Genomic DNA, 44,963 nt, shown 5'->3' on the forward strand with positions numbered 1-44,963 from the left:
CCACCCAAGCTCCACGCGGCCCCGCCATGTGGAGCACCTACCCATGCCCAGATCCGCTAGACCCTCCAGGCCTGCTCCCAGCCGCCCCCGATCCGATCCAGATCGGGCACAGGCAAGCGACCGCAAGCCACACCATCGTGAGCAGAAACCCCGACACCAGGCCAGCTGCACAACACGCATCGGCAGTACCCCACCCGAACCCGCCGACCTCCGCGTCGGCACCGACGACGCGGTCGTCCTGGACGCCTGGACGCCTGGACCGCCGGTGACGACGCCGCGATCCCGGACCTCGCCGCCCCCGGACCACTCACCGTGCCGAACGCCCAGAACGCCCAGAACGCCCAGAATGCCGTACGGCAAGGGAAACTGCTGGCAAAGAACCTCGTAGCCAGCCTCCGCGGCCGGGAACCCAAGCAGTACCTCCACCACAGCCTCGGCGCGGTAGCCACCCTCGGCCTGGGAACCGGCGGCTTCCAATTCCGCCGGATAGTTGTCATGGCCCCCTGGCCTGGGTCCAGCACCCAAGCGCCGCCTTCACCACCGAAGCCGACCGACCGCGAATTGTTGAGATCTGATACCCAGTTCATTATAAATTCTGTCAACCGATCGGCATCGTCGTCCGTCTAGAGGGAGACCGACTGAACGAACAACGAGATCGAACGGACGTGGATCATTTGAGACAGATCAGTCGCCGGACCTTCCTTGCCGGGGCGGGGGCGGTCGGTGCTGTCGCTGTTACGGGGACCGTGGCAGCGACCTGGGGCAGCCAGCCGGCGGCCGCGGCCGCGGAGGTGTTTGACGAGATCTACAAGGGCCGGCGGATTCAGGGGTCGGTGGCGTACGACCAGGCCGTAGGGCATCTGCCGATGTCGGCGGTCCAGATCGACGGGCGCCCCTTGCATGTCATGCGGCGCCCGGACAGGTGCTATGTCAGTGCGGTCGTCCACTATCAACGAGCGACCTCCCTTCGCGAGGTTGCGTGTCTGGCGGTCGATCACCTTCAGGGAGCCCAGCTCGCGGTCGCCCACCACAACCACCACGGCGGGTGATGGACATGCCGACGTACGTCCGCAAGGACCATCGCAACTGCACCCCCGCCGAGCGGGACCGCTTTCTCGATGCCGTTCTGGAGCTCAAGAAGACACCGTCCGCGAAGCCACATCCGGCCAACAGTCACGGCACCGTCCACGGCGATTTCGTCGCGACACACTACGACGCGTTCTTCAGCGGGATCGCGCATGCTTCGCCGAATTTTCTCCCGTGGCACCGTCAGTTCCTGATCGAGTTCGAGATCGCGCTCAACCGGACGGCCGTTGCTCGCGGCAAGCCGTACATCTCGGTGCCCTACTGGAACTGGATCGTCGACCGGGACGCTACGGCCAGTCCCTGGGTTCCTGAATGGCTCGGCGGCAACGGCACGGGTCTGCTCGGGCAGGTCCAGACTGGAAGATTCGGTGTGCCCGACTCCCGTCTTCCGGAACTGTTGTCCGAGGCATCGATGACCAAGCTGCGCGCTGCCGGGAAGATCAGAGACCTTCCTGCTGAAGAAAGCGGTGCCATTTGGGCGGAGCTCAACAACAAGCTCCGCGATCTGCCGGCGGCACTTAAGGAGATCTGGCTCGTCCATCAAGTGGTTGACGAGGAGCCGTTCCTGATCCGCGACTTCGACCGGCCGCTCGGTTCAGCCTTGCCGTTCCATCATCGCGAGACCAAGGCCGAGATGGAGGCCCGGCGCGCACAGGAGGGGGAATGGTTCCGCGATCGCGGTCTCGGCTTGCTCGACGTCATGGACACCGCCACGTACGACGTCTTCGCGGCGCGCTTCGAGTCGGACCAGCACGGCATGCCCCACATGGCGCTCGCCGGCCACATGGGTAGCGCGGGCTCACCGAATGACCCGGCTTTCTGGTTTCACCACAGCTTCGTGGACAAGATCTGGTGCGACTGGCAGGCCAAACAGCGCCGCGAGAACCCGGCCGAAGCCCCCTACCTTCCCTTGATCGGTGGGAACGGCATCCTCGGCTACGCCGATACCTTCGGGCCCTGGTCCACGCATTCAGCCAAAACCCTCATCGACACCACCAGAATCCGTCACCCCCAAGCCGGACGGATCAGCTACACCTACCGGTAAGCGACCGGCCGGCGTGGGTGGCCACCGCCCTATACTTGGGTTGATGTGTCAACTCATGCCGGGAGGTCCTTGGCCAAGTCGGCGACTGGGCTGATGCTTACCGCAGCTAAGACCCCGGTACGGCGAGAAGGTCGGCCAGGACCGTATCGAGCGCCATCCGCGCCGCGCCCAGCGCTACTGAGTCGGCGCCCATGCTGGAGCTCAAGACCTCGATCGGGACCAGCATCAGCTTGGCAAGCTCGCGGCGGAACGGCTCGGCGATGATCGCGCCACCGCGGGACATACCGCCGCCGAGGACGACCACCTCAGGGTCGACAGCCAACGCCAGTACGGCGGCGCCGCGGGCAAGGACTTTGGCGAACTCCAGAAGGACGTGCAGGCTCGACGGGTCCTGCAAGGCGGCCGAGGCGATGACGAGCTCGCCCTCGCGCCCAGCGGGGAGCCCAGCGGCGGCCGCGAGCTCGGCGCCGCGGGCGTGCAGTGCGTCGACCGCGACCTCCCAGCCCAGGGCGGGCCACGTGCCGATCTCGCCAGCGGCGCCGTGGTGGCCCTGGTGGACCTGGCCGTTGATCAGCACACCGGCACCGGCGCGGTGGCCGGCGAACATGTAGACCATGTCGCGGTGGCCCTGCGCCACGCCCTTCCAGTGCTCGGCGAGAGCGGCGAGCTTCACGTCATTCCCCACGGCCACCGGTACGCCGAGACCAGCAGACAACTCTGCCACCACGTCGACCTCAGTGAAGCCGGGGAGCGAGTAGACCGCCAGCTCCGACCCGATCGGGCCGCGACGGACGTCCTGGACGCCGCCACCCGCGCGCAGCGCGCCGGTCACCCCACACGCCGCACCGGTGATGTCTTCCGGCCCGAGTCCGGCTTCCTGCCAGCTCGCCCGGGTGATGTCGATAGCGGCCTGCACTCGGGGGAGCGCCTCAAGTGAGGGGTCCAACTCGACGCGCTGGGTCGCAAGGGTGTTGCCGCGCAGATCGGTGACGACGGCCAGGGCCTTGTGAGCGCCGATGTCGATCCCGCTGACATAGCCGGACTCGGCCCGGAAGCGGAAGTGCCGCGCAGGGCGGCCAGCACCCCGAACGGCGGCGGCCGGCTGCCGCGGGGGAGTGGTCTCCTCGACTCGCCCCTCCGCGATCAGACCGGCCAGCAGCTCTTCGGCAGTGGGCCGAGACACGCCAACGACAGCGCGCAGCTCGCGCGGCGTCAGTGACTCCGCTTCCAGGAACGCTCCTAGTGCCGCGGAGGCATTGAGCTTCCGCAGCAGCGAGGAGTCACCTGATCGTCCGTCCTGAGGCACCCACTGAGACTATTCGATCGATTGACTTAGCCGACCGACGGGCCGAGTCCCAGCGATTGCGGCGTGCTGGAGTCGGGCGACGGCTGATGCAGACCCTCGTCCAATGGGCCGAACTCGGTCATCAGCGCCGCGCTACCGCCCCACGGCGTCTGCTCCTCGGCGATCAAGGTGTTGGTGGTGAGCAGCAGCCCAGCCACCGAAGCACCGTTCTGCAGCGCCGACCGGGCAACACGGAGTGGGTCCACGATTCCCATCTGCAGCATGTTGCCGTAGCGACCATCGAGCGCGTCGAAACCGTCGTCCACCCCCATGGCCGACGTACGCTCCAGGACCTCGGCGCCGTTGTAGCCGGCGTTGGTTGCAATCAGGTACGCCGGTTCGCTCAGCGCACGCCGTACGATCGCGACTCCCATGGCGTAGTCGTCCTTCACATCCAGACCGTCGAGCGCCGAAGCCGCGTGCAGCAACGCCATCCCGCCACCCGCAACGATCCCCTCGGCCATCGCGGCGCGAGTCGCCGAGAGTGCGTCCTCGACCCGGTGCTGCAGTTCCTTGAGCTCAGCCGGTGTCGGCGCCCCAACCCGGATCACCGCAACCCGCCCCGACAGCGCACCGATCCGCTCGGTCAGCACATCCTCGTCAACCCCGTACGCCGCTCGCTCCAGCTCGGCGCGCAGTTGCGTCAGCCGGAACTCGACCGCCTTCTCGTGCCCGCCTTCCGCGACAATCGCCGTCCGATCCGCGTTCACCCGGATTTGGTCCGCACGGCCCAGCTGATCCAGCGTCATCGTCTCCAGGGTGAACCCGGAGTGCCGACTGAAGACCGCGCCGCCCGTGATCGCCGCGATGTCCTCCAGCTTGTGCAGCCGCCGGTCGCCGAAGCCGGGCGCTCGAATGCCGACACACTTGAAGAGCCCGTTCACATGGTTGTGCACGAGCATCGAGAGAGCGGTTCCCTCCAGGCTCTCCGCGATGATCACCAGCGGCCGCGGCGCGCGCATGATCTTGTCCAGCAGCGGCATGATCTCCTGGATCTTGGTGATCTTCTCGCTGCACAACAGGATGTACGGATCGTCGAGCACCGCCTGCATGCTGCCCGGATCGGTCACCATGTACGGCGACAGATACCCGTTCTCGAACTCGAACCCCTCGACGAAGTCCACCTGCATCCCGTACGTCGATGATTCCTCGACCGTGACGATTCCGCCGTCCCCGATCGTGTAGAGCGCTTTCGCGATCACTGAGCCGACCAGGTCGTCGTCGTTGGCCGAGATCGCAGCCACCCGGGCCAGGTCCAGCTCGGTCTGCACCGGATGCGCTACCTCGCGCAGCCGCTCGACAAGCTTGCCCACGGCAAGGTCAATCCCGCGTTTCACCAGAACCGGGTTGCCGCCCGCTGCAATCGCCGTCATGCCCTCGTGCACGATCGCCTGCGCGATCACGGTCGCCGTCGTGGTGCCGTCACCGACGATGTCGTTGGTCTTGATCGCGGCTTCCTTGACCAGTTGCGCGCCCATGTTCTCGAACTGGTCCTTGAGGAAGATCTCCCGGGCGATCGTCACCCCGTCGTTGGTGATCACGGGTGACCCGGTGATCTTCTCCAGGATGACGTTGCGCCCCTTCGGGCCGAGTGTCGTCTTCACCGCATCCGCCAGCTGATCCACTCCCGCCAGCAGCAGCGCGCGGGCCTCCGTGCCGAACCGCAGTTCCTTGGCCATCAAAACCTCCAGAAATGAGCGCTGAATTTTCAGGGGACGAGAATGGCCCGGCCACGAACCCGGCCGGCGTCGAGATCGGCGATCGCCTCAGCGGCCGCGTCGAGGGGATAGGCCCGGGTGTGCAGGGTGACCTTGCCGGCCTGCGCCAGGGCCATCAGTTCGGCGAGCTCGTTGAAGGTGCCGACGATGTTCCCGATGATGTTGCGTTCGGTGGAGATGATGTCCAAGGTCGGGATCTGCACCTGGCCGCCGTACCCGATCACGAAGTACGAACCGCCCGGCGCAGTCATCGCGAAGCCGTCCTGCTCCGCACCTTGCTCAGCCACAAAATCCAGTACGACGTGCGCCCCGGCCCCGTCGGTCAGCTCCTGCACCTTGGCCACCTGATTGCCGTCAGCAACAACTGTCTGATCGGCACCGAGCTGTTCGGCCAGTTTCAGCGCCTCGGGATTGCGATCCACCACAATGATCCGGGTCGCGGTCAGCGCGGCCAGGCACTGGATACCGATATGCCCGAGACCACCCGCGCCGATCACGACGGCCGTCGTACCGGGCCAGAGCAGCGGGATCGCCTTACGAACAGCGTGGTACGCCGTGATACCGGCATCGGCCAACGCCGCAACGTCTTGTGGTCGCGTGCTCGGGTCGAGTTTGACGCACGCGCGCGCGGAGGTGAGCAGGTACTCCGCCATCCCGCCATCGCTGTCGAGGCCTGGGAAGGTGCTTGCCACACAGTGCATGTCGTCGCCGGCCCGGCAGGCGCGGCACAGTCCGCAGGTCGGCGTCGGGTGCAGGATGACGGTGTCGCCGACGGCGACGTTGGTCACCGCGGACCCGATCTCCGCGACCCAGCCGGCGTTCTCGTGGCCGATCGTGTACGGCAGCGGCGGGTGCATCGCCGCGTCCCACTGACCCTCGATAATGTGCAGATCGGTCCGGCACACCCCAGCGCCACCGATCTTGACGACCACGTCCAGCGGTCCCTTGACGGACGGTTCCGGTACGTCCTCGACGACCGGCTGCTGGTGGTATCCGTGCAGTCGAACGGCCTTCATCCCTGCTCCTCCTCCGGGTACCGGTGCGCGAGCATTCCCCTGCAGATCCCGGTGTTGGCCTCGATCCCCGTCCGGGTGAGGCGAGCGAAACCCAAGTACTTCGGTGCCCCAGCGGCCGCGACCGGTCCGCCCGTCGCCGGGTCGATGAGCAACGGCGCTGCAGCGTCAACAGGCAGCCCGAGCTCCGAGCGCCGACGAAGCAACCGGTCCAGCTCAGGAGACTCCGGTACGTCGCCCAGCGTCAGCCCGGCAAGCGATGCCGGATCGGTGCCGGAGGCAAGTAATGGCCGGCACACCTGGTCGGTGCCGGCCAGCATCGCTTTGGTGACGAAGACGCGCCGCAACTCGTCGAGCTCAGCCGCCGCCTCACCGTCGAAGCTCGCGACGAACCCGGCCCGCGCGGCGACCCCGGCGTTGATCTGCGCGGCCGCGAAATGGTCCTCCAGGACCACGTCGACCGAGCGGATCTCCGGGAGCGCGGCCAGGACGTCGTACGCGTCGGCGACCATCAGGAAGGCGAAGTTGGCGGCACAGAAGTACGTCGGGAGCCGGAGCCGGACGGCGACGTCGCCGGCGGCCGACACATGGCAGGACGCAACGAACCCGAGCGTGGTGATCGGCTCATCCAGCTCGGGATCCCGGACGCGGTCCAGGGCAAGCAGCACCCTGGACCGCTCGACGAGTGTCGTCATTACTGGGTGACCAGCTTCGCGTCGTCCTGCGCCGCCGGTGTTGCCGACGGCAACTGCAGCTCGTCGGGAACCTTGATGTCGTAGAGACGCGCCGCGTTCAGCCCGAGGATCTTCTTCTTGCCCTCGACCCCGAGCCGCGGATAGTCCGCGAACTCCGGCGCGTCCGGGAACTCCCAGTCGACGAAACCCTCGATCTGCCACTTCGGCTCCCAGATGCCGTAGTCGCTGCCGAAGGTCATCTTGTCCTCGCCGACCCAGAACAGCAGCTCACCCATCACCTTGGCGAAGAAGTGCGGCCGGGCGTGCATCAGACCACCGATGACGACGGACAGACCGGCGTACACGTTGGGTTCCTGGGTCGCCATGAAGCAGAAGTCCTCGATCCGCGGCAGCCCGACGTGCTCGACGATGAAGTTGAGCTCCGGGAAGTCGGTCGCCGCGTGGTCGATGTCGGAGACGTCGAAGGCGTCCTTGTCGAGCGGCCAGATCGTGGGGCCCTTGTGTACATGGACGTTCTTGATGCCCCACTCCTGTGCCTTCTCCAGGAACTTGTACGCCGCTGGGTCGGACAGCTTGTAGCCGCGCGAACCGTTGTTCCATTCGGCCGTGTACAGCTTGACGCCGATCGAGCCGTACCGGTCGATGTTCGCCTTCAGTTCGGCCAGCCCGTTGTCACCGTCGCGCGGGTCGAACCGGGTGTTGTGGACGAACTTGCCAGGGTGCTTCTCACCGAGGCCGGCGTTCTTCTCGGTAGTGTTGAAACCGTCGGCGTACCACTCCTTCAGGTAGGTCGGCTGGAAGACCGCGACGTCCACATAGCCGTCCTCGAAGACGTCCTTCATCAGGTCGTCTTCGGTGTAGCTCATGAACTTCTCGATCGTCCAGTGCGTCTCCTGCGGGCCGAGGCTCTGGTAGGCGTGGAAGCACTCGATCCAGCCCTTGGCGTACTGTTCGGCGCCCGGCACCCAGTTGTCCGGTCCGGCGTTCCAGAAGTGCATGTGGCTGTCGACCACGAAGTACTTCGCACCGTTCTTCTCGTACACGGGCGATCTCCCCCTTACTCAGTCGCAGAGAGGTCGAAGCCGATGTACTCGGCTGCGTCCTCGGGATTGGCGAACATGATGGTCCGGTCGTCGAGGTGCACCATCCGCCCGTAGTGGGTGGACATGTTCTCCTCGAACTCGGCCGCGTCGTAGTAGCCCGGCTCCTGGCCGAGCGCCTCGGAGATGTCGTCGTAGACGAAGTCCATCCGGCCGGTCGCGTCGACCCGGATCATCGACGGCAGCGGCGTCACGGTGACGTTGTCCAGACTGCTCATCACCTCGGCCACGACCGCGCCGACCTGGTTGTTCATCAGGGTCACACCACACTTGTTCGATGCGGTGTTGTCGGACTTGAACGGGCTCTCGCTCGTCGTCTTGAGGCTTGTCACTGGGCCAACTCCTTCGGTGCCTCGAGGCCTAGCGAGGTGACGATCCCGCTGAACCTGCTCTTGACCCGGTCGAGGCCGTCCTCGAACCGCGGCGGTTTCGCGTCCGGCTGCGACCACAGCGGCTGCAGCGTGCGGGCCGCGGACAGGGCGAGCGCGGTCCAGGTGGACAGCCAGTCCTGCAGCAGGGCCTTGTTGTGGTCCGCGAACTCACGATCGTTGGTGAGCAGCTCGAACATCGCCGTGGTGTAGCGCAGGTCGCGCTCGGCGAAGTCGTGCTCACCCGCGCCGATCACCGTCGGAGTGACGAAGTCACCGTTACGCGGCGCTGCCTGCTGGACCAGCTGGCTGCGGAACAGCTCACCGACGAGCGGCTCGAAGACGATGTTCGCGGCGAAGATGGCCTCGCACCAGTCGTCGATGCCGGTCAGTCGCTCGGCGACGTCGCGGACACCCTGCCAGGCCGGATCGGACTTCCAGGTCTCCAGGTGCGCCGTACCGTCGAAGCCTTCGATCTCCTCCGACAGCGTGAGGTTGTAGAGCGCGAGGTCCTGGGCGGCACGGATCCGGTGCATGCTGTTCACCGAGATCGCGTTGTTGTGCATGTTGGTGGGTGCGCGCCGGTTGGCGTTCGCGAACAGGTACAGGCCGAGGCCGTGGTCGACGTGCATCCAGGCACCGACGTGCTGCTCGACGAAGCGGACCCAGTTCGGGTTCCACTGCTCGAACGCCTTGGACAGCTTGGCCGACTCGACGTTCTGGTTGACCTGGCGGACCACGTTCGAGTTGTTCCGGTAGAAGGTGAGCTCCCACTCCTCGTTCGGGTCGCGGAACTCGTGCCAGCCGGTGGCCGGCCACTCCTTCGGGAACATCCCGCCACTGCCGATGCCGCGCTGCGGGGCCTCCTTGTCCTGGCCCCACGCCTTGAGCGCGGTCCAGTCCAGCGGGTAGCCGCCACGGCCATCGGCGAAGCCGTACAACCAGCCCTGGCTGAGGTAGTGCCGCGGGTCCGGCTGGACGTCGACGGTCACGTCCTCGTAGACGCTCTGCTTGCGCTTCTGCGGCTTGTAGTAGTTGTACTGCCGCGACGACGAGTCCGGGAAGACCCGTGCGCCTGCCTCCGCATCGGTGAAGACCGGCTTCGGCACGCTCCGTTCGGGAGCGGGATTCTGTGCGGTGGTCATCGGCTTTCTGCCTCCAGCACCTTCGGGTCACCGGCGTCGCCGGTCGTGGTGAACTTGTCGTAGTAGATGTGCTTCGGTACGACGCCCAGTCCCTCGAGCAACGGGATCGCGGCCTCGACCATCGGGGGCGGGCCGCACACGTAGGCGTCCGCGCCCTTCAGCTCCGGTTCGTGTTTGCGGACCACATCGGTGATCAGCCCGCACTCGCCGTCCCACTCCTCCTCGGACAGCGCCGGCACATACCGGAAGCCCGGCAGGGACTGTTCAAGCGCTTGCAGTTCCTCGTGGAAACACAGGTCCTGCTGTTTGCGGGCGCCGTAGTAGTAGGTGGCCTGCCGTTCGATACCGCGTTCCGACATGGTTCGCAGCAGCGACAGGATCGGCGCCATCCCTGCCCCGCCGCCGACGAACACGATCCGCGAGCCCGGGTTGTCCCGCAGGGTGAAGACTCCGAACGGGCCGGTCAGCTCCAGTTGGTCCCCAACCCTCAGCTGCTGGTCGAGGAACTCGGAGAACTTGCCACCTGGGTAGATGCGGATCACGAATTCCAGCTGACCGCTCTCCCGGCTGGACGTGTTCGCCATAGAGAACGAGCGGCTGGCATCCGTCCCCGGCACCGTGATGTCGACGTACTGGCCGGGGAAGAACTTCAGCTCGCCGGCGTCTCCGGTCAGCTGCAGCACCAGGTGCCGCAGATCGTGGGTGACCGGGGTGATCGCGACCACCTCGGCGATCCGCTCCTGGATCGGCAGCCCGGAGCGGATCATCTCCTCGTCGTAGTTGAGGAGCTCGATCGTCAGGTCCTCATAGGCGTGCGCCCGGCACAGCAGCGTGTAGCCCTCGTCCAGCTCGTAGTCCGGCAGCGCGAAGGTCGAGTACCGATCGTGCTCGATGTCGTCCCCGTCGAGAACGAAGGACTTGCACGCCGCGCACTGCCCTTCCTTGCAGCCGTGCATGAGCATCACGCCCTGCTCGGCCGCGGCGCGGAGGATCGTCTGATCCTCCGCCACCTCGATCTCGATGCCGACGGGTTCGAACCGTACGACGTGCTTGTCGGCCATCTGTCAGTCTTTGCCGGGACGTCCGCCGGGACCGCCCTTGACGTAGCGGGTGGCGAAAGCGGTGCGCTCGGCGTCGCTCATCTCGTTCAGCAGCACGTTCGGGCTCGCCAGCGGCGGGCACTTGCGCAGGTCGTCGAGCGTCCACATCTCCTTCGGGTTCAGGTCCAGATGCGGCTGCGCGACCATCGTCTTGCCGTCGTCGCGGACGAAGCCCATGTCGGAGACCACATCGGCCCAGTTCCAGCCGTGGTAGAGCGTCTCCCACTCGCGGTGGCCGATCAGCTTGCCCATGTTCGGGGTGTTCCGGCCCTGGTAAGTCGGCCGGAACGCGGTCGCGTCGGTCCACTTGCACATCTCGTGGCAGTACGTGCGCCACTGGCCGTCGACCTTCTCCATCACCATGTCCTCGCGGACCAGGCACGGCACCATGCAGGTCCAGCAGCGGTGCGGGTACTCGTAGTCGACCTCCTCGAACACGATCGGCTTGTTGCCGTGCGGCTTCGAGAGCCGGTTGTAGTTCTCCCACCAGGCGCCGTACTTGTCGTACCAGCCCGGGTACTTGTACTCGAACCACTCGAAGTCCTTGTCGTCCATCGGGTCGATCCGCCAGTAGTTGGCCAGCCACCCGGTGGCGAAGAACTGCGCGACCTCGTGCACGTAGCCCTTGTTCCAGATCTGGTTCCAGGACTCCTCGATCAGGTCGTGCGGGATCTCCAGGCCGTACTTCTCCAGCGGCACCAGGTAGCTGCGGTAGTAGTCGTCGTAGATCCAGCGCCGCCACATCTCGGCGTACGATTCGCGATCCTTGCGGCGGTCCTTGGTGCCGTACTCGATGAAGGTGCCGATCGCGGCGTCGACGACGCGGTGGTTGTTCCACCAGGCGTAGCGCAGGTCCCGCGCGAGCAGCTGGTGGTTGCCCTCGTCGGCCAGCGCCATCAGCAGCGTCGCGTAGCCGTTGCTGATGTGCCGCGACTCGTCGGACTGCACCGAGTGGAACACCGTCGGCAGCAGGTAGTCGCCGTTCGCGGCGGCCTCGGCCGGCCTCGCGACGAACAGGGTGTTGGTGAACGCCGTCTCGGCCACGATCGTGAGGTAGATACTGGCCGCGGTGATCGCGTCCCCGGTGATGAACCCCTCGGCGAACTGCCGGCCGATGGTGCCGCAGTAGTCGCTCTGGAAGTTGCGCAGGCTGGAGTTGAAGCCGGCCGGGTCGATGTAGTTGTTCATGTACAGGCGCTTGAGGTTCTGCTGGATCGTTGAGTGCCTGACCTCGTCGATCATCTGGATGGCCTGCCCGTTGTGCAGCTCCGGGTTCGGCACGGTCCGGAACAGCAGCGGCATCGCCCGCGCGGCAGAGATCTCCGGCAGCGGGATGATGCTCAGGAACAGCTTCTGCCATTCCAGCCAGCGCTCCTGCACCTGCCGGAACATGTTGCCGCGGATGGCACCGTCGGACGCGCCGTAGACGCGGTGGTCCTTCTCCTCCTGCATCGGGAAGTACGACCGCAGCACCTGCTTCAGCGGGTCCTTCTTCTGCGCCTTCTGGAACGTGTAGTCGGTCCCGTACTGGGAGACCGGCTCGTGGTAGGCAGGCTCCCAGGACAACTCCTGGATCTTCTGGTGGGCCTTGGCCACACTCTGGCGACTCATGGCACTCCTTACGTCGGCTGGGCTTGCTCGAAGTACATCGCCGCGGCGTTCCCGGCGAGGTCTCAAATTGAGATGCGGCTCAGGGCTCGCCGAACATGGCCTGTCTTAGCTCGGCCAGGCGTTCTTGTTTGGCAACGGCGATCCGCTCGTCGCCTTGGATGTCGGGGTCGATTCCGAGAGCGCGCAGCAGTTCGGCCGCGGGCTCGCTGGGATTGCCGGTGCTGCCGAGAACCGGATGCAGGCCGGCGGCGGCCAGATGCTCGAAGACCGCGTGGACGATGGTCCAGGGGTTGTAGGTCTCGCTCATGCTTCACATCGGAAGGCCGTCCCGGCACAACGGATGTCTCAATCTGAGACTGCCGATGTGGCGGATTGCACTAGTCTCGAACCAGTGGGGAGGCCCTATGGATGTCGCGAAGGCCAGGCTCAATTTCCTGACGCTCGAACCCGTCGGTTCCTCCGACGTGCGTCCGTCCATCCTGGCGTCCTGGGTCCGCTCCCAGCATTTCAAGCTGCCGCCTGACCGGATCGCGCTGCCGTACATCTCCGATCCCGACCTCGAGCTGCCGCTGAGTCGCAGCGCGCGCCCGGTTCTCCAGCAGCTGCACGAGAATCTCGATGGGCAAGCGATCTCCATCATCCTGACCGACCGCAGTGGACTGGTCCTGCAACGGCTGACGGCCGACGCCGGCCTCGGCCGCTACCTCGACAAGGTCCACCTCGCGCCAGGCTTCAGCTATGCCGAGGAGTTCGCGGGGACGAACGGCATCGGTACGGCGCTCGAGGGCGGCGGGCCGATGCATGTGTTCGGCCACGAGCACTACGCGGAAGACCTTGAGGAGCTCGCCTGTGCCGGCGTACCGATCAAACACCCGATTACCGGCAAGACCGTTGGTGCGATCGATCTGACGTGTTGGCGCAAGGATGCGGGGTCGTTGCTGATCGCGCTGGCCAAGACGACCGCCGACAACATCCGGGCGGCGATGCTGGCCGACAGCTCCACGCGCGAGCTCGCTCTCCTGCAGGCCTACCGCAACAGCAGCCGTCGGCTCGGCGACATGGTGATGGTGGTCGACGACGACCTGCTGATGATGAACGCCCAGGCGCGCCAGTTCCTCGACGCTGCGGACCAGCGCGCCGTACTGGGCTATGCAGGCGAAAGCCTCGCTAGAGGTACGGCGGACTCCGTCGCCGCCGAGTTGCCGTCTGGGACCTGGGTCCGGATCAGCTGTCGTCCGGTCGAGGGCGGTGCGCACGGCACTGCTGGACTGATCCAGGTGACGGTGCTGGGCACCGACGGGGATCAGACGCCTGCGATGGTGAGCCACCGACCGCCGTCGCGGCCGCTGCTGCCCGGACTGGTCGGCCGGAGCGCGGCGTGGCTCGGCAGCAGCCGTGAGGCCGACAACGCATGCCGGGCTCGGCAGTGGGTTGTGCTGACCGGTGAGCGTGGTGTCGGCAAGGTAGCCCTGGCTCGCGCGGCGCATCAGCAGAATGACGCCGGTGGACCGCTCCGCGTGGTCGATGCTGCGGCAGCGGGGTTCGCACTGGAGCTCGAGGCCGAGCTGGCCGATGACACCTTGCATACGCTCGTGATCAGGCATGCGGAGCGACTGGACGCTCGGATGGTCGACTTCACGGTAGACACCCTGTACGGCGTACTGGAGCGGCGACCGTCCAGCCTGCCGTGGGTCGTGCTGACGCTGACTCCGGACGACGGCGAGGCGCCCGACCTGGGCGATCTGCTCACGCTGTTCCCACTGACGGTCGATGTGCCGCCACTGCGGCACCACATTGAGGATGTGCGGGAGCTGGTGCCGTACTTCCTCGATCGGTTGAGCCATGGCGAGCTGAGCTGCGGACCGGACACCATGCGACAGCTGATGCGGTCGCCGTGGCCGGGGAATACGGCGGAGCTGTGTCACGTACTGCAGCAGGTCGTCGCTCGGCGTCGGCGCGCTGGAGTGATCGCGCCAGGCGACCTGCCGGCGCGGGTGCAGGCGATCAGCCGGCGCAGTCTGAGCCAGCTGGAGGCGCTGGAGCGGGACGCGATCATCCGGAGCCTGCTGGCGAACGACGGGCACAAGGGTCGCGCGGCCAAATCACTCGGGATGTCGCGCGCAACCATCTACCGGAAGATCCACGATTACGGCATCCAGTAGTTTGGCGGGTGTGGAGGACCAGGCGAGTTGGCGGGAGCGGCGTCGAGAGGCGTCGATCGAGCAGGCGGCGGCGCTCGAGCGGCGGAAAGCTGCCGAGTCGGCCGAGGCACAGGTGCTGCTGACCAACTTTGTGCGGGAGCTGACGGAGCGAGGCGTCGAGCCGGAGGCTTTGCGCGCTCCGGTCGTCGGTTCCGGCACGAGCTATCGCACGACCATCCGCGGGTGGTATCTGCGGAAGAACCGGTCGGTGGGCGTGGATACCGAGGCCAACTTCTACATTCTTGGGACGACCGCGAGCCTGGCCGCGCGACTGACCGGCGTACAGGTGCTTGCCTCCGATCCGCCGCTTGTCGTTGGGCAAGGTGGGCGTGATGGGGAGTCGATCAAGCTCGTCGATTTGCTCGATATGCGCCGGGCCGAGATATTGCAGTGACCCCTCCAAATTAGATGCAGTTGTCGGCTAGACCGGTTACGGTCTGTCGGGTGTTGACTCTGCTGGGATACGGAATGCGCGTGGCGCCGGGAAGTACGGCGTTGACCGTCGGGCTGACCGTGCTCGGCTCGGTGCTGGGGATGGCGGTCACGCTGCTCACCGGCCAGGTTGTCGGGGCGGTCCCGGGCGTGGTCGAGGGGTCGGCCGGGGCGATGTCGCTGTGGGCGTTCGGGTGGCTGCTCGCAGCGTTGCTGTTCGTGTTTGTGATCGAGAGCCTGACGCCGGCGCTGCACCGGGTCACCTCGACGATCCTTGAGGCCGCGGTCACGCGCGAGATCGGGATCGGGATCACCGCGCCGCTGCTGAAGCCGCAGCGGATCGAGCACCTTGAGGACCGAGAGGTGCTCGACGTCCAGGAGCGCGCGAAGGGCAAGGGCGACTTTCACCTCTCCCAGGGCATGTCGCAGCTCCCGTGGTTGCTCGCCGCGCGGATCACGATGATCGGGTCTGCGGTGATCGTCGGGCTGATGTTCTCCTGGCTGGTCGCTGCGCTGCTGGTCGGCGTGACCTTGCTGCTGGAGTGGCATCAAGGCCGGCTGATCGAGGGCGAGATCGACATGTGGTGGGGCAACACCGAGGAGCAGCGGCGCGCCAACTACGTGTTCGACCTCGGGATGAAGGATGCCCCGAAGGAGCTGCGGGTATTCGGCCTGCACCAGTGGGTGGTGCAGCGCTACGTCCACGAGTGGACGGCCGGATTTCGCGCGGTCTGGGCGAAGCGGGGCAAGAACGTCTGGTGGTCGATCGCGATGGGTCTGGTGCGGCTTGCCGCGGACGGATTCGCGATCCTGCTGGTCGGCCGGGCCGCGGTGGCCGGCGACTTACCGCTGACCCAGGTCGCGACCGCCGTACCGGCCATCCTCGCGATCGGCGTCAGCGGCAGCGGGTACGGCGTAGTGCAGTTGCGGCGCGGATTGTCGGCGTACCGGGCGATGGTGGCACTACCGGAGACGATCGCCGAGCGGCATCCGGAGCCGGCGGTGGCGGGGGAGCACCAGGTGGAGTTGATGCCGGTGCGGGAGATCCGGTTCGAGAAGGTGAGCTTTCACTATCCGGGGTCGGACAACTTTGTGCTCCGCGATCTTGATCTGACGATCCATGCGCGGGAGGCGCTGGCGTTGGTGGGGATCAACGGCGCAGGCAAGTCGACGCTGGTGAAGCTGCTCGGGGGTGCGTACCGGCCGACGAGTGGGCGAATCCTGGTGGACGGGGTGGATCTCGCGGAGCTTGAGCTGGGGGAGTGGCAGCGGCGGATCGCGGCGATCGTGCAGGACTTCCTGCGCTTCCCGCTGTCGGTGACGGACAACGTCGAGTTCGGTGCGATCGAGCGGGCCGGTGATCAGGCCGCGCTCGCCCAGGCGGCGCGCGAGGCCGGGATCGAGGATCTCGTCAGCGGACTGCCGAAGGGCTGGGACACCGTGCTGGACAAGGCTTTTGAGGGTGGTGTGGATCTGTCCGGTGGGGAGTGGCAGCGCGTTGCGCTGGCGCGGGCATTGTTCGCCGTCCATGCGGGTGCTGGCGTGCTGGTGCTGGACGAACCGGCCGCTGCGCTGGATGTACGGGCCGAGATCGAGCTGGTCGAGCGGTATCTCGAGCTGACGTCGGGAGTGGCGTCGCTGATCATCTCGCACCGGTTCTCGGTGGTGCGGAACGCGGACCGGATCTGTGTGCTCGACGACGGGCACATCATCGAGGACGGAACGCATGAGGAGCTGCTGGCAGCAGCGGGGACCTACGCGAAGATGTTCCGGCTCCAGGCTGAGAGGTACGTGACCGATGCGTAGTCTGCGGATCGGCCGGCTGTGGCTGGTCACCTCGTTCCGGGCCGCGCCGGTCCTGATGGCGATCTCGACCGTGCTGGTCGCGAGCCGGGCGGTGACGGCTCCAGCTCAGACGTACGGCATCAGCCTGTTGGTCGATGGCTTGAGCGGCAACCGGTCGAACACGATCACGGTCGGCATCGCGATCATCCTCGGCGGGCTGGCGGTCTCGTTCCTGGCCGACGTAGTGGGCTGGCCGGTGCAGCAGACGGCCCAGGAGCGGATGGCGGGCAAGGTGCACGCCGATCTGCTCGACGTGACGACGAGAATCCCGGGGCTGACGCACCACGAGCGGCCCGATGTTGCCGACAAGCTGGAGCTGGTTCGGGAGCGGGCCTGGCGGATGGGCGTTGGCTCCGAAATCCTGCTGTGGGTGTTCGGGACGATCACCAACACCGCTACCGTGCTCACGTTGCTGGGCTCGGTGCATCCGGTGCTGTTGCTGCTTCCGTTGCTGGGGACGGCCCGGATCTGGTCGGCGTACAAGGGGAGTATGCGGGAGGAGCAGGCCTATGAGGACTCACTGCCGCACGAGCGGCTGGCCGATCGGCTGATCGAGGTCGCGAAGGATCCGCGGACCGCGCTGGAGCTCCGGGTCTTCGGACTGGGCCGGGTGCTGATCGAGCGGATCACGGGGCTGCAGGCCGAGCGGTTCAAGTTCATGGTCGATGCGGCGAAATGGAGCGGGAAGATCGACGGCGCGGTGCGCCTGCTGTTCGCGGTGGCCTATGCCGTGGCGATCGTCTGGGTGATCGGCAGGGCCCGCAACGGCCAGGCCTCGGCCGGTGATGTCGTGCTCGTGCTGCTGCTGGCGCCGCAGATCGATCAGATGACCGGCGGTATCGCTCAGAACATCTACTGGGTGGGCGAAGTGGCCCGGAGCTTCGTGCGCTACGACTGGCTCCGCCAGTACGCCAAGAACAATTCGTGGCAGGAGAGCACGACACCCGCGCCGGCCAAGCTGACGTCGGGGATCGAGCTGCAGGACGTGGGGTTCGCTTATCCCGGGAGTCAGTCGCCGGTGCTGAGTGGGGTGACACTGAAGATCCCGGCCGGGTCTGCGGTGGCGTTGGTGGGGGAGAACGGCGCCGGAAAGACGACGCTGGTGAAGCTGTTGGCGCGGATGTACGACCCGACGACCGGGCAGATCGTGATCGACGGCAAGCCGCTGACCTCGATCGACCCGGAGCTGTGGCGGGGCCGGATGTCGGCCGGGTTCCAGGACTTCGTGAAGTTCGAATTCCTGGCGCGCGAGGTGGTGGGGATCGGCGACCTGAGCCGATTGGACGACGAGGACGCGATCCGGGCGGCCGTCGTACGGGGTGATGCGGAGTCGGTGATCGCCGGGCTGCCGAAGGGGCTGGACAACCAGCTCGGAAAGAAGTTCGAGGGCGGGGCCGAGTTGTCGGGCGGGCAGTGGCAGCGGCTTGCGCTGGCGCGCGCCTTCATGCGGGAGAAACCGCTGCTGTTGCTGCTCGACGAACCGACCGCGGCGCTGGACCCGGAGGCCGAGCATCGGCTGTTCGAGCAGTACGCCGAGGCGGCGCGGATCGCGGGGACCGAGACCGGCGGGATCACGGTGCTGGTGTCGCACCGGTTCTCGACGGTCCGGATGGCCGATCTGATCGTGGTCCTGCACGAGGGCCGGATCGAAGAGATCGGGACCCACGAGGAGCTGGCCGCCGCGGGTGGCCGCTATGCGGAGCTGTTCGAGCTGCAGGCCCGCGCCTACCGCTGAAGCTGTCCACTTTGTGGGACGTGGTCACGGAACGGCGCGGAAAAGCTACTGTTCGAGTCAACTTACTCTAGTTACCTTGGAGGGTACCGATGAGTGTGACCGACGAGCTCCTGGCCAATGCCGAGCGCTACGCCGAGAGCTTCGACAAGGGCGACTTGCCGCTGCCGCCGGCCAAGCAGGTAGCGGTCGTCGCCTGCATGGACGCCCGCCTGAACCCGTACGGCGTTCTTGGCCTGTCCGAGGGCGACGCGCACGTGATTCGCAACGCCGGTGGCGTGATCACCGCCGACGAGCGCCGCAGCCTGGCGATCAGCCAGCGCCTGCTCGGCACCCAGGAGATTATCCTGATCCACCACACCGACTGCGGCATGCTGACCTTCACCGACGACGAGTTCAAGGCCGGAATCCAGGCCGAGACCGGCCAGAAGCCGGACTGGTCCGCCGAGGCGTTCTCCGACCTGGATGCCGACGTCCGGCAGTCGATCGCCCGGATCCAGGCCGACCCGTTCATCCCCAACAAGACCTCGGTCCGCGGTTTCGTCTACGACGTCACCAAGGGCTCGCTGCGCGAGATCACCGACTGACGTCCGCGGCAAGCGCGCCTGCGGTGAGCGTCAGGCGCGCTTGCGGTCGAGGGCTCCTGAATTAATTGAGTGGTGGGCTCTCACCGGGCCTGGTAGCGTCCCCCGTCTGTTTCGGGTGGCTTGAATGCCTGTGTGAAGGATCGAATCGAACCGGACAACTCCGGGGCGGGACCCTTGGTGGTCGCCCGTAGATCTGTCCGTTCTCCTTCACAACTGTGTCATTCACGAGATGAGGCACCGTTCGATGCCAGAGCTCGATTCCGAGCGTGCAGTTCTCACCGAAGCCAAGTCCGCACTCGCGCGGATGCACTCCGAGGTGCTGGTCCGCGACGTCCCTGTCATCGGGGGCGAGGACAACGACGAGCGGTTCACGAACGAAGCCAACCAGCGCGCCCACGAGCAGCGGACCCTCGCGCTGGTCGACCTGCCTGACGTCCCGCTCTTCTTCGGCCGGCTCGACTACGAGCACGGGGCGATCGACGGGATCGACCGGATCTATATCGGCCGCCGGCACGTGCACGACGGCAGCGGTGAGCCGATGGTCATCGACTGGCGCGCGCGGGTCTCGGTGCCGTTCTACCGGGCGACGCACTCCGACCGGCAGCGGGTGCTGCTGCGGCGCCGGTACGGGTTCTCCGACAGCGCGGAGCTGACCGGCTTCGAGGACGAGTCGATGATGGGGCCGGAGGCCCACGACCAGGGTGATGCGTTCCTGCGGGCCGAGATCGAGCGGCCCCGTACCGGTCCGATGCGTGACATCGTCGCGACGATCCAGCCGGAGCAGGACGACCTGGTCCGGGCGCCGCTGCATCCGTCGATCTGTGTCCAGGGCGCGCCCGGCACCGGGAAGACCGCGGTCGGCCTGCACCGCGTCGCCTACCTGCTCTACACCGAGCGCGAGCGGCTGCGGCGCGGCGGTGTCGTGATCGTCGGGCCGAACCGCTCGTTCCTGGCCTACATCCGCAAGGTCCTCCCGGCGCTGGGTGAGGTCGACGTACGTCAGATCACGATCGAAGAGCTGATCACGCACCCGACGTCGATGATCGACAGCTCGGAGACTGCCCGGGTGAAGGGCGACGGGCGGATGTCCGCCGTACTGGTGCGGGCACTGTGGTCTTTCATCGGTACGCCGACCGAGGGCGTGCTGTACAGCAAGGGCGCGCAGCGGTTCCGGGTGCACGACTACCAGGCGCAGGAGATTGTCGCGGCGCTGCGCGGATCGACCGGGTACGCGGCTGGTCGCAACGCGCTCGCGCAGCGGCTTGCGCACGCCGTACTGGTGTTGATGGAGCAGCGTGGGGACTCGCCGGATGATCGGGTGCAGAACGCGGTGGCGCGGTCGAAGCCGGTGAAGACGCTGGTGGATTCGGTGTGGCCGAAGCTGGTGCCTGAGCAGGTCCTGCACCGGATGTTGTCGGACGCTGAGTTCCTGGCTGAGGTGGCTGGGGACGACCTCACAGCGGAGGAGCAGAGTGCGCTGCTGTGGGAGAAGCCAGCGCGTGGCTGGAAGACTGCCAAGTGGTCGCAAGCCGATGCGGTGTTGCTGGACGAGCTCGACGATCTGATCGAGCGGAAGGCCGGCTCGCTCGGTCACCTGGTGCTGGACGAGGCGCAGGACCTGTCGGCGATGCAGCTGCGGGCGTTGGGTCGGCGCTGCCGGACGGGGTCGGCGACTGTGCTGGGCGACCTCGCGCAGGCGACCGCGCCGTGGGCCGCCGGGCCTTGGGATCGGGTACTCAGCTACCTGGACAAGTCGGACGGTCAGGTGATCGAGCTAGACCGCGGGTTCCGGGTGCCGGAGCAGATCATCAAGTTCGCGGCTCGGCTGTTGCCCGAGATCGCTCCGACGCTGGGAGTTCCGTCGGGGGTGCGGACGGTCGCGGACTCGCTGGCCGTCGTACGGACTGGTGAGGACGAGCTGGCGGCCGCGGTGGTGGAGTCGTGCCGGACTGCGCTGACCGGTGAGGGATCGGTTGCGTTGATCGCGGCTGACGATCAGATCGGTGCGCTGCAGGCCGAGTTGGTGGGCGCGGGCCTGGAGGCCGGGTTGCTGGGGGACTCGGAGGATTCGATGGAGGCCACCCGGCTGGTCTGCGTTCCGGCGTCGCTGGCGAAGGGCCTCGAGTTCGACACGGTAGTGGTGGCTGAGCCGGCACGCATTGTGGCTGCGGAGACCCGTGGGCTGCAGCGCCTGTACGTCGTACTGACTCGTGCGGTGAGTCGGCTGCACCTCGTGCACTCGGCGCCGCTGCCGGAGGCGCTAGAACAAGGCGTCCTGCGGTAGCACAGGGGCCGCGATCGGCTCGGTCCTTGCGGTGAAGGCGCTGCTTGCATCGAGCTGAGTGAGCGGCCAGCCGGACAGGAGCTGAGTGTCGGCGATGACCAGACCTTGTGGGGTCTCGAGGTAGAGATCGCGGGCGATGTGGCAGGCGAGGCGGCCCGACACCACGTCGTACGGCGCTAGTGCAGTCAGTGCGTGAGCGGGCTGGATGCCGTCGGCGGGAAGCCCGTACGTCGGGCTGTGGTCGATGACGTCGAGCGTGCGAAGGGTCTGACCATCGGGCCAGTCGATGGCGCTGACGTTGTCGGCGAGAGCCTGCAGGTCTGTCACGCGCTCGGCCGCTGTCGGCGGACTCAGACGGGCGGTGCGCTTTGTGGGCGACATGACGCGGTCGGTGACGCCGAAGGCGGAGGTGAAGAGCTTCTCCACCCGGCGTGCCGCGGCGAGTGTGCCGCTGGAGAGGAAGGCGGAGCTGAGCGCGCCCTGCTCGAGGAGGCGGGCGATGCCGCGGTCAGCGGCGGTGATGCCGATCTTGACGCGGCTGCCGTGATGGGCGAGGTAGACAGCGAACTCGCGCGGGTCGTCGAGGCGGGTGTCGGCGGCGATCGAGTTCGACCGATCCATCGTCTGGCACTCGGGGCAGAGCGGACCGTGCGCCTTGGCGGCGAGCGGCGTACGGGTGGGGCAGCCCAGGCGCTTGCTGTTGCGCCAGATGCCGAGGCATTGGCGGTCGGCGCCGATACCGAACGTGACGTGGTCGCCCAGGTGCAGCGGCGTGCGCGGAGTCGTAGCGGACCACTCCAGCTGGGGGTGGCCGTCGTTCCAGACCAGGCCGGCCACGCGGGAAGGTTCGCTCATGGGCGCTGACTCTAGACGGCGCCTCGGACAGTTAGTGAGCCTCACCCGACCCAGCGTGCTGTTCGAGTCCGCAGTACACGCATTTGTGCGGTAAAGCATGACCGTCTCCCTGGCGGCAGACATGTGCCTGCCCGCCCACGGCCCACCCGAATCGGCAGATGTCACTCACCTGCTCCACCGATCCACCACCGTCGTGGCTCATCTGTAACACCTCATCCGCTTCCTCGGCCTTCCGTGCTGGTGAGACGCACCCTGCGCGACTTCATGACGCGACAGTGGCCGAGGAAGTTGACGGTCCCCGAGAGTTTTACCGAAATCAGTTCATTCGGGTCAGGCGGCCGTCCGGGTCGACCTTGACGGTGATCTTCTGGGTGCCGACGGTGAGGTCGACGAAGAAGTTCGTCCCGGCGGATCGGGTGGTGTACGAAACCTCTTCGCCGGTTTTCGCCGGGGCGACGACGGACAGGATGCGCGCGTTCTGGCCGGTCTGGGTGAACTTGACGACCGGTGCGGGCGTCTTGGCGAAGATGTCCGGGAGGTACCAGCCCTGCGCCGGGTTCGACTTTCCCTGGTCGACCGTCGTGGTCCCGTTCATCTGCCCGAACGGAATCTGGAACAGATGCGTCCGTACGCCGCCACCGGTCGCGACCGCGGTCGTCGGCGACTGCACGGTGACCGTCTGCCCCGGGGCCAGGTGCCACAGCGTTTCGTAGCGTTGCTCGCTGCCCGACTCGCCACGGTCCAGCGCGACGACGACATCCGGATCCTTCAGCACCAGCACGTCCCGGGTGCGCTTGACGCCCTCGGCCGGTTCGTCGGCGAGCTTGTAGTAGTCCGAGTTCGAGGTACTGGCCGAGCCCACCAGCCGGGTCTTCACGAGCTTGCCGGTAGCGGTCGGGATCGTCATCACGTTGTGCGCGGCCTGGCTCGGCGCCCAGTCCTGCAGGTCGCCCTTCTTGTACCCGTAGTACCCGGGGTCGATCAGGACGTCGTGCCCGTGCCAGTTGTAGTTGATCGAGGTGTGGTCGTCATGCCCGTGGTACTTCTTCTCCTGCCCGAACCGGATGCTGTACGCCGACTCCTCGCCGAACGCCTGCGTCTCGCCCCAGCCGGTGTGCCCGAAGATGTAGCCACCCTTGAAGATCCCCGTACGGCGCTCCGGCCGCGGACCCGACTTACCCTTCGACCAGACGAACTCCCACGGCGTACCAGGGTAGTTGTCCGCCTTCTTCTGGGTGGTGTTGCCGATCTGGAACAGTTCGCCGTTCGGCTTGGTGGCGAGCGCCATCCATTCGGCCAGCAGTTTGCGCCGGGCATCGATCGCCGGTCCCGGGTCGATCCCGCACGCCCGGACGAACCTGGCCGCCCGGCCCCACAGTTCGTAGTTGAAGCCGGCATAGCCGACGGACTGCTCGTTCGTCGTACCCTCGGCGTCGATGGACTGGACGACCGCGGAGTTCAGCCGGCCGACGGCCTTCCGCATCAGGTCCTCGCGGTTGAAGGTACAGCCGACGCCGAACAGCGCGATGCTCTCGTCGGTGCCGTGGTTCCGGTTACCGCTCCAGTGATCGATCATGTACTGCGCGTGCGTGAGCAGCGCGTCATCGAGCCACTTGTACTCCGCGGGCAAGGTCTTTGTGTTCAGGGTCTTTGTGTGAAGGCCCGTCAGCACGGCCTGCCGGGCGCAGATCAGCACGTTCGTCCGATGCATCGTGGACTCTGCCGCGCTGGGATTCGCCTTCCAAGGGAAGGGGTTGTCGCGCACCCAGTCCTGGATGATCGCGAGCGTGTGCTTCATCGCCGTGGCGTTCCCGGCCCGGGCGGCGTCGATCCCGTTGCCCAGCCAGCGCAGCGAATGCACCCACAGATGCCAGCTGGGATCGTTGTAGGGGTTCGACCCCCAGGTGATATCCCCGGCTCCGTTACCCACCTTGTACGGCGGGTTCTTGCCCCAGGCGAACGTGTCGTTGAGCACCATCGACAGCGGAATGTCCTTCTGCAGACCGCTGTAGCCCGGGCACGCATAGCCAACGGGAACGGGCTTCACTCCCGGAGCCGGCGACAATGGTGTCGACAGCCGCGTGAGCGGCGGCGGCACGGGTTCCGCCGTTCTCGCCTTACCAGGCAAGAGAAGAAAGATCGCGCCCGCGAAGGCGATTCCGCAGACCAGGACACACACCGTCACCAAAGCGATGGTGTTACCCAGTTTGCGTTGCAGTGCCTTGTGTCCAGCCACCCCAGCCTCCTCCGGAACCGCGCATGCCGAATAGAGGTCTAGACCGGTATGGGCACAGAGGTATCCGAGGGAAGGTCACCGCATGGTGGTGTCTCCGCCCCCGGCCCCGGCTTCGGTGTTTCCGGTCAGGACCCTATATAGGCAGTAACGCCTGAGCTGGGCCGAACCGTTGCATGAAGCACCGAAGCGGAGCCGTGATTGCCACTAGTGGCAACTCTGTTGCTGCTAAGGGAGTCAGAGCTCCGGGTACAGCGGAAATTTCGTGGTCAGCAGGCCGACGCGCTCACGCAGACCGTCGAGCACCGACTCGTCGGCCGGGTGAACGAGTACGGTCGCGATGATGTCGGCGACCTCCGCGAACTCGGCCGGACCGAATCCACGCGCTGCCAGGGCCGGCGTACCGATGCGGAGTCCGGAGGACACCATCGGCGGCCGCGGGTCGAACGGCACCGCGTTGCGGTTCACGGTCAGACCGACCGAATGCAGCCGGTCCTCGGCCTGCTGTCCGTCGAGCTTGGAGTTCCGCAGATCGACGAGCACGAGGTGCACCTTCGTCCCGCCGGTCAGCACCGAGATGCCCGCCTCGCGGACGTCGTCGGCGAGCAGCCGGGTGGCGATCGCCTGGGCGCCGTCGAGCGTACGGCGCTGCCGGTCGCGGAACTCGTCCGAGGCCGCCAGCTTGAACCCGACTGCCTTGGCCGCGATCACGTGCTCCAGCGGACCGCCCTGCTGGCCCGGGAACACCGCCGAGTTGAACTTCTTCGCCAAGTCAGCGCGATTGGTGAGGATGACGCCGCCGCGCGGACCGCCGAGGGTCTTGTGCGTCGTCGTGGTGACGACATCGGCGTGCGGGACCGGGCTCGGGTGCAGCCCGGCCGCGACCAGGCCGGCGAAGTGCGCCATGTCGACCATCAGGTACGCGTCGACCAGATCCGCGATCCGCCGGAACTCGGCGAAGTCCAAGTGCAGCGGGTACGCCGACCAGCCCGCGACGATGAGTTTCGGGCGGTGCTCGAGGGCCAGCCGCTCGACCTCGGCCATGTCGACCACGAAGTCGGTGTCGCGGACGTGATAGGCGACGACGTCGTACAGCTTGCCGCTGAAGTTGAGCCGCATGCCGTGGGTGAGGTGACCGCCGTGCGCGAGGTCGAGGCCGAGGATCGTGTCGCCCGGGTTGAGCAGTGCGGACATGGTGGCGGCGTTCGCCTGCGCGCCCGAATGCGGCTGCACGTTCGCGAAGTCGGCGCCGAAGAGCGCCTTGACCCGGTCGATCGCCAACTGCTCGACGACATCGACATGCTCGCAACCGCCGTAGTACCGGCGGCCGGGGTAACCCTCGGCGTACTTGTTGGTGAGGACCGAGCCCTGTGCTTCCATCACTGCAAGCGGAGCGAAGTTCTCACTTGCGATCAGCTCGAGGGTGTCGCGCTGCCGACCGAGCTCGGCCGTCAGCGCTGCCTTGATCTCTGGGTCGAATTCGGCCAGTGACTGGTTGAGGATGCTCATCTCACTCGGCTCCGATCAGGGTCTGGTACGCCGCGGCGTCGAGGAGGTTGGTGGGTCCGGTGACCTTGATCCGCACGAGCCAGCCGGCCTGGTACGGGTCGGTGTTCAGCAGACCGGGATCGGCCACGACGGCCTCGTTGAGTTCGACGACCTCGCCGTCGAGCGGCGCGAACAGGTCGCTGACCGACTTGGTCGACTCGATCTCGCCACAGGCGTCGCCGGTCGTGATCGCCGTACCGACGGCTGGCAGGTCGACGTACACGACGTCACCCAGGGCCTCGCCCGCGAAGGCGGTGATGCCGACGGTCGCGATGTCGCCGTCGATCGAGACCCACTCGTGGTCCGCGGTGTAGTTCAGTTCGGTGGGGACAGGCATCAGGACTCCTGGCGGCGGTAGAAGGGGAGCGGTACGACGACCACGTCGTCCTGGGTGCCGCGGATGTCGACCTGCAGACGGGTGCCCGCTTCTTCGTAGATCCCGTCGACGTAGGCCATCGCGATCGGGTGGCCGAGCGTCGGTGACGGCGCTCCGCTCGTCACGGTGCCGACTTCACGTCCGGTCGTCGGATCCAGAACGGCGTACCCGCTGCGTGGTGAGCGTCGTCCGGCCGACGTGAGCCCGACCAGCACGCGCTGCGCACCCTCGTCCCGGCGGCGGGCGAGCGCCTCGCGGCCGACGAAATCCGCTTCCTTGCCAAACGCAACAACCCGGCCGAGGCCCGCCTCGAACGGAGTGATCTCACGACTGAGTTCGTTGCCGTACAACGGCATCCCAGCCTCGAGTCGCAGGGTGTCCCGGCAGGCCAATCCGGCCGGCTTCAGCCCGTACGGCGTACCGGTGCGCAGCAGCTCGGCCCAGATTCGCGAGGCGTCGTCCGGGCGGCAGTAGATCTCGAAGCCGTCCTCACCGGTGTACCCGGTGCGCGCCAGCAGAATGTTGCTCCCGGCAAGCTTTGTCTCGGTGATCGCGTAGTACTTCAAACCGAAGATTCCGGTTTCGGTGAGCTCACCCACGATCTGTGCCGAGACCGGGCCCTGAACGGCGATCAGTGCCCAGCAATCGGTGGCGTCGCGCAGCTCGACAGTGAAGCTTGCAATGCGACGCTCCAGCTCGGCGTGCACCACGGCGGTGTTGCTGGCGTTCGCGACGATCAGGAAGTGGTCATCGGCGAGTCGGTAGACGACCAGGTCGTCGATGATGCCGCCGTCCTCGGCGCACAGCATCGAGTACCGGGCACGACCCGGGGCGATCTTCGACGGCTGCCCCACCAGGCAGTGGTCGAGAGCCTCGGCGGCGGTGGCGCCGATCAGCTCGAGCTCGCCCATGTGGGACAGGTCGAACAACCCGGCCGTGGTCCGGACAGCCGTGTGCTCGGCGATGTCGGAGGTGTAGCGAACCGGCATGGTCCAACCGGCGAAGTCTGTGAACGACGCACCAAGTTGCTGATGCTCTGCGTGCAGTGCAGTCGCGCGTGGCTCTGTCATGGAATGGGAGGCTCCCTCGGTCAGGCATCGTCAACGCGATGCCACTGCTGGGTGACCTCCCCGCTCTGTCATCGATACCTGAGAGCTTCGCCGCCGGGATGTGGCGGTTTGCACCGTGGGTGCGAGTCCCGGAGTAATGACACAGGGGACCCGTCTTTCCAGAGTTCGCCTCATCGGAACGGTCAGTGGGCCTGAGAGATTCTGGGGAGATTTGCTCCTTCGGCGCCGGGCAGTGGTGAGCCCGGACTCTCCCGCCCCGATTCGAACGGCGCGATATGCAGTTAGGCGGCCGACTCTAGCAGCCGATCGGGACCCTGGGATGTGATTGGGTCGACCCCGTGAGTGCCCCAGAGATCGCGTTCCGTCATCGGTGTGCCCAGGCGATCCTCTGGTTCCTGTACGTCGTCGCCCCGGTCGCCCAGGTGGTGATCCTGGTGTTGCTCGAAGCGTGGGTGTTGGCGCTCCTGTCGGTCTTCTTCGTGGTGCTCTTCTGGTTCCTGCGGCGCGGTAACCGCTACGACGTGCGGTACTGGCCGGTCGTCGGTGCCACGACGTGGGGGATGGCCGCGCTCGTGCCGGGCCTGTTCGGCAATGACCATCCGAGCTGGGGAGTGCTTGCTGCCGTGCCCTGTGCCTTCGTCGGCTACTGGCTCGGCCGGTTGGCGGAGTGGCTCGTCATGAACCCGCTGGACGTCCGGCTCGCCGACAGCCCGTACCGGTTGGCCTTCCGGTTGCGGGACGAGCCCGGCAGGCGGGTGGTCATCGAGGTCACGTCGCTGGTGCTGCTGACCAGGGTAAAGACGGTGGAGGGCGGCAAGACGACCAGCAGCGAGGAAGAAACGGAGGTCCCGCTGACGAGTCTCAGGGGCGCCTCCGTCCAGCAGTTGTCCGGCGGGTCGGCGCTGGTCGTTCAATCTTTTGACGATGAATGGATCCTTCCGGTGGATGACGCCGTCGTACTGGGGCAGATCATCGACCGTCGGATCGCACTTCTGAGGGGCACACAGTGAGCGGAATGTCGACCTTGAGCCTGGTGCTCATCGTGGTGTCGGTGGTCGGCGTCGGGGTGGGTGCCGCCCTGCTGATCCGGCGGCAGCGGTACATCAAGTCGCTGCGCGACCGGGGCTGGACCTTTGACGGCAGCCCGGGGTTCGACACGGTCGCGCGGCTGAGCAACCCGCCGTTCGGGCTCGGGTTCAAGCGCTCGCCGGACGACCAGATCACCGGTCTGACCGCCGGTGGCCGGCCGTTTCAGGTGATCGAGTACGGCAGTGAGTACTGGAAGGGCTGGGTCGGCATGGTGACGCTGTCGCGGCACCTGCCCGAGCTGTGGGTCACCGGCGGTCAGACGCTGCCCCGCTCTGGCGTCTCCGCGACCATGGTCCCTGTGCCGCCTGCGCTGGGCACGGGCTGGACGGTCGGCGTGCAGGACCCGGCCTTCGCGAACGAGGTGCTCACCGGCCAGCTCTGCGTCGCTCTGCTCACCTTGGTCAGCAGCCAGCCGGGCGTGAACCTCAGCATCGACGGCGACCAACTCGTCGTACAGGATCCGCCGCGCAAGGACCCCGAGCAGCTCGCTCCCTGGCTGGAGCAGCTTGCGACGCTGGCCGCCGCCATCGACGCGGCCCCGCTCGACCGCTGGATCCAGCCCGTGCGCGAGCCCCGGCTGAGCTTCTACCAGCACCCCGAGTGGTACTGGGTCGGCCAGGACGACAGCCTGCTGCAGAGCACCCCGGTCACCCGCAGCGGCCACGACCACAGCACCAGCAACGTGATCCGCGGTCGCGACGGCGACGGCCCGCCGTTCGTCGCCTTCACCCACGACTGGAAAACCACCCGCACCGAAAGCTCCACCGACTCCGAGGGCCGCACGACCACCCGCACGGTCACCGAGAACCACAGCGAGCCACTGCTCGGCTTCGAGCTCCCGGTCCACCTGCCGCGGCTGACAGTCGGCTACTCCGGCCGCGGCATCAGCTTCGAGAGCGAGGCCTTCAACGACCAGTTCTCCGTCAAGGCCGACGATCAGAAGTTCGCGTACGACGTCATCCACCCCCGCCAGATGGAGTTCCTGATGGCGACCCGCCCGTCGCCGTTCCAGGTCACCGGCAACTGGGCGTGGTTCCAGGTGTCCACCCACGACCACCAGACGATCGCGCGGAACTCCTATTTCTTTCGCGACTTCCTCGCCTGGATCCCGCGCTTCGTCTGGAAGAACGTCGGCCTCCAGGACTCGCCGTACCCGCAGCGTTAGAGTTCGACCGTGCTCCAGAACCGGCACTGATGCGCCCGGCTCAGATCGGTACGGCGGATGGTGTGCGCGAGCGACTGGACACCGGAACCGGTGGGGCCCAGGCGCGGCCAGTGGGGGAGACCCGGCGTGTTCGGATCGCCGGTGCGCGCGAAGGCCGACCAATAGTCGATCATCGCGTTGGCCAAGTGGTGCTGGGCTGCGGTCAGGGCCGGACTCGTGGCGCCATCGCGCAGGTCGAAGAGGTAGAGAGCGTCGGCCGAGTGATAGGCGCCGTACGGGTAGGTGACCGGTGGCAGTGTCGGCGGTGCGGTGCGGTCGGCGAACTCGTAGGCGTACGTCGGTGAGCGCCGGGCGAAGCGCTGGTTCCGTGCCAGTGTTGGGCAGGCGAAGGCGCTGTCGGTCGTGACGGCGGCCCAGGTCCGGCTCGGCGCGATGCCTGGGCGGAGCGGATAGCGGGCGGCCACCCGGCGGGCGTCAGGTCCGAAAGCCTTGGCCAGATAGTCGTTGTACTGCTGGGATGTGAGCGGCTGATTCGCGAGATCGATCAGGCCTTGGATGTAGGTCATTTCGTCGCGAGTCGTGCCCGACAGCATCGGTACGACGGCCATCCGGCCCGCAGCCAAGACCGTGGCGGGGTTCTCGGGCAGGGTTCGGCTGCCGTAGGAGAGCCCGGCGAAGTGACCGAAGACCGGCATCAGTTCGGGGACGGACTTGTCGCGCAGACAGTCGATTGTCGTGCATTTGAAGGTGGCGGCAACGGCCTGCCCACGGGTAGCGACGCTGCCGGCGGATTCCCACGGCGAGACCGTCGGCAGGCCCGGTGCGAGCGCGTTGGCCGGGATGGGCGTCGTACAGAGTGAGCTTTGAATGATCGCGCGGTGGAACGGGCCTCCTGCGGCGAGGTGGGCGCAGATGCTCTGCCCGCCGGCGGACTGACCGAACAGCGTCACGTTGCCGGGGTCGCCACCGAAGGCAGTGATGTTGCGCTGCACCCACCGCAGGGCGGCTTGCTGATCCTCGAGCCCGAACGCGCCCGAGCCTTCGAGCCCGGGATAGGCAAAGTTGCCGAAGATGCCGAGCCGGTAGTTGACCGTGAGCACGACGACGTCACCGCGAACCGACAGTCGATGCGGGTCGTACTCACCTCCCGATCCCTCGACGAATCCGCCGCCGTGCAGCCAGACCATCACGGGTCTGAGCGCGCCGCCGTCGGCCGGGGTGGTGACGTTCAGAAACAGACAGTCCTCGGCTGCACTGGGCGGCGTACCGGTATCGGATTTTGCTTGGGCGCACCGTGGTCCCAGGCCGGCGGCATCGCGGACACCGGTCCAACTGGCCGCCGGCGCTGGTGAGCGCCACCGGAGCTCGCCGAGCGGCGGCGCGGCGTACGGGATGCCGTTGAACTCGCGGTGATCACCGCGGTCGACCCCGCGGACGGCACCTTGCTGGGTGTGGGCAATCAGCGGATCCACCGTGGGGATCGCCGGGCCGGTCAGGAGCAGCGGGAGGAGGAGAGCGAGGATCTTCACCTAATCAATACTAATGTATTGGTTTGTTCGTGAGAGGTTGGTCCTCATGAGAGGGCAGGGAGCCGCGTACGACGAGCGGCGGACGGCGATCGTCGAGGCGGTGTTCGCGCTGGTCGACGCCGGTGGGGTCGAGCAGGTCTCGGTACGGCGGGTTGCCGATCAGGCCGGGGTGTCGATCGGCCGGGTGCAGCACTATTTCCCGACCAAGGACGACCTGCTGCACGCCGCCTTCGCCGCGATCAATGAGCTCGGTGCGCAACGGGTGCAGGAGCGTGCCGATCGTGACCGCCCGGCCGATGTACTGAGGGCTGTGCTGACCGTGCTGATCCCGCAGACCGAGGATGATCGGCGGCTGTTCCGGATCCAGCAGGCGTTCGAGACGCACGCGCTGACAAGTGCCGAGCTCGGCGCGCAGGTCAAGCAGGGCTATCGGGAGCTGGCCGGCCTCTTCACCCTCCTGCTTGGCGGGCCTGGCCACGAGGGCGAGGCTCAGGAACTACTGGCCACCTCGGTCGGGTTGGCCGCGCTCGTGCTGAACGACACGATGACCTCGGCGGAGGCTGAGGTCATCGTTCGGCGCCGCCTGTCTTAGGCGGCTGAGCCGTCCTGAGCGACCAGCTCAGCGTCGTCGAGCTCTGCGGTCGACTGGTTCAGGACCGAGTCGAGAATCTCGCCGGCCCGGATGGCGATGTTCGAGAGCAGCGACGACGCGAGGCCGTGGCTGTGCTCGGTGCCGCCGCCCTGCAGGTAGATGCCGGCGCGGAGCTTCGGTGTGGTGGCGACGCGATAGTCGCGGCAGATGCGGAGGCGGCCGGCGCTGTCGCGGCGGCACTCGCTGCCGAGGTCGCCGAGGAAGTCGGTGGCGTCGCCGGGGGTGTAGCCGGTGCAGAACACGATCAGGTCGGCGTCGAGCGGGGTCTTTTGGCCGGTGCTCAGTGACTCGACCGTGAGCGTCACGCCGGTGCCGGTGTCGCGCAGGTCTATCACCTGGGAGACGTTGAAGAACCGCAGGCGCTCCTTACCGACGATGCGCTCGCGGTAGGCCCGCTTGTAGAGGTCGTGGATGACCTCGGCATCGACGACCGAGTAGTTCGTGTTCGCGTGGTACCCGAGGAGCTGCTGCTTTACGTCCTCCGGAGCCGAGTAGAACTCGTCGACCGCGGCCGGGTCGAACACCCGGTTCGCGAACGGGCTGTCGTCGGCCGGGCTGTAGCCGAACCGGGTGAACACCGAGCACACCTCGGCCGACGGGAAGTGCTCGTGCAGGAACCCGGTGACCTCGGCCGCGCTCTGGCCCGCACCGACCACGACCACGCGGCGCGGCTTGGCGTCGGCACCGAGCTGACGGACCTTGTCGAGCAGGTCGCGGTTGTGCCAGACCCGGTCCGAGGCGGTGACGCCGGCCGGCAGTCGCGGCGACAAGCCGGTGCCCAGGATCAGATTGCGGGTGCGGTGCGTCTCGCGGACGCTGCCGTCGGCCGACTCCGAAACGACCTCGAGCTCGTCGACGTACCCATCGGTCAGGATCGGGCGGACTTCAACGACGGTGCGGTCGTACTGCACGACGTCGTCGACCTGGCCGGCCGCCCACTCGAGGTAGTCGTGGAACTCGACGCGGAGCGGGAAGAGCGTCTTGCTGTTGATGAAGTCGATCAGCCGGCCATTGTGGTGCAGGAACGTCAGGAAACTGAACTGGCTGGCCGGATTGCGCAGCGTCACCAGGTCCTTGAGGAACGAGACCTGCATGGTCGCGTCCTCGATCAGCATTCCGCGATGCCAGCCGAACCGCGGCTGCCGCTCCAGGAACAGCTGCCGCGGGGCCGCCGCGCCGAGCTCGCCGGCAGCGATCGCCACGGCAAGATTGGATGGGCCGAAACCGACCCCGATCAGTTCGAAGCCTTCCACAGGGCGGATCCTCCTCATTGGCGGTAAGGGGAGGCTAACCTAATCGATCAACCAATGGACAGTGGGGGTCCACGGCGGTCACCGAGCGCTGAAGGCCGCCGCGGTCACCGAAAGTGTGTGCGCGGTTCGTGCCGGGTCGACCTGGGCGACCAGCAGATAGAGCAGATCGGCAGTCAGTAGCTGGGCGTGCCGTGCTGCAACCTCGTCAGGCTGTACGTCGGAATGCGGCGAGGCCGCGGTGATGTGCTGATCGGCAATGGCCGCCATGGCGGTCTCGGTGGAGCTGGTGATCGCCACCGTCCAGGCGCCGTGTCTCGTTGCCTCGGACAACATTCCGAGGGTGTCCTCGGTGTCTCCGTGGTTCGAGATCGCCACTGCCACACAGTTCTCGTCGAGCAAGGCGGCACTCGGGAGACCGCTGTGCCGGTCGGTGTGGGCGTGGGCGTTGACACCCAGCCGAGCCAACCGCGCAGCCAGTTCGCGGCCGACGAGCCCGCTGCCGGCGACGGCGTACAGGTCCAGTTGACGGCAGCTGCGGATGCGGGTGGCGAGGTCGGTGAGTGCGGCCAGGTCGTACTGCTGTGCGGTGGTCCGGATCGCGACGAGTTGAGCGTTGAGCAGGGTCGACAGAACTGTCGACGGTGAGTCGCCGGGCCCGAACGAGTCGCCGAAATCGGTGAGCCACGCGCGGTCCCGGTCGCCGCGACCGACGTCCTGGGCGGCGGCCACGCGCAGCGCCGGGTAGCCGGAGAAGCCGAGTAGGCGGCAAAGTCGGGTGACGGTTGCGGGGGAGGTGCCGGCGCGCTCGGCGAGGCCGGTGATCGACAGCTCGAGCGGAGCGCTGGGGTCAGCCTCCAGTACGGCGGCCACCCGGGCCATCGTGGGCGGCATTTGAGCTCGATAAGTCAGCACCAGGTCGAGGAGTTGCATGCTGGTGATAATCCTTGTCAATCGATGAGATTCCGCCGAGAGTTATTTTCACCCCCGCTGACGCTCACGGCAAGGACCCCCGCTCATGCGACGACTGCTGACCCCGCTCGTAGTGCTGACTCTGCTGCTGACCGGCGTGACTCCGGCGGTCGCCGCGGTCGCGAAGGTGTGGACCGCCGACTCGTGGCAGCGCGTCTTCCGGACCGATCAACGCCCGGCCACAGTCAGTACGTCGATCAACTGGGATGCTGCGCGGAACGAGGCCGAGTCGTATCAGATCTTGCTGCGGCACACTGCGAGCTTCACCATCATGGGAGTCAGTTTCAGTGCGTTGACAGGGTCGGCCGGGACCATTGCGGCAGACAAGTTGGAGTACAAGTTTCAGAATCACCATGCGCCGGAGGGCGGTCAGCTCTTTCCGGATCCGTTGGGTAATGAGCGATCGACAACAGTGGCTGCGAACACCACGCAGGGGATCTGGGTGACGGTCAACGTGCCGGCTGGGCAAGCGGCTGGGGCCTACACCGGGTCGGCGGATGTGGCCACGAGCACGGGGGCGATCGCCGTACCGGTGCGGTTGACGGTGTATCCGGTCGACGTGCCGAATGCCGTGGACAGTAAGTACATCTACAGCACCTGGAACGTCTTCTTCAACGAGTACGCCGATGACTCCGGCGACAAATTGGCCGATGAGATCGTCGATCGGTACCACTTCACGCGGTACTCGCCGCAGTGGTGGAAGCTGATGGAGGACTTCGCCAAGGAGCAGAAGGCGACTCGGCAGAACCAGGTGCACATCTCGATCGACCCGCTGCTCGACGGGCCGACCACGCTGGTCGGGAACACCTACCACTTCGACTGGTCGAAGTTCGACCAGTTCGTCGAGTTGTTCATCCAGCACGGTTCGGTCGCCCGGCTGCGTGGGAACCCGCTACTGAACGCCTTGTACACCGACAAGGTCTGGATCATCGACAACGTGAACGGCAAGGCCCAGGTGCGGCTGGCGCCGGTGCGCAGCCCGGAGGCGGACCGCTGGCTCGACCAGTATCTGCCGGCCCTGAAGGCGCATCTGGACGCGAAGGGCTGGACCGGCATCTGGCATCAGACGATCTCGGATGAGCCGAAGGCCGACAAGATCGCCAACTACAACTGGGCAGTCGGCAAGTACCGGCAGTACTTCGGCGCGCAGGCGAAGACCCAGGATGCGGTGATCGACGTCTTCCCCGACCTGGTCGATCACGTGTCGGTGTGGATTCCGTTGGTTGACCGGCTCCAGGAGAACCAGCAGTTCTACCGCGATCGCCAGGCCGCCGGTGACGAGGTGTGGACGTATGTCTGCCTGCAGCCCGATCCCCGCGACGGCTGGCTCAACCGCTGGTCGACATACCCGGCGTACACGGCCAGACAACTTGCCTGGGGCAACTTCAAGTACGGCGCAACCGGCTTCTTCCACTGGGGTTACAACGCCTGGACCTCCGGCGGGTACGGCGGAGTCGAGCCCTACCCGGGTGATGGCTACATCGTCTACCCCGACGTGCCCAGGGGAACCGTCCGGACGAGTGTGCGGTCGCTGGCGACGCGGGACGGCAACGAGGAGTACGAGCTGCTCACCATCCTGAAGCGTCGCGATCCCGCGGCAGCACAGCGGCTCGCCGATGCGCTCATGACCGGCTACGACAACTTCACCGACGACACCGACTTGATGGCCAAGACCCGCAAAGAACTCCTGCTCCGAGCCGCTGGCGCCGCCGTACCAGCTCGTGTCGAAGCCGAGACCGGTCAACTCACCGGGACGGCCCGCCTAGATACGGTGGGCACCGGCTACACCGGCACCGGGTACGCCGGCTGGCTCGACCAGGCCGCCGGTAGTTCGGCCACCGTCGACGTCACCGCGGCCCGTCCCGGACCGCAGGTCGTCGAGATCCGCTACAGCAACGGCACCGACACCTCCAACACCCTGACCCTGCTGACGAACGGCGCAGCACCGCGGAAGGTGGCCTTCCTGCCCACCGGCGACTGGAACACCACGTGGTCCTCGGCCTACGCCACGGTCGATCTGCTCTCCGGAGCCAACACCATCACCTTGCGGCACGAGGCCGACGACGGATCGGCCGATCCGGATTCCCTTACCCTTTGGTGAGAAACACCTTGGGGTGTGGTGGACAGGTAGGGGCATGAGCGAGCAACCAGAGCAGCGCGAAGCGCGGTTCGTGGCCCTGTACGAGGCGACTTACGCCGATCTTGTGCGGTTCGCGCAGCGGCGGGTGCCTGAGGGGCAGGCCGACGACACCGTGGCGGAGGCGTTCCTGGCCGCGTGGCGCCGGTTGGACGACGTACCGGCGCAGTTGCCGCAGGCGCGAGCCTGGTTGTTCGGGATCGTGCGGAACACGATTCTGAACAGCCACCGCGGCGTCCGGCGGCAACAGGCGGTGGCGGTTCGGCTGGCCGAGGTGACGACCACCTGGCTCCCGGACGATGCCGAACTGGTGGCCCGGCAGGTGGACCTCGCGCGAGCGTGGGAACAGCTGTCGGCGGTGCATCAGGAAGCGCTCGCCCTGGCGGTGATCGACGACCTCCCGAGCCGCGAGGCCGCGGCGGTGCTCGGCATCACGAGCGTCGCCTACCGGATCCGGCTGTCCCGGGCGCGCAATGCCCTGCGCGGTCACCTCGGTCACCGCCCCACCCCTGTCACCGAGAGGCAACCCTCATGAAAGACGACTACGCGGCCCTCAAGGCACTCGACCCGGCGACAGCCGAGGTCGATCCCCACAGCCCCCGCGCCCAGGCGTCGCTGGAGCGCATCCTCGCCACTGACCCGTCGTACGGCGTCCGTCGGCCGCGGTTCCGACGGCCGCTGATGCGCGTGGTGGTCGGTGTTGCGGCCGTGACGGTCGCGGCCTTGGCCGTGTTCGTCCCGCGCTCGGGCGGCGACGCGTACGCCGGCTGGACCTCGGCACCGTTCGGGCTGTCGCCCGAGGAGTATGCCATCGGTGTTGCCGACTGCCGCCAGTCGCTGCAGAGCCTGCAGCCGCCCAGCGAAGGCTCCGAGGTTGCTGTGGCCGAACGGCGAGGCAAATGGGCGATCGTGATCCTCAAGGGGCCGGGCAAGGTCGACAGCTTCTGCATGACGAACGTCGTCGAATACGACAAACGCAGTGGCTTCGGCAGCGCTGCCCCCACGCATCCGGCGGTCGGTCCGCGAGAGGTACTGGCCCTGCAGATGGGCGCATACGGGGGTAAGGAGGTCGGCTACGTGACCTCCGCGGTCGGCTGGGCCGGGTCCGACATCGTCGGGTTGACCTACACCAGTCCGACCCGTGGCATCGTGAAGGCGACCGTCAAGAATGGCTTCTTCGCGTTCTGGGTGCCAGGCCAGGAGTTCGGGGGCCCGGACTGGAAGCCGGTGCTGGCGCAGGTGCAGTATCGCGATGGCACCACTGCCGAGATCACGATTCTGCTCAGCTGACCGGCTCCAGGCGGAAGACGCGGATCTCGCGGTTCGGGGCGCGGGTGGCGTAGGTGTTGTACGCCGGCCAGTAGGCCGCGACCTCGTCCCACATCGCCTGGCGTTCGTCGCCGAGCAGAAGCTGCGCGCGGACGGGAACGATCTTGCCGCGGACGGTGGCGGTGGCCTCTGGCTGGTCGATCAGGTTGGCCGACCAGGCGGGGTGGTTCTCGCCGCCCCAGTTCGAGCCGATGACGATGAACGAGCCGTCGCGTTCGACGTACAGGAGCGGGACCTGGCGGGGCTGCCCGCTGCGACGGCCGATCGATGTGAGCAGCAACGTCCGCAGACCGATCGACGTACCGATCCCGAACCGGCCGTTGGTACGGCGGAGCAGTCGCTCGTCGACTTGGGTCAGAGCCTGGCCCACGCCGGCGAAAGCCCTGGTGGTGCCCAGCTTGCCGATGATGCGCTGCAGTCCGTTCATTGACCGGAGTCTAGAGGTTGCGTGAGCAGGCCTCGCGCATGGGCAACGGCCGTGGCCTCGGTGCGCGTGGTGGCGTTGAGCTTGGTGAGAATCCGGCCGACATGCACACCGACGGTCGCAGGCGAGATGTACAGCTCGGCGGCGATCTGCCGGTTCGGCAGACCACGAGCAAGCAGGCGCAGTACGTCGTACTCGCGCGGAGTGAGCCCGCTGTCGTCGTCCGGTGTGGTGTTCGGCGGTTCGAGCCTGGCGCGCTGACCGAGCACGGCGATGCGCGCGAGGTAGACGCTGCTGCCGAATCGGATAGCGATCTCGCGTGCCTCCTCGAGGCGGCGTCGTGCGCCGGGCCGGTTGCTGGCCGCCAGCGCGGCCTCGGCGGCGGGGATCAGGCAGTCGATCAGGCCGAACAGATGCCCGAGCCGGCGCCAGCCGTCCGCAGCCTCGTCCCAGTCGGTCATCCGGCCCGGCCCGATTGCGGTCAGGATCGTGCGACGGTACGCCTCCAGCAACATCGCACCGGGTGGTATCTGCTGGACGAGCTCGCCGATCGTCGCGCGGATCCTGGCGACGTCGGCGGCAATCTCACGGTTGCGCGGCGCGGCAGCCAGCCGGGCGCGTTGCAGCATCGCGACGCCGAACAGACCGTCCTCGTCCGGAACGACCTCCGGGGTGGCGCAGTGCTGCAGATAGATCTCGACCTTCGGGCCGGCCGACTCGGGATCCTGCCGGGCCGCGGCCAGCTCACACCATCCCATGGTCACGTAGCCGAGGATGTAATTACGCAGTACAGGTGAGCCCGCGGCTAGCTCCTCCGGTGAGTGCAGGACGGCTTCGGCCTGCTCGAACTCGCTCCGATAGGTGCGGACGGTGGCCAGCATGCCGCGCGTCCCGATCCGGTAGAGCGGCTCGGGCTCGGCGGCCAGCACCTGATCGATGATCGCCACGGCGTCGTCCCAGCGGCCCAGGATCAGGTAGGTGGAGGCCAGATTGACGCGTAGCAAGGGGCCGCGCCATTTGAGCATCCCGACCAGCTCGACCTCGCGCAGCGAGACCGGCACCGCCTCGACGAGCTGCTCGTAGCGGCCGGCCCAGGCCAGCGCGGAGATCTCCCAGAGGGCGTTGGACACAAACGTGTAGTCGTCACCGATCCGCAGCGAGATCTCTCGCGCCTGTCCGGACGCAGCCTGCGCGGCGGCGGTGTTGCCACAGACGAGTTCGGTGAAGCCGAGAGCAGCGAAGCCGCGGCCACGCAGTTTGTCGTCATCCAGGGCTTCGGCGATCTCGAGCAGGATCTCAGCGTGCTGCCGAGCACCCACGGGCTCCCGCGCCGTGGCTGCGTCGACAGACAGCCCGTAGTGCAACAGGCCGAGCGAGTACGACGGCCGATCCGGGAGCAGGAGCTGAGCGCGATCGAGGTCCTCGCGGGCGCCGAGGTCCATCCGGCTGCGGAACAACGCTCTGTCAAGGAGCACCTCGGCCGCTTGCTCCGGATCGGTCTCCGGGTCGATAAGTTCCAACGCGGCTGTGCAGTGGGCGGCGCCCTGCTCTGCCCGGCCGGCCGGAACAGCAGCTGCGATCGCGCGGCGAAGCAGCGGCAAGCTGTCTGGTGTTTCGGTCTGCGGAAGCAGCGCGAGCGCGCGGAGCAGATGGTTGTGCTCCTCGGAGTACGCGAAGCTCGCCTTGGCTTCATCAGCCGCGACCAGCGCAGCGTTGAAGGCCTCGATCGGTTGACCGGCCAGATACCAATGCTCGGCCAGCTCAGCAGCAGCCAACCCCTGTACGGCGAGATCTGGCCGCTCCGCCAAGGCGGTTGCGGCGCGTGCATGCAGCCGCCGCCGTTCGCCGGGGAGCAGACCCGTGTAGACGGCCTCTCGAATCAGCGCATGCCGGAACCGATAGCCGTGCTCAGTCGGCAACAGTTGGTCGTGCTCGACCAGCTCGCGGAGGGCAGCGTCGAGGTCGTCGTCGGATCGGTTCGCGAGCAGGGTCAGCAGATCGTGGCCGATGGCGGCACCGGCGACTGACGCGACTGCCAGCACCGGCCGGGCTGTATCCGAGAGCCGGGCGACCCGCTCCTGAAGCAGAGCACGCAGCGGACTGCCAGCGTGGCTTTGAGTGTCCCCAGCGAGCGCCTCGACGAACAACGGGTTGCCACCGGAACGCCGGTGGATGGCAGCGGCGCGGGCCGGGTCGTAGCGACCATCGAGTCTGGTCAGGAGCTCACCGACGTACCGCTGCTCCAGCGGGCCGAGCTGCAGGGTGGTGATGTCGGAGCGACGGCCGAGCTCGGCGACGAGTTGCCGGACCGGATGACCAGCGGCGAGTTCGCCAGTCCGGACGGTGCCGACGAGCAGGACTGGGAGGTCGCCGAGGTTGCGGGCGAGGTAGCCGAAGAGTTCGCGGCTCGCGCCGTCGGCCCAGTGCAGGTCTTCGAGGACCAGCAACAACGGGTGCTGCGCGGCGGTGCGTTCGATCAGCGCGAGGAGGTCCTGTAGCAGTGCGAGCCGGCTGCCGGGCGCGGCCTGGTCCGACTCGCGGGGGAGGAGCGCGGCGAGCGCCGTACCGGACGAGGTGCTGCCCTCGGCCGCGACAAGCTGGCGCACGATCGGGAGGAAGGCGACGTACGGGAGGTGTTCGGCGCCGAGCTCCGGGCAACCGCCGCTGACGGCGAGCCAGTCGGGACCGAGCGCTGCGGTGAACTCCGCGATCAGGCGGGACTTGCCGATCCCGGCCTCGCCCGAGATCAGGACGCGCGCCGAACCGCCGTCGCGAACGCGGTCGGCCGCGGCTCGTAACACGTCGAGTTCGGCTTGTCGCCCGACGTACAGGGACCTCACCGTGGCGCTGTCACCGGACATGGAAATACCGCAATCCACGGATTCGCCGGATGCGGTCTGCCAGCACGCTGTGATCGTAAACCGGCTAAGGGGCGAGAGGGCGATGACAGTGAACACTCCGAACAGCACACCGAGGGATACTGCGGACGATGCAATCCGGCCGCTACGGATCGAAGTTCCCCAGTCACAGCTGGATGATCTGGCCGAGCGGCTGCGGCGGGTTCGCTGGGCCAACGAGCTGCCGCGCGACCAGGTCACCGACGGCGTCCAGCGCGGTCCGGTCGTGCCGGGCTGGGAGTACGGCGTACCGGTGGAGTACGTGAAGCGGCTGGTCGAGACGTGGCGCGACGGCTACGACTGGCGCAAGTGGGAAGCGCGGCTGAACGAGTACCCGAACTTCACCACCGAGATCGACGGCCAGAACATCCACTTCCTGCACGTCCGTTCACCCGAGCCCGACGCCACGCCGCTGATCCTCACGCACGGCTGGCCGAACAGCGTGGTCGAGTTCCTCGACCTGATCGGCCCGCTGACCGACCCGCGCGCTCACGGCGGCGATCCGGCGGATGCCTTCCATGTCGTGGTGCCGTCGCTGCCCGGCTTCGGGTTCTCCGGACCGACCTTCGAGAAAGGCTGGAACCGGCACCGTACGGCGCGCGCCTGGGCCGAGCTGATGAGCCGGCTGGGCTACGAGAAATTCGGTGCCCATGGCAACGATGTCGGCTCGTTCGTCTCCCCGGAGCTCGGCCGGATCGCGCCGGACCAGGTGATCGGCGTACATGTCACCCAGCTCTTCTCCTTCCCGTCGGGCGACCCGGCCGAGTTCGAAGGGATGAGCCAGCAGGACATGGAGTACCTCGGCTTCCTGCAAAAGTTCAACGAGGAGATGTCCGCCTACGCCAAGCTGCAGGAGACCGCGCCGCAGAACCTCGCCCACGCCCTCGCCGACTCGCCGAGCGGCCAGCTCGCCTGGATCGCCCAACTGCTCGCCGCCTGCGACGACGAGCACGTCCTGACGAACGCGACCATCTACTGGCTGACCAACACGGCTGCTTCCTCGGCCCGCTTCTACTACGAGGACCACCACGCCAACCACCCGACCGAGCCCACCAAAACCCCGACCGGCCTGGCCAGCTTCGCCAACGACTTCACCCCACTCCGCCGCTTCGCCGACCGAGACCACGCCAACATCGTCACCTGGACCGAATACGACCGCGGCGGCCACTGGGCGACCCAGGACGCCCCCGACCTGCTCGTGGAAGACATCCGAAAGTTCTTCCGCACCGTCAAGTAGGAGGGAACCACGGACCCGGCGAGTCCGTCACATGAGGCGCTGGACGGTCTTTTGCAGAAGGCCGTCCAGCCACTCGGCCGTCGGCGCGCCCTGCGGCCGGTTTCGCCCGTGGATGGTTGGGGCAGTGGGTGGCTGGGGTGCTTGGCGAGGTCGCGACCGCGTGCCTCGTTGCTTGAGGTTGCCGGGCTGTGGTTGCCGTCGATAACAACGAGGCCAGCTAGCTGACCTCCCGCAGTGGCTTTCAACGACAGGTCAGGTTGTTCCGGGGGTTGCCGCATGCGGGTGTCCGGCTGGGCTGGGGAGCGCTACGTACCTAAATCGACAGGCAGCACTCCCCAACCCCGGCAACCGGCCACCAACCCGACGACCCCGGCCGCACCCCCACCACCGTTGCAGACAAGATCAGCGAGAACCCCCTGCCCCACAACGGCAGCAGACACCCGCAAAGCGACCCCATTACCGCGACCGCAGCTAGCGTCCGAAGAACCGGAGACCATGTGCTCGGAACCTTCGGACGTTAACGGTTTGAGCGACCCTTCGACACTGCCCCGGCCCCTTAACCAACTGGCATTTGGGGGCGCCCACCAAATGCAGCCTGAACGCGATCGCCGACGTCACCTCGGCAACCCCAGCCACAGCCCGGAACCTCAAGCAACGGCCACCGTGGACGCGGCCTGTTTTTCTGGGCCGCAACCAAAGCCCGGAACCTCAAGCAGCGTGAGCCTAGGTCGCCGGTCTCGCCATCTCGCCTGAGCCACCGCGGCGCTCAGCCACCCGTCTTTTATAGTCGGCCGGTCGCGGCGAGCAACCAGGCACCCACGCCCCCGGCCGAGTCCTCGCCGGACCCTAACCGGGGCTGCGGATCCCCGCCCGCCCCAAGGGCAATCGACTGAAGCGTTCGGGCACGCCGGGCGGTTGTGGGCTGGGGTGTGGGCTGGTGTGGGCTGACAAAGTAGCCCACAGCTCACCATGTAAATAAGGGCTTTCCGGCCAAAAACTGTCGGTGGCTGTGTCTATGCTTTTGGGTATGGAGATCGTGGGGATGCGCCCGGTGTACTTGCAGAGTGCCAGCGAGCTGGTGGCCTCGCTGGACGCCATGCATGCCGCCAAGGCTCTGCTTGACACCGCCATCCTGCAAGCCTCGGGGCGCCTCGACGAGATGGGCGCCGCGGCCGAGCTCGGTGCTCGTGACACTGTCGATTTCTTGTCCGAGCGGTACCGGGAGGCTCCTGCCGAGGTTCGTAAAGCTCTGGCGTTCATGGCTGCTTTGCGTAAGTACCCGGTCGTGGCGGGCGCGTTGCCGGATCCGACAGACCCGGCCCGGCCGTGGACGATGCGTCCCGCGCAGGGCATGGTGATCGTCGAGACGTTGGAGAAGGCACCGTCGACTGTTTCGGTTGAGACGCTTGAGTTCACCGAAAACCAGATGGTCGGTGTCGCGAAAGACCAGGACCCTCGTCGGCTCGCCAAGTTCGGCAACGATGTCCTTGCGCGGCTCGACGCCGATGGTGCGGAGCCTTCTGAAGAAGAGGCGCACGCGAAAAGGTCGTTGCGGTTGCGGCAGGTTGATGGCGGGGTGAAGTTCAGCGGGTTCCTGCCTGGTGCTGACGGTGAGCAGCTCACCACGCAGATCCATATGTTGTCGAAGCCGCATAAGACTGTTGATGGTGAGCGTGATCCGCGGCCACAGGACGTGCGTCAGGCCGATGCTCTGGTAGCCACCATGGACGCCGCGGCCGGCAACCCTGACCATCCGGGTGTTCCGCATCTGACCGTCACGATCGACTTCGATGATCTGAAGGCGGCTCTCGGTGAGACGGCGGGTGCTGTTGGTGAGTTGGTGTTCGGGAACAACCTGTCCGCCTCGGCGGTGCGGTTGCTGGCGTGTGATGCCGCGATCTTGCCGATTGTTCTGGGTGGGGATTCGCAGCCGCTGGATGTTGGGACTGAGCAGCGGTTCGTGAATCGCTATATGCGTCGCGCGTTGATCAAGCGCGACAAGGGATGTGTGGTGTGTAAGGCACCGCCGTGGATGTGCCATGCGCACCACGTGATTCATTGGGCCAACGGTGGTCCGACCAGCATGCAGAATCTGGTGCTGTTGTGTGCGTCGCATCACCGGGCTGTGCATGCGGGGCAGTGGGCGGTGTCGATCACGGGTGGAGTGGTGGAGGTGACTCGGCCGAGCTGGGCCGATCCATCGCCGGTGACGGATCCTGCTGTTATGGCGGCCGCTCTCAGCTGGGCGACGCCTGCACCCGACACCGCCAGCAGCTTCGGCAGCACCGACGGCTCCAGCAGCAAACCGACGCGTGGGCAGCCCGACATGCTCCCCGCATCCAGCGCCATGACCAACCCGGAACTGGCCGCTAAACGCGAGGCCTTCCGTGCCCGACTGATCGCACACGTGCCCAACTACACCGACCCCTGGGCAACCAACGCCACCCCTGCAGCAGGCCCCTGAAGCCCCACCGACCCGAGTGATCCACGCGGCCATGCCCCGTGGATCACTCACCCATGCCCCGAACACCCATACCCGCTGCCAGTCGCGCCGATTCCGCAACAGGCTCTCTGCGAGAAGAAGTGCCGGCTAGCGAATTCGAGTGGGTTAGTCGGACGCGGGCAGCATCTCAAGCATCCTCTCCGCTCCGAACCACCGCGACGAGTCACTGAACGGGCCTCGTCACGGTCAAGCGCAACCAAAGCCCAGAACCTCAAGCAACCCGGACCGCGGTTACCGACCTCGCCAAGCAGTCCGACCACCGCGCCGGATCCGGCCGATCCGCCGTACCGGGACACCAACCGGGGACACCAACCGGGGACACCAACCGGGGACACCAACCGGGGACACCAACCGGGGACACCAACGGGGGACACGAACGGGGGACACGAA

36 protein-coding genes and 2 riboswitches are annotated in these 44,963 nt (G+C 66.9%); of the genes, 16 read left to right on the forward strand and 20 right to left on the reverse strand.

Translation table 11 applies throughout. The annotated features are described in order from the left end of the window. Positions 1-665 precede the first annotated feature (665 nt). A complete protein-coding gene (locus E1263_RS21515; protein WP_132170126.1) occupies positions 666-1,049 on the forward strand; it encodes a tyrosinase family oxidase copper chaperone in 384 nt (127 codons plus the stop codon). 5 nt (positions 1,050-1,054) lie between these two features. Next, positions 1,055-2,131 (forward strand): tyrosinase family protein, encoded by a 1,077-nt coding sequence (locus E1263_RS21520; protein WP_165956702.1) that lies wholly within the window; start codon positions 1,055-1,057, stop codon positions 2,129-2,131. A 106-nt stretch (positions 2,132-2,237) separates the two neighbouring features. Here E1263_RS21520 and E1263_RS21525 read toward each other — a convergent pair whose 3' ends face one another. The 10 genes from E1263_RS21525 to E1263_RS21570 form a co-directional block, all read right to left on the reverse strand. After that, positions 2,238-3,437, reverse strand: coding sequence for an ROK family protein (locus tag E1263_RS21525; RefSeq protein WP_132170130.1), 1,200 nt, complete (start codon positions 3,435-3,437; stop codon positions 2,238-2,240). Between the two features lie 26 nt (positions 3,438-3,463). Beyond that, complete coding sequence (gene groL, locus E1263_RS21530; RefSeq protein ID WP_238161368.1) at positions 3,464-5,158, reverse strand: chaperonin GroEL; 1,695 nt, start codon at positions 5,156-5,158, stop codon at positions 3,464-3,466. Positions 5,159-5,184: 26 nt separating this feature from the next. Beyond that, complete coding sequence (locus E1263_RS21535; RefSeq protein ID WP_132170134.1) at positions 5,185-6,210, reverse strand: NAD(P)-dependent alcohol dehydrogenase; 1,026 nt, start codon at positions 6,208-6,210, stop codon at positions 5,185-5,187. After that, entirely contained in the window at positions 6,207-6,902 is a 696-nt protein-coding gene (locus E1263_RS21540; protein WP_132170136.1) for an iron-sulfur cluster assembly protein, read from the reverse strand. The genes E1263_RS21535 and E1263_RS21540 overlap by 4 nt, the downstream gene beginning before the upstream one ends. Continuing rightward, positions 6,902-7,945, reverse strand: coding sequence for an amidohydrolase family protein (locus E1263_RS21545; RefSeq protein ID WP_132170138.1), 1,044 nt, complete (start codon positions 7,943-7,945; stop codon positions 6,902-6,904). The genes E1263_RS21540 and E1263_RS21545 overlap by 1 nt, the downstream gene beginning before the upstream one ends. A 14-nt stretch (positions 7,946-7,959) precedes the next feature. Beyond that, positions 7,960-8,334 carry a propane 2-monooxygenase effector subunit MimD gene (mimD, locus tag E1263_RS21550; RefSeq protein ID WP_132170140.1) on the reverse strand — a complete coding sequence of 125 codons (375 nt, stop codon included), beginning with the start codon at positions 8,332-8,334 and terminating at the stop codon, positions 7,960-7,962. After that, positions 8,331-9,515: a ferritin family protein gene (locus E1263_RS21555; protein ID WP_132170142.1), complete on the reverse strand. Its 1,185-nt coding sequence runs from the start codon at positions 9,513-9,515 to the stop codon at positions 8,331-8,333. Before E1263_RS21555 ends, mimD begins: the two co-directional genes overlap by 4 nt. Beyond that, positions 9,512-10,576, reverse strand: coding sequence for an FAD-binding oxidoreductase (locus E1263_RS21560; RefSeq protein ID WP_132170144.1), 1,065 nt, complete (start codon positions 10,574-10,576; stop codon positions 9,512-9,514). Before E1263_RS21560 ends, E1263_RS21555 begins: the two co-directional genes overlap by 4 nt. Before the next feature lie 3 nt (positions 10,577-10,579). Beyond that, positions 10,580-12,226, reverse strand: a complete 1,647-nt coding sequence (locus tag E1263_RS21565; protein ID WP_132170146.1) for a ferritin family protein — start codon at positions 12,224-12,226, stop codon at positions 10,580-10,582. Positions 12,227-12,305: 79 nt separating this feature from the next. After that, on the reverse strand, positions 12,306-12,533 hold the full coding sequence (locus E1263_RS21570) for a hypothetical protein (RefSeq protein WP_132170148.1): 228 nt from the start codon (positions 12,531-12,533) through the stop codon (positions 12,306-12,308). 97 nt (positions 12,534-12,630) lie between these two features. Here E1263_RS21570 and E1263_RS21575 point away from each other — a divergent pair, with 97 nt between their 5' ends. The 6 genes from E1263_RS21575 (at position 12,631) to E1263_RS21600 (ending at position 21,307) form a co-directional block, all read left to right on the forward strand. Beyond that, positions 12,631-14,388, forward strand: coding sequence for a sigma-54-dependent Fis family transcriptional regulator (locus tag E1263_RS21575; protein WP_202868985.1), 1,758 nt, complete (start codon positions 12,631-12,633; stop codon positions 14,386-14,388). A 10-nt stretch (positions 14,389-14,398) separates the two neighbouring features. Next, positions 14,399-14,821, forward strand: coding sequence for a hypothetical protein (locus E1263_RS21580; protein ID WP_132170152.1), 423 nt, complete (start codon positions 14,399-14,401; stop codon positions 14,819-14,821). Positions 14,822-14,871: 50 nt separating this feature from the next. Further along, a complete protein-coding gene (locus E1263_RS21585; protein ID WP_238161370.1) occupies positions 14,872-16,665 on the forward strand; it encodes an ABC transporter ATP-binding protein in 1,794 nt (597 codons plus the stop codon). Next, positions 16,658-18,439: an ABC transporter ATP-binding protein gene (locus E1263_RS21590; protein ID WP_132170166.1), complete on the forward strand. Its 1,782-nt coding sequence runs from the start codon at positions 16,658-16,660 to the stop codon at positions 18,437-18,439. The genes E1263_RS21585 and E1263_RS21590 overlap by 8 nt, the downstream gene beginning before the upstream one ends. A gap of 89 nt (positions 18,440-18,528) precedes the next feature. Continuing rightward, positions 18,529-19,023 carry a beta-class carbonic anhydrase gene (locus E1263_RS21595; protein WP_132170168.1) on the forward strand — a complete coding sequence of 165 codons (495 nt, stop codon included), beginning with the start codon at positions 18,529-18,531 and terminating at the stop codon, positions 19,021-19,023. A gap of 244 nt (positions 19,024-19,267) precedes the next feature. Continuing rightward, a complete protein-coding gene (locus E1263_RS21600) occupies positions 19,268-21,307 on the forward strand; it encodes a HelD family protein (protein WP_238161371.1) in 2,040 nt (679 codons plus the stop codon). Here the strand turns inward: E1263_RS21600 and E1263_RS21605 are convergent. The 5 genes from E1263_RS21605 to gcvT form a co-directional block, all read right to left on the reverse strand. After that, entirely contained in the window at positions 21,284-22,162 is an 879-nt protein-coding gene (locus E1263_RS21605) for a DUF2797 domain-containing protein (RefSeq protein WP_202868986.1), read from the reverse strand. The genes E1263_RS21600 and E1263_RS21605 overlap by 24 nt on opposite strands. A 316-nt stretch (positions 22,163-22,478) precedes the next feature. Continuing rightward, the gene (locus E1263_RS21610; protein ID WP_132170172.1) at positions 22,479-24,398 is read right to left on the reverse strand and encodes a heparinase II/III domain-containing protein; all 1,920 of its coding nucleotides are present in this window, start codon (positions 24,396-24,398) and stop codon (positions 22,479-22,481) included. A gap of 234 nt (positions 24,399-24,632) precedes the next feature. Continuing rightward, positions 24,633-25,904 (reverse strand): serine hydroxymethyltransferase, encoded by a 1,272-nt coding sequence (gene glyA, locus E1263_RS21615; RefSeq protein WP_132170174.1) that lies wholly within the window; start codon positions 25,902-25,904, stop codon positions 24,633-24,635. Position 25,905: 1 nt separating this feature from the next. Beyond that, the gene (gene gcvH / locus E1263_RS21620) at positions 25,906-26,280 is read right to left on the reverse strand and encodes a glycine cleavage system protein GcvH (RefSeq protein ID WP_132170176.1); all 375 of its coding nucleotides are present in this window, start codon (positions 26,278-26,280) and stop codon (positions 25,906-25,908) included. Beyond that, positions 26,280-27,389: a glycine cleavage system aminomethyltransferase GcvT gene (gene gcvT, locus E1263_RS21625; protein WP_132170178.1), complete on the reverse strand. Its 1,110-nt coding sequence runs from the start codon at positions 27,387-27,389 to the stop codon at positions 26,280-26,282. The genes gcvH and gcvT overlap by 1 nt, the downstream gene beginning before the upstream one ends. Positions 27,390-27,444: 55 nt before the next feature. After that, positions 27,445-27,558, reverse strand: a riboswitch (glycine riboswitch). Beyond that, positions 27,559-27,653: riboswitch (glycine riboswitch) on the reverse strand. It abuts the riboswitch before it with no gap. A 74-nt stretch (positions 27,654-27,727) separates the two neighbouring features. Here gcvT and E1263_RS21630 point away from each other — a divergent pair. Both E1263_RS21630 and E1263_RS21635 read left to right on the forward strand, forming a co-directional pair. Beyond that, positions 27,728-28,399 (forward strand): hypothetical protein, encoded by a 672-nt coding sequence (locus tag E1263_RS21630; RefSeq protein ID WP_132170180.1) that lies wholly within the window; start codon positions 27,728-27,730, stop codon positions 28,397-28,399. Between the two features lie 5 nt (positions 28,400-28,404). Continuing rightward, positions 28,405-29,643 carry a hypothetical protein gene (locus E1263_RS21635; RefSeq protein WP_132170182.1) on the forward strand — a complete coding sequence of 413 codons (1,239 nt, stop codon included), beginning with the start codon at positions 28,405-28,407 and terminating at the stop codon, positions 29,641-29,643. On the opposite strand, the gene E1263_RS21640 is transcribed toward E1263_RS21635, so the two are convergent. Further along, positions 29,640-31,172, reverse strand: coding sequence for a carboxylesterase/lipase family protein (locus E1263_RS21640; RefSeq protein WP_132170184.1), 1,533 nt, complete (start codon positions 31,170-31,172; stop codon positions 29,640-29,642). The genes E1263_RS21635 and E1263_RS21640 overlap by 4 nt on opposite strands. Positions 31,173-31,218: 46 nt before the next feature. On the opposite strand from E1263_RS21640, the gene E1263_RS21645 reads away from it, so the two are divergent. Next, complete coding sequence (locus E1263_RS21645; protein ID WP_165956703.1) at positions 31,219-31,764, forward strand: TetR/AcrR family transcriptional regulator; 546 nt, start codon at positions 31,219-31,221, stop codon at positions 31,762-31,764. Here the strand turns inward: E1263_RS21645 and E1263_RS21650 are convergent. Together E1263_RS21650 and E1263_RS21655 are read right to left on the reverse strand one after the other, a co-directional pair. Next, the gene (locus E1263_RS21650) at positions 31,761-33,077 is read right to left on the reverse strand and encodes a lysine N(6)-hydroxylase/L-ornithine N(5)-oxygenase family protein (RefSeq protein WP_238161372.1); all 1,317 of its coding nucleotides are present in this window, start codon (positions 33,075-33,077) and stop codon (positions 31,761-31,763) included. The two genes, E1263_RS21645 and E1263_RS21650, sit on opposite strands and share 4 nt — an antisense overlap. Positions 33,078-33,155: 78 nt before the next feature. Continuing rightward, positions 33,156-34,007 carry a MurR/RpiR family transcriptional regulator gene (locus E1263_RS21655; RefSeq protein ID WP_132170190.1) on the reverse strand — a complete coding sequence of 284 codons (852 nt, stop codon included), beginning with the start codon at positions 34,005-34,007 and terminating at the stop codon, positions 33,156-33,158. 85 nt (positions 34,008-34,092) lie between these two features. Between E1263_RS21655 and E1263_RS21660 the strand changes: the two genes are divergently transcribed. From E1263_RS21660 to E1263_RS21670, 3 genes are read left to right on the forward strand one after another with little or no spacing between them, the layout of a single operon-like run. Further along, a complete protein-coding gene (locus tag E1263_RS21660; RefSeq protein WP_132170192.1) occupies positions 34,093-36,147 on the forward strand; it encodes a glycoside hydrolase domain-containing protein in 2,055 nt (684 codons plus the stop codon). A 34-nt stretch (positions 36,148-36,181) separates the two neighbouring features. Beyond that, entirely contained in the window at positions 36,182-36,718 is a 537-nt protein-coding gene (locus E1263_RS21665) for an RNA polymerase sigma factor (RefSeq protein WP_132170194.1), read from the forward strand. Further along, a complete protein-coding gene (locus E1263_RS21670; RefSeq protein ID WP_132170196.1) occupies positions 36,715-37,473 on the forward strand; it encodes a hypothetical protein in 759 nt (252 codons plus the stop codon). Before E1263_RS21665 ends, E1263_RS21670 begins: the two co-directional genes overlap by 4 nt. On the opposite strand, the gene E1263_RS21675 is transcribed toward E1263_RS21670, so the two are convergent. Next, positions 37,466-37,939, reverse strand: a complete 474-nt coding sequence (locus tag E1263_RS21675) for a nitroreductase family deazaflavin-dependent oxidoreductase (RefSeq protein ID WP_132170198.1) — start codon at positions 37,937-37,939, stop codon at positions 37,466-37,468. The genes E1263_RS21670 and E1263_RS21675 overlap by 8 nt on opposite strands. Continuing rightward, on the reverse strand, positions 37,936-40,797 hold the full coding sequence (locus tag E1263_RS21680) for a helix-turn-helix transcriptional regulator (protein ID WP_132170200.1): 2,862 nt from the start codon (positions 40,795-40,797) through the stop codon (positions 37,936-37,938). Before E1263_RS21680 ends, E1263_RS21675 begins: the two co-directional genes overlap by 4 nt. Before the next feature lie 82 nt (positions 40,798-40,879). On the opposite strand from E1263_RS21680, the gene E1263_RS21685 reads away from it, so the two are divergent. Together E1263_RS21685 and E1263_RS21690 are read left to right on the forward strand one after the other, a co-directional pair. Then, a complete protein-coding gene (locus E1263_RS21685) occupies positions 40,880-42,070 on the forward strand; it encodes an epoxide hydrolase family protein (protein ID WP_132170202.1) in 1,191 nt (396 codons plus the stop codon). A gap of 1,027 nt (positions 42,071-43,097) precedes the next feature. Further along, complete coding sequence (locus E1263_RS21690; protein WP_165956704.1) at positions 43,098-44,534, forward strand: HNH endonuclease signature motif containing protein; 1,437 nt, start codon at positions 43,098-43,100, stop codon at positions 44,532-44,534. The last annotated feature ends 429 nt before the right edge of the window (positions 44,535-44,963 follow it).

It is taken from the genome of Kribbella antibiotica, assembly GCF_004349055.1.
Classification (GTDB): domain Bacteria; phylum Actinomycetota; class Actinomycetes; order Propionibacteriales; family Kribbellaceae; genus Kribbella; species Kribbella antibiotica.

What these genes read in the sequence shown, in the direction of transcription:
- E1263_RS21520 (WP_165956702.1), top strand. Translation starts at nt 1,055, where the DNA reads ATGCCGACGTACGTCCGCAAGGACCATCGCAACTGCACCCCCGCCGAG.
- E1263_RS21535 (WP_132170134.1), bottom strand. Translation starts at nt 6,210, where the DNA reads ATGAAGGCCGTTCGACTGCACGGATACCACCAGCAGCCGGTCGTCGAG.
- E1263_RS21540 (WP_132170136.1), bottom strand. Translation starts at nt 6,902, where the DNA reads ATGACGACACTCGTCGAGCGGTCCAGGGTGCTGCTTGCCCTGGACCGC.
- E1263_RS21555 (WP_132170142.1), bottom strand. Translation starts at nt 9,515, where the DNA reads ATGACCACCGCACAGAATCCCGCTCCCGAACGGAGCGTGCCGAAGCCG.
- E1263_RS21560 (WP_132170144.1), bottom strand. Translation starts at nt 10,576, where the DNA reads ATGGCCGACAAGCACGTCGTACGGTTCGAACCCGTCGGCATCGAGATC.
- E1263_RS21565 (WP_132170146.1), bottom strand. Translation starts at nt 12,226, where the DNA reads ATGAGTCGCCAGAGTGTGGCCAAGGCCCACCAGAAGATCCAGGAGTTG.
- E1263_RS21570 (WP_132170148.1), bottom strand. Translation starts at nt 12,533, where the DNA reads ATGAGCGAGACCTACAACCCCTGGACCATCGTCCACGCGGTCTTCGAG.
- E1263_RS21575 (WP_202868985.1), top strand. Translation starts at nt 12,631, where the DNA reads ATGGATGTCGCGAAGGCCAGGCTCAATTTCCTGACGCTCGAACCCGTC.
- E1263_RS21590 (WP_132170166.1), top strand. Translation starts at nt 16,658, where the DNA reads ATGCGTAGTCTGCGGATCGGCCGGCTGTGGCTGGTCACCTCGTTCCGG.
- E1263_RS21595 (WP_132170168.1), top strand. Translation starts at nt 18,529, where the DNA reads ATGAGTGTGACCGACGAGCTCCTGGCCAATGCCGAGCGCTACGCCGAG.
- E1263_RS21600 (WP_238161371.1), top strand. Translation starts at nt 19,268, where the DNA reads ATGCCAGAGCTCGATTCCGAGCGTGCAGTTCTCACCGAAGCCAAGTCC.
- E1263_RS21605 (WP_202868986.1), bottom strand. Translation starts at nt 22,162, where the DNA reads ATGAGCGAACCTTCCCGCGTGGCCGGCCTGGTCTGGAACGACGGCCAC.
- glyA (WP_132170174.1), bottom strand. Translation starts at nt 25,904, where the DNA reads ATGAGCATCCTCAACCAGTCACTGGCCGAATTCGACCCAGAGATCAAG.
- gcvH (WP_132170176.1), bottom strand. Translation starts at nt 26,280, where the DNA reads ATGCCTGTCCCCACCGAACTGAACTACACCGCGGACCACGAGTGGGTC.
- gcvT (WP_132170178.1), bottom strand. Translation starts at nt 27,389, where the DNA reads ATGACAGAGCCACGCGCGACTGCACTGCACGCAGAGCATCAGCAACTT.
- E1263_RS21635 (WP_132170182.1), top strand. Translation starts at nt 28,405, where the DNA reads ATGTCGACCTTGAGCCTGGTGCTCATCGTGGTGTCGGTGGTCGGCGTC.
- E1263_RS21645 (WP_165956703.1), top strand. Translation starts at nt 31,219, where the DNA reads ATGAGAGGGCAGGGAGCCGCGTACGACGAGCGGCGGACGGCGATCGTC.
- E1263_RS21655 (WP_132170190.1), bottom strand. Translation starts at nt 34,007, where the DNA reads ATGCAACTCCTCGACCTGGTGCTGACTTATCGAGCTCAAATGCCGCCC.
- E1263_RS21660 (WP_132170192.1), top strand. Translation starts at nt 34,093, where the DNA reads ATGCGACGACTGCTGACCCCGCTCGTAGTGCTGACTCTGCTGCTGACC.
- E1263_RS21665 (WP_132170194.1), top strand. Translation starts at nt 36,182, where the DNA reads ATGAGCGAGCAACCAGAGCAGCGCGAAGCGCGGTTCGTGGCCCTGTAC.
- E1263_RS21670 (WP_132170196.1), top strand. Translation starts at nt 36,715, where the DNA reads ATGAAAGACGACTACGCGGCCCTCAAGGCACTCGACCCGGCGACAGCC.
- E1263_RS21675 (WP_132170198.1), bottom strand. Translation starts at nt 37,939, where the DNA reads ATGAACGGACTGCAGCGCATCATCGGCAAGCTGGGCACCACCAGGGCT.
- E1263_RS21680 (WP_132170200.1), bottom strand. Translation starts at nt 40,797, where the DNA reads ATGTCCGGTGACAGCGCCACGGTGAGGTCCCTGTACGTCGGGCGACAA.
- E1263_RS21685 (WP_132170202.1), top strand. Translation starts at nt 40,880, where the DNA reads ATGACAGTGAACACTCCGAACAGCACACCGAGGGATACTGCGGACGAT.
- E1263_RS21690 (WP_165956704.1), top strand. Translation starts at nt 43,098, where the DNA reads ATGGAGATCGTGGGGATGCGCCCGGTGTACTTGCAGAGTGCCAGCGAG.